The sequence below is a fragment of the Exiguobacterium sp. s95 genome, assembly GCF_018618655.1.
GTDB classification, from domain to species: Bacteria; Bacillota; Bacilli; order Exiguobacteriales; family Exiguobacteriaceae; genus Exiguobacterium_A; species Exiguobacterium_A oxidotolerans.
This window is the reverse complement of the sequence record NZ_JACSMM010000007.1, coordinates 1-57,671: the sequence shown is the minus strand read 5'-3', so window position 1 is coordinate 57,671 and position 57,671 is coordinate 1. Positions and strand designations below refer to the sequence as shown.

Annotated in this window: 57 protein-coding genes; 34 read left to right on the top strand and 23 right to left on the bottom strand. The window is 48.0% G+C overall.

Annotation, left to right across the window (positions count from 1 at the left end):
- Positions 1 to 281 precede the first annotated feature (281 nt).
- From KNP99_RS11565 to KNP99_RS11530, 8 genes are all read left to right on the top strand, one after another.
- Positions 282 to 1,139, top strand: a complete 858-nt coding sequence (locus KNP99_RS11565) for a TerC family protein (RefSeq protein WP_088836085.1) — start codon at positions 282 to 284, stop codon at positions 1,137 to 1,139.
- Between the two features lie 149 nt (positions 1,140 to 1,288).
- On the top strand, positions 1,289 to 2,044 hold the full coding sequence (locus tag KNP99_RS11560; RefSeq protein ID WP_088836086.1) for a TerC family protein: 756 nt from the start codon (positions 1,289 to 1,291) through the stop codon (positions 2,042 to 2,044).
- Positions 2,045 to 2,102: 58 nt separating this feature from the next.
- A complete protein-coding gene (locus KNP99_RS11555) occupies positions 2,103 to 3,236 on the top strand; it encodes a YfbR-like 5'-deoxynucleotidase (RefSeq protein WP_088836087.1) in 1,134 nt (377 codons plus the stop codon).
- Positions 3,237 to 3,248: 12 nt separating this feature from the next.
- Positions 3,249 to 4,448: a multidrug effflux MFS transporter gene (locus KNP99_RS11550; RefSeq protein ID WP_088836088.1), complete on the top strand. Its 1,200-nt coding sequence runs from the start codon at positions 3,249 to 3,251 to the stop codon at positions 4,446 to 4,448.
- Between the two features lie 143 nt (positions 4,449 to 4,591).
- A complete protein-coding gene (locus KNP99_RS11545; protein ID WP_029332376.1) occupies positions 4,592 to 4,831 on the top strand; it encodes a hypothetical protein in 240 nt (79 codons plus the stop codon).
- Positions 4,821 to 5,342 carry an NfeD family membrane protein gene (locus KNP99_RS11540; protein WP_088836089.1) on the top strand — a complete coding sequence of 174 codons (522 nt, stop codon included), beginning with the start codon at positions 4,821 to 4,823 and terminating at the stop codon, positions 5,340 to 5,342. The genes KNP99_RS11545 and KNP99_RS11540 overlap by 11 nt, the downstream gene beginning before the upstream one ends.
- On the top strand, positions 5,339 to 6,862 hold the full coding sequence (locus KNP99_RS11535; protein ID WP_088836090.1) for a flotillin lipid rafts scaffold protein FloT: 1,524 nt from the start codon (positions 5,339 to 5,341) through the stop codon (positions 6,860 to 6,862). Before KNP99_RS11540 ends, KNP99_RS11535 begins: the two co-directional genes overlap by 4 nt.
- The gene (locus KNP99_RS11530; protein WP_088836091.1) at positions 6,859 to 7,269 is read left to right on the top strand and encodes a hypothetical protein; all 411 of its coding nucleotides are present in this window, start codon (positions 6,859 to 6,861) and stop codon (positions 7,267 to 7,269) included. Before KNP99_RS11535 ends, KNP99_RS11530 begins: the two co-directional genes overlap by 4 nt.
- A gap of 112 nt (positions 7,270 to 7,381) precedes the next feature.
- On the opposite strand, the gene KNP99_RS11525 is transcribed toward KNP99_RS11530, so the two are convergent.
- Positions 7,382 to 8,230, bottom strand: coding sequence for a DegV family protein (locus KNP99_RS11525; protein ID WP_088836092.1), 849 nt, complete (start codon positions 8,228 to 8,230; stop codon positions 7,382 to 7,384).
- Between the two features lie 13 nt (positions 8,231 to 8,243).
- Complete coding sequence (gene lipL, locus KNP99_RS11520) at positions 8,244 to 9,068, bottom strand: octanoyl-[GcvH]:protein N-octanoyltransferase (RefSeq protein ID WP_088836093.1); 825 nt, start codon at positions 9,066 to 9,068, stop codon at positions 8,244 to 8,246.
- A 146-nt stretch (positions 9,069 to 9,214) separates the two neighbouring features.
- On the opposite strand from lipL, the gene KNP99_RS11515 reads away from it, so the two are divergent.
- The 4 genes from KNP99_RS11515 (at position 9,215) to KNP99_RS11500 (ending at position 13,522) form a co-directional block, all read left to right on the top strand.
- Positions 9,215 to 10,534: an HD domain-containing protein gene (locus KNP99_RS11515; protein ID WP_088836094.1), complete on the top strand. Its 1,320-nt coding sequence runs from the start codon at positions 9,215 to 9,217 to the stop codon at positions 10,532 to 10,534.
- The gene (locus KNP99_RS11510) at positions 10,518 to 11,369 is read left to right on the top strand and encodes a phosphotransferase family protein (RefSeq protein ID WP_214767694.1); all 852 of its coding nucleotides are present in this window, start codon (positions 10,518 to 10,520) and stop codon (positions 11,367 to 11,369) included. Before KNP99_RS11515 ends, KNP99_RS11510 begins: the two co-directional genes overlap by 17 nt.
- Before the next feature lie 123 nt (positions 11,370 to 11,492).
- On the top strand, positions 11,493 to 12,671 hold the full coding sequence (locus KNP99_RS11505; RefSeq protein ID WP_029332383.1) for a NupC/NupG family nucleoside CNT transporter: 1,179 nt from the start codon (positions 11,493 to 11,495) through the stop codon (positions 12,669 to 12,671).
- 488 nt (positions 12,672 to 13,159) lie between these two features.
- Positions 13,160 to 13,522: a YciI family protein gene (locus tag KNP99_RS11500; RefSeq protein ID WP_251133088.1), complete on the top strand. Its 363-nt coding sequence runs from the start codon at positions 13,160 to 13,162 to the stop codon at positions 13,520 to 13,522.
- An 80-nt stretch (positions 13,523 to 13,602) separates the two neighbouring features.
- On the opposite strand, the gene KNP99_RS11495 is transcribed toward KNP99_RS11500, so the two are convergent.
- Together KNP99_RS11495 and KNP99_RS11490 are read right to left on the bottom strand one after the other, a co-directional pair.
- Complete coding sequence (locus tag KNP99_RS11495; protein ID WP_088836098.1) at positions 13,603 to 14,232, bottom strand: NAD(P)-dependent oxidoreductase; 630 nt, start codon at positions 14,230 to 14,232, stop codon at positions 13,603 to 13,605.
- 88 nt (positions 14,233 to 14,320) lie between these two features.
- The gene (locus KNP99_RS11490; protein ID WP_029332386.1) at positions 14,321 to 14,506 is read right to left on the bottom strand and encodes a 2-hydroxymuconate tautomerase; all 186 of its coding nucleotides are present in this window, start codon (positions 14,504 to 14,506) and stop codon (positions 14,321 to 14,323) included.
- A 171-nt stretch (positions 14,507 to 14,677) separates the two neighbouring features.
- On the opposite strand from KNP99_RS11490, the gene KNP99_RS11485 reads away from it, so the two are divergent.
- Both KNP99_RS11485 and KNP99_RS11480 read left to right on the top strand, forming a co-directional pair.
- Positions 14,678 to 15,205 (top strand): hypothetical protein, encoded by a 528-nt coding sequence (locus KNP99_RS11485; RefSeq protein WP_214767698.1) that lies wholly within the window; start codon positions 14,678 to 14,680, stop codon positions 15,203 to 15,205.
- Between the two features lie 68 nt (positions 15,206 to 15,273).
- Positions 15,274 to 15,768 (top strand): YwhD family protein, encoded by a 495-nt coding sequence (locus KNP99_RS11480; RefSeq protein WP_214767701.1) that lies wholly within the window; start codon positions 15,274 to 15,276, stop codon positions 15,766 to 15,768.
- Positions 15,769 to 15,808: 40 nt separating this feature from the next.
- Here KNP99_RS11480 and KNP99_RS11475 read toward each other — a convergent pair whose 3' ends face one another.
- Positions 15,809 to 16,651, bottom strand: coding sequence for a metallophosphoesterase (locus tag KNP99_RS11475; protein WP_251132087.1), 843 nt, complete (start codon positions 16,649 to 16,651; stop codon positions 15,809 to 15,811).
- Between the two features lie 75 nt (positions 16,652 to 16,726).
- Positions 16,727 to 18,283, bottom strand: coding sequence for a BCCT family transporter (locus tag KNP99_RS11470; RefSeq protein WP_215193243.1), 1,557 nt, complete (start codon positions 18,281 to 18,283; stop codon positions 16,727 to 16,729).
- Between the two features lie 397 nt (positions 18,284 to 18,680).
- Here KNP99_RS11470 and KNP99_RS11465 point away from each other — a divergent pair, with 397 nt between their 5' ends.
- The 5 genes from KNP99_RS11465 (at position 18,681) to KNP99_RS11445 (ending at position 23,385) form a co-directional block, all read left to right on the top strand.
- Complete coding sequence (locus tag KNP99_RS11465; protein WP_088836102.1) at positions 18,681 to 19,355, top strand: NAD(P)H-dependent oxidoreductase; 675 nt, start codon at positions 18,681 to 18,683, stop codon at positions 19,353 to 19,355.
- Between the two features lie 142 nt (positions 19,356 to 19,497).
- Entirely contained in the window at positions 19,498 to 20,337 is an 840-nt protein-coding gene (gene speE, locus KNP99_RS11460) for a polyamine aminopropyltransferase (RefSeq protein WP_014969274.1), read from the top strand.
- A gap of 60 nt (positions 20,338 to 20,397) precedes the next feature.
- Positions 20,398 to 21,270, top strand: coding sequence for an agmatinase (gene speB / locus KNP99_RS11455; protein ID WP_214767707.1), 873 nt, complete (start codon positions 20,398 to 20,400; stop codon positions 21,268 to 21,270).
- 734 nt (positions 21,271 to 22,004) lie between these two features.
- Positions 22,005 to 22,799, top strand: a complete 795-nt coding sequence (locus KNP99_RS11450; protein ID WP_088836104.1) for a DUF4397 domain-containing protein — start codon at positions 22,005 to 22,007, stop codon at positions 22,797 to 22,799.
- Complete coding sequence (locus tag KNP99_RS11445; RefSeq protein ID WP_239456797.1) at positions 22,759 to 23,385, top strand: class F sortase; 627 nt, start codon at positions 22,759 to 22,761, stop codon at positions 23,383 to 23,385. Before KNP99_RS11450 ends, KNP99_RS11445 begins: the two co-directional genes overlap by 41 nt.
- Positions 23,386 to 23,471: 86 nt before the next feature.
- Here the strand turns inward: KNP99_RS11445 and KNP99_RS15525 are convergent, their stop codons facing one another.
- The 9 genes from KNP99_RS15525 to KNP99_RS11400 form a co-directional block, all read right to left on the bottom strand.
- The gene (locus tag KNP99_RS15525; protein ID WP_088836105.1) at positions 23,472 to 24,779 is read right to left on the bottom strand and encodes a globin-coupled sensor protein; all 1,308 of its coding nucleotides are present in this window, start codon (positions 24,777 to 24,779) and stop codon (positions 23,472 to 23,474) included.
- 209 nt (positions 24,780 to 24,988) lie between these two features.
- A complete protein-coding gene (locus KNP99_RS11435; RefSeq protein ID WP_029332396.1) occupies positions 24,989 to 25,213 on the bottom strand; it encodes a hypothetical protein in 225 nt (74 codons plus the stop codon).
- Positions 25,214 to 25,299: 86 nt separating this feature from the next.
- Entirely contained in the window at positions 25,300 to 25,506 is a 207-nt protein-coding gene (locus KNP99_RS11430; RefSeq protein ID WP_088836106.1) for a cation transporter, read from the bottom strand.
- Positions 25,503 to 27,635 carry a heavy metal translocating P-type ATPase gene (locus KNP99_RS11425; protein ID WP_214802819.1) on the bottom strand — a complete coding sequence of 711 codons (2,133 nt, stop codon included), beginning with the start codon at positions 27,633 to 27,635 and terminating at the stop codon, positions 25,503 to 25,505. The genes KNP99_RS11430 and KNP99_RS11425 overlap by 4 nt, the downstream gene beginning before the upstream one ends.
- 12 nt (positions 27,636 to 27,647) lie before the next feature.
- Positions 27,648 to 27,944, bottom strand: a complete 297-nt coding sequence (locus tag KNP99_RS11420; RefSeq protein WP_088836108.1) for a metal-sensitive transcriptional regulator — start codon at positions 27,942 to 27,944, stop codon at positions 27,648 to 27,650.
- Positions 27,945 to 28,072: 128 nt separating this feature from the next.
- The gene (locus KNP99_RS11415; protein ID WP_088836109.1) at positions 28,073 to 29,605 is read right to left on the bottom strand and encodes a DHA2 family efflux MFS transporter permease subunit; all 1,533 of its coding nucleotides are present in this window, start codon (positions 29,603 to 29,605) and stop codon (positions 28,073 to 28,075) included.
- Positions 29,606 to 29,831: 226 nt separating this feature from the next.
- Positions 29,832 to 30,158, bottom strand: coding sequence for a bacillithiol system redox-active protein YtxJ (ytxJ, locus tag KNP99_RS11410; RefSeq protein WP_029332401.1), 327 nt, complete (start codon positions 30,156 to 30,158; stop codon positions 29,832 to 29,834).
- A gap of 4 nt (positions 30,159 to 30,162) precedes the next feature.
- Complete coding sequence (locus tag KNP99_RS11405; protein ID WP_215193242.1) at positions 30,163 to 31,788, bottom strand: acetolactate synthase large subunit; 1,626 nt, start codon at positions 31,786 to 31,788, stop codon at positions 30,163 to 30,165.
- The gene (locus KNP99_RS11400) at positions 31,785 to 33,224 is read right to left on the bottom strand and encodes an NAD-dependent succinate-semialdehyde dehydrogenase (RefSeq protein WP_088836111.1); all 1,440 of its coding nucleotides are present in this window, start codon (positions 33,222 to 33,224) and stop codon (positions 31,785 to 31,787) included. Before KNP99_RS11400 ends, KNP99_RS11405 begins: the two co-directional genes overlap by 4 nt.
- Before the next feature lie 361 nt (positions 33,225 to 33,585).
- Between KNP99_RS11400 and KNP99_RS11395 the strand changes: the two genes are divergently transcribed.
- The 5 genes from KNP99_RS11395 (at position 33,586) to KNP99_RS11375 (ending at position 38,924) form a co-directional block, all read left to right on the top strand.
- Complete coding sequence (locus KNP99_RS11395; protein WP_214767714.1) at positions 33,586 to 35,286, top strand: glycoside hydrolase family 13 protein; 1,701 nt, start codon at positions 33,586 to 33,588, stop codon at positions 35,284 to 35,286.
- A gap of 239 nt (positions 35,287 to 35,525) precedes the next feature.
- On the top strand, positions 35,526 to 35,948 hold the full coding sequence (locus KNP99_RS11390) for a YwiB family protein (RefSeq protein ID WP_239456799.1): 423 nt from the start codon (positions 35,526 to 35,528) through the stop codon (positions 35,946 to 35,948).
- Positions 35,938 to 36,357 carry a hypothetical protein gene (locus tag KNP99_RS11385; RefSeq protein WP_088836113.1) on the top strand — a complete coding sequence of 140 codons (420 nt, stop codon included), beginning with the start codon at positions 35,938 to 35,940 and terminating at the stop codon, positions 36,355 to 36,357. The genes KNP99_RS11390 and KNP99_RS11385 overlap by 11 nt, the downstream gene beginning before the upstream one ends.
- A 182-nt stretch (positions 36,358 to 36,539) precedes the next feature.
- On the top strand, positions 36,540 to 37,859 hold the full coding sequence (locus tag KNP99_RS11380) for an APC family permease (protein WP_214767716.1): 1,320 nt from the start codon (positions 36,540 to 36,542) through the stop codon (positions 37,857 to 37,859).
- Between the two features lie 21 nt (positions 37,860 to 37,880).
- Entirely contained in the window at positions 37,881 to 38,924 is a 1,044-nt protein-coding gene (locus tag KNP99_RS11375; protein WP_214767718.1) for a zinc-binding dehydrogenase, read from the top strand.
- Between the two features lie 87 nt (positions 38,925 to 39,011).
- Here the strand turns inward: KNP99_RS11375 and KNP99_RS11370 are convergent, their stop codons facing one another.
- Entirely contained in the window at positions 39,012 to 39,356 is a 345-nt protein-coding gene (locus KNP99_RS11370; RefSeq protein ID WP_215193241.1) for a DUF2628 domain-containing protein, read from the bottom strand.
- A gap of 202 nt (positions 39,357 to 39,558) precedes the next feature.
- Between KNP99_RS11370 and KNP99_RS11365 the strand changes: the two genes are divergently transcribed.
- The 6 genes from KNP99_RS11365 to KNP99_RS11340 all read left to right on the top strand — a co-directional run bounded on the left by KNP99_RS11365 (position 39,559) and on the right by KNP99_RS11340 (position 48,020).
- Positions 39,559 to 41,694, top strand: coding sequence for a (Fe-S)-binding protein (locus KNP99_RS11365; protein WP_214805718.1), 2,136 nt, complete (start codon positions 39,559 to 39,561; stop codon positions 41,692 to 41,694).
- A 140-nt stretch (positions 41,695 to 41,834) separates the two neighbouring features.
- A complete protein-coding gene (locus tag KNP99_RS11360) occupies positions 41,835 to 42,233 on the top strand; it encodes a MerR family transcriptional regulator (RefSeq protein WP_088836120.1) in 399 nt (132 codons plus the stop codon).
- A 36-nt stretch (positions 42,234 to 42,269) separates the two neighbouring features.
- The gene (locus KNP99_RS11355) at positions 42,270 to 43,583 is read left to right on the top strand and encodes a hemolysin family protein (RefSeq protein ID WP_088836121.1); all 1,314 of its coding nucleotides are present in this window, start codon (positions 42,270 to 42,272) and stop codon (positions 43,581 to 43,583) included.
- A 610-nt stretch (positions 43,584 to 44,193) separates the two neighbouring features.
- Entirely contained in the window at positions 44,194 to 45,888 is a 1,695-nt protein-coding gene (locus KNP99_RS11350; RefSeq protein ID WP_214805721.1) for a LytS/YhcK type 5TM receptor domain-containing protein, read from the top strand.
- A 178-nt stretch (positions 45,889 to 46,066) separates the two neighbouring features.
- Complete coding sequence (locus tag KNP99_RS11345; protein ID WP_088836123.1) at positions 46,067 to 47,095, top strand: aldose epimerase family protein; 1,029 nt, start codon at positions 46,067 to 46,069, stop codon at positions 47,093 to 47,095.
- Between the two features lie 70 nt (positions 47,096 to 47,165).
- On the top strand, positions 47,166 to 48,020 hold the full coding sequence (locus KNP99_RS11340) for a DegV family protein (protein ID WP_214805724.1): 855 nt from the start codon (positions 47,166 to 47,168) through the stop codon (positions 48,018 to 48,020).
- A gap of 59 nt (positions 48,021 to 48,079) precedes the next feature.
- On the opposite strand, the gene crcB (KNP99_RS11335) is transcribed toward KNP99_RS11340, so the two are convergent.
- Together crcB (KNP99_RS11335) and crcB (KNP99_RS11330) are read right to left on the bottom strand one after the other, a co-directional pair.
- Positions 48,080 to 48,439, bottom strand: coding sequence for a fluoride efflux transporter CrcB (gene crcB / locus KNP99_RS11335; protein WP_088836125.1), 360 nt, complete (start codon positions 48,437 to 48,439; stop codon positions 48,080 to 48,082).
- Positions 48,436 to 48,840 carry a fluoride efflux transporter CrcB gene (gene crcB, locus KNP99_RS11330; RefSeq protein WP_088836126.1) on the bottom strand — a complete coding sequence of 135 codons (405 nt, stop codon included), beginning with the start codon at positions 48,838 to 48,840 and terminating at the stop codon, positions 48,436 to 48,438. Before crcB (KNP99_RS11330) ends, crcB (KNP99_RS11335) begins: the two co-directional genes overlap by 4 nt.
- Before the next feature lie 124 nt (positions 48,841 to 48,964).
- On the opposite strand from crcB (KNP99_RS11330), the gene KNP99_RS11325 reads away from it, so the two are divergent.
- Together KNP99_RS11325 and KNP99_RS11320 are read left to right on the top strand one after the other, a co-directional pair.
- Positions 48,965 to 50,461, top strand: a complete 1,497-nt coding sequence (locus KNP99_RS11325; protein WP_251133087.1) for a methyl-accepting chemotaxis protein — start codon at positions 48,965 to 48,967, stop codon at positions 50,459 to 50,461.
- Positions 50,462 to 50,565: 104 nt separating this feature from the next.
- Positions 50,566 to 51,495, top strand: a complete 930-nt coding sequence (locus KNP99_RS11320) for an NADP-dependent oxidoreductase (protein WP_214805727.1) — start codon at positions 50,566 to 50,568, stop codon at positions 51,493 to 51,495.
- A 157-nt stretch (positions 51,496 to 51,652) separates the two neighbouring features.
- Here the strand turns inward: KNP99_RS11320 and KNP99_RS11315 are convergent, their stop codons facing one another.
- Both KNP99_RS11315 and KNP99_RS11310 read right to left on the bottom strand, forming a co-directional pair.
- On the bottom strand, positions 51,653 to 52,426 hold the full coding sequence (locus KNP99_RS11315; protein ID WP_214805730.1) for a nucleotidyltransferase domain-containing protein: 774 nt from the start codon (positions 52,424 to 52,426) through the stop codon (positions 51,653 to 51,655).
- Positions 52,427 to 52,598: 172 nt separating this feature from the next.
- Positions 52,599 to 52,955, bottom strand: coding sequence for a winged helix-turn-helix transcriptional regulator (locus tag KNP99_RS11310; RefSeq protein WP_088836130.1), 357 nt, complete (start codon positions 52,953 to 52,955; stop codon positions 52,599 to 52,601).
- Between the two features lie 121 nt (positions 52,956 to 53,076).
- Here KNP99_RS11310 and KNP99_RS11305 point away from each other — a divergent pair, with 121 nt between their 5' ends.
- Positions 53,077 to 53,928 carry a VOC family protein gene (locus KNP99_RS11305; protein ID WP_088836131.1) on the top strand — a complete coding sequence of 284 codons (852 nt, stop codon included), beginning with the start codon at positions 53,077 to 53,079 and terminating at the stop codon, positions 53,926 to 53,928.
- A 359-nt stretch (positions 53,929 to 54,287) separates the two neighbouring features.
- Here KNP99_RS11305 and KNP99_RS11300 read toward each other — a convergent pair whose 3' ends face one another.
- Positions 54,288 to 55,082 (bottom strand): NUDIX domain-containing protein, encoded by a 795-nt coding sequence (locus KNP99_RS11300; protein WP_088836132.1) that lies wholly within the window; start codon positions 55,080 to 55,082, stop codon positions 54,288 to 54,290.
- 145 nt (positions 55,083 to 55,227) lie between these two features.
- Positions 55,228 to 56,439, bottom strand: coding sequence for a dicarboxylate/amino acid:cation symporter (locus KNP99_RS11295; RefSeq protein WP_214805734.1), 1,212 nt, complete (start codon positions 56,437 to 56,439; stop codon positions 55,228 to 55,230).
- Positions 56,440 to 56,741: 302 nt separating this feature from the next.
- Between KNP99_RS11295 and KNP99_RS11290 the strand changes: the two genes are divergently transcribed.
- Entirely contained in the window at positions 56,742 to 57,326 is a 585-nt protein-coding gene (locus KNP99_RS11290; protein ID WP_088836134.1) for a DedA family protein, read from the top strand.
- Positions 57,327 to 57,557: 231 nt separating this feature from the next.
- Here KNP99_RS11290 and KNP99_RS15520 read toward each other — a convergent pair whose 3' ends face one another.
- On the bottom strand, positions 57,558 to 57,662 hold the full coding sequence (locus KNP99_RS15520) for an LPXTG cell wall anchor domain-containing protein (RefSeq protein WP_251132098.1): 105 nt from the start codon (positions 57,660 to 57,662) through the stop codon (positions 57,558 to 57,560).
- Positions 57,663 to 57,671: the final 9 nt, after the last annotated feature.

Here is a 57,671-nt window from a genome sequence, read left to right as displayed (position 1 = left end):
TATTTTATCAATAGTAATAACATGACAGGAATGCTAGAGACGAGCAACTCTGATGATTCCGCAAATGTGTTTGCACTATGTTGAACTGTTGATATGAATTTTATCATGAACTGCTAGCAAAACGAAACTAGCAAGGCTCAGAATCAACAGTTTGCTAAACTCATCATAAGGGATACTTGCAAGTCTGTACTGAATCGGATAGTATATGTTCATATGAACGCGTAAATCTTTTTTTAGTTAATGCCTTTGTGAAACTTATAAGATAGGAAGGAATGAAGTAGATGGATTGGCAGTTAGTACTACAATATGCCTGGGTAGTCGTCGTTTTAATCGCACTCGAAGGACTACTTTCAGCAGATAATGCACTCGTCCTCGCCGTCATGGTAAAACACTTACCAGGCGAACAACAGAAAAAGGCTTTATTTTATGGTTTGGCAGGAGCGTTCGTCCTCCGCTTCGCGGCATTGTTCGCGATTTCGTTCCTCGTTGATATTTGGCAGATTCAAGCACTTGGTGCAGCATACCTGCTTATCATGGGGTTACGGCATATTTATAAAACGGTCAAGGCACGACGGCTCGGTGAAAACCATGGGGCAGACAGTGAGCTCGATCAAGAACCGAAATCGGATGAGCCCGTCTCAAAAGCGGAGTTTTGGAAAACAGTCGCTAAAATTGAATTCGCCGATCTTGCATTCGCCGTCGATTCGATTCTTGCAGCGGTCGCACTCGCCGTCGCATTACCTGACTGGGGGACAAATGAAATTGGTGGATTGAATGCCGGACATTTCGTCGTCATCCTGACAGGTGGTTTGATGGGTGTCGTCTTGATGCGTTTCGCAGCGCGCGTCTTCGTCAGACTACTCGCAGAACGTCCTGGACTTGAAACAGCGGCATTCGCAATCGTCGCTTGGGTCGGAGTCAAGCTCGCCGTTCTTGCCCTTGAGCATCCGAAATATCACGCATCGATTGAAGGAACAATCTTTGAAGCGATGAAGTTACCGGAAGGCTTTGCTCACAGTACGCCATGGCAAGCGTTCTTCTGGACGGTCATGGTCGGTCTCGCAGTTTGGGGTTGGTTCTCTTCACCGAAAACAAAACCAAATCCAGATGCTGAGAAAAAAGTGGATCAACATCTTTAAGCGAAAGGCTCTCCGACTGGAGGGTCTTTTTTAGTGTGAACTCCGAAAAAAGGGGGAAGATAGAAACACAAGGTTCAAGCTTCCGTCTTTTTCTTTTACAGGTACAAAGATTATAATGAACCTAGTGAACAAAAAGGGGATTCGTTTTTATGGATATTGGATTAATTACGCAGTATGCGACGGTCGGGCTCGTCCTGATCATCTTACAAGGATTGCTGTCGGCTGATAATGCGATGGTCATGGCGGTACTCGTTCGTCCTTTACCGGACGATCAACGAAAAAAAGCGTTGTTTTACGGACTAATCGGGGCACTCGTCCTTCGTTTCATCGCGATTTTCTTTGCGTCGTACTTAGCGACTGTTTGGGAGTTACAGGCACTTGGTGCAGCGTACCTCTTTTATGTCGCCTTTAAAGGAATCGTCGAGGCACGATCAAACAAACATCAAATACCGGATGCGATGGCATCCAAAAAAGAATCGCCGAATTTTTGGTGGACGGTCGTCAAGGTCGAATTATCTGATTTAGCGTTTGCCGTCGATTCGACACTCGCGGCCGTTGCCATGGCGACGACATTACCGATGGTCGGCGGGATGATTGGTGGACTGAACACGGGACAATTTTGGGTCGTCTTCTTCAGTGGGATCATCGGACTTGTCATCATGCGATATTTCGCAAGCTGGTTCGTTGTTTTACTCCAAAAACGACCAGGGATTGAAGAAGCAGCATTTTGGCTCGTCGCTTGGGTCGGGGTTAAGCTCGTCATCATGACGCTTGCACACCCGACCATTCATGTCTTACCGCACGAGTTTCCGGAAAGCACGCTCTGGCAGACGATTTTCTGGGTCGTTCTCGGACTGATTCTTGTCATCGGCTGGTTTAGAAGTGGTGTCAAAGAAGAAAAATAATACAAAAATTGGACAGGGTCACAACTCCTCTGTCCTTTTTGATTTTGGGGGAGATTTCATGCAAAACGGTAACTTTATTCGAATGCTGACACGGATGCAGAACGTACCACGTTGGGATGAGTATGCTCCGCGTTTTCAAGACAACGCCGCAAGTCATAGTTTTCGCGTCGCTCTATTTAGTTTAATGGCGAGCTATATCGAACAAGAGCAGCAACCCGTTGAAATCGATCGCCTCCGCTTATTAGGAAAGGCACTGTTTCACGATATGAACGAAGTGATCACCGGTCCAATCAAACACCGGACGAAAAAAGAGCCGACACTTCATGATCACATTCAGGCGATGGAGCAACAGGCGAGTGAGAAACTCGTCGCCTTATTGTCAAAATCGCTTCAAACAGAATTTACAGACTATCTCGTCCATGCCGAAGATGACACGATTGAAGGGCAAATCGTTAAAGCGATCGATACGTTCGACGCGATGTTGTTCGCAAGACGGGAAGCACGGATGACGGCGTCACCGTTCTTTGAAGCAAAAACGCTTGAACTGAAAAACTATTTACTCGAACACCCGTTATATGCCATCCGTCGCTTGACGACATCCGTCTTTGCCGAAGACGAGATGGCACATTTCATTGACAATGCATTGATGATGGATACGATTCGACGCTGGAAAGGGCGCTTCAATACGATTGATGACAATGACGCGACACATGCGTTTCGGGCGGCTTCCCTCGGCTTGTTCAACGGTCTGATCGAGTCGAAAAAGTACGGGGTTACGATCGATACGGCTGAAGTCGTTTCGCGTTTGCTCTGTCACGATTTAGTCGAAGGGACGACAGGGGACGTCCTCGGACCGGTCAAACATGCGACGCCGGTCACGGCAGCTGCCTTTGAGGCCTATGAACGGGCAGAAGGGGAGGCGTTGATTGGATTATTACCTGACGTGATGCGAACAGAATTTTATCGTTTTCTCGTCGAAGCGAAAGATGATACGTATGAAGGACAGATGGTAGATGTCGTCGATAAGCTCGATGCGTTGATTAAAATGAATATGGAACGCAAGTTGAACGGAGTGGAATATGAGACAGGCTACCGGGCGCAACTGAAGAAAGTCCAGACGGCTTACGAAAATCCATCTGTCGTCTTTTTCCTCGCCTATGTCTTGCACGACTTGGATTACGTAACGACTTAAGGAGGAAATCGGATGGCAGATGTTTCACTCGTGAAAACGAAACGACTTACCTTGATTTTAATTTTAGGCTCATTGGCAGCACTCGGTCCGCTCTCGATCGACATGTATTTACCTGCTTTCCCCGACATGTCCCGTTCATTCGGGGCGAGTGCGTCGATGATTCAATTGAGTTTGACGGCATGTATGCTTGGCATGGCGCTCGGTCAATTGATTGTCGGACCGCTTAGCGATGTCCGCGGACGGAAACGTCCCTTAATGCTCGCACTCGTCGCCTATCTCCTCGCCTCGCTTGCATGTGCGTTTGCTCCGACGATCGAAGTGTTGATTGCACTTCGTTTTGTGCAAGGGGCGGCTGGTGCTTCCGGCATCGTCATTTCGCGCGCGATCGTTCGTGATTTGTTTGAAGGACCGGAATTGACGAAGTTCTTTGCTGCTTTATCTCTTGTTAACGGGACGGCTCCGATTTTAGCACCAGTCATCGGTGGACAAATTTTACGTTTCGGTGATTGGCATGTGGTGTTTTATTTACTGGCCATCTTAAGTACGATGATGCTGCTTGCCGTTGCTTTCCGGTTACCGGAAACACTGCCGGTGCATCACCGGGTCGAAGGGAATCTCGCGACGACGGTTCGGACGTTTGGTCGTTTATTGACGGACCGCGTGTTCATCGGTTACGCCTTTGCACAAGCGTTCGTCATGGGTGCGATGTTCGCCTATATCTCCGGTTCGCCGTTCGTTTTACAAAACATTTACGGTGCGAGTCCGCAACAGTTTAGTTTCCTGTTCGGCTTGAACGGGATTGGAATCATCATCGCGGCTCAAATCGCAGGACGACTCGCCGGTCGCGTCGATAGTGAGAAATTGATGCGGATTGCCTTAATGATTGTTGCGACGGCAAGCATCTTGTTGTTCCTCGGCTTGACCTTATCCGATGCCTTGATTTTTGTCATGATTCCACTTTTCTTCGTTGTGTCGAGCGTCGGTCTGATTTCAACGCTTGGTTTTACACTTGCGATGCAAAACTACGGGAAGACGGCAGGGAGCGCATCTGCTTTGCTCGGTCTCTTGCCGATGCTCGTCGGTTCACTCGTTTCACCACTCGTCGGAATCATGGGCGAGGACTCGGCTTTACCGATGGGGTTGATTATCATGACACTTGATTGTGCAGCACTCGTCATCTACTATGTTTTGATTGTTAAACGGAAAAAGTAAACGGATTAAAACCGAGGAGCATTGCTCTTCGGTTTTTTTGTTTATCCGCATGAAAAATGGAAAAAGGAAATTGGTTTTTGAAACCATTTCCAAAAACTAGCGTACATAAAACTGAACGGATTAAACAGGAAAGGAGCACGAAGATGAGAAAACGACGTCAACCTGTCGCGGCCACGCCAAGTCAAGGAGCACTCGAAAGTTTGCTAGCGCGTCATTACGCGGCACAGAAAAAGTATGCACGGCGTTTGCAAGAAGACACCAGTCCGCGTGAGCGTGAGCTGGCACACCTGCTGTATGAAGAAAACCGGCATGAATACAAACGGATTTATCATCAGCTTTATGGCTCGAGTGCTTTTATCGAGGTGACAGAAGATGGACGTTAGTACGTTGTATCTCTATGCACTGGCAGCAGCAGGATGTGGCGTTTTGTTATCGGTCGTGTTCTCGGACCTGGTTCCGGGCGTCGATCAAATTTTTCATCCGACGTTGATTTTATCATTCGTCATTTTAACGTCGGCTTTCGGATTCGGACTTGAGCATTTAACAGCCATGAGCTCATTGATGATCTTATTGCTCAGTGGATTCATCAGTCTTATTTTGACGACCTTAGTGCACTTGTTCATTTTTGTACCGCTTGCCGAAGCCGAGCAGTCGCTGGGTTTTTCCGAGCAGATGCTAGAAGGAAGAAGTGCAACGGTCATTTTATCGATCCCGAGTGACGGATATGGAGAAATTTTAGTCGATGATGTCTCCGGACGGATTTCAAAATCAGCCGTTTTATTTGAAGGACCGCCACTCGATCAAGGAACGAAAGTCATCATCATTGAAATCAAACAAGGGGTGGCGCACGTCATGACCTACCCGAACCAATGGAAAGAGGAGATGTTTACGTGAATCCAGTTATTATTGTGGCGATTATCGCCGGCGCGCTCATTTTAGCGCTTGTTGCTCTATTTATCACGAAGTATCGGACAGTTGGGCCAGAAGAAGCGTTAATCGTGTCGGGGAGTTATCTCGGAAATAGTCCAAGTGTCAATACGGATGAATCCGGTAACCGCGTTAAAATCATTCGCGGTGGCGGGGCATTCATCTTGCCTGTCTTCCAACAGGCGACACCGCTCAGTTTACTGTCGAGCAAGCTCGAAGTAACAACGCCTGAAGTTTATACGGAACAAGGTGTTCCGGTCATGGCGGATGGAACGGCAATCATTAAAATCGGCAGCTCGATTTCGGAAATCGCGACGGCAGCCGAGCAATTCCTCGGGAAATCAAAGGAAGACCGTGAAAGTGAGGCGCGGGAAGTCCTCGAAGGTCACTTGCGGTCGATTCTTGGATCGATGACGGTCGAAGAAATCTATAAGAACCGCGATAAATTTTCGCAAGAAGTGCAACGTGTCGCGTCACAAGATCTCGCGAAAATGGGACTGATCATCGTCTCGTTCACGATTAAAGATGTCCGCGATAAAAACGGTTATCTCGAATCACTCGGGAAACCACGCATCGCGCAAGTACGCCGTGACGCTGATATCGCGACGGCGGATGCTGAAAAAGAAACGCGGATCAAGCGGGCGGAAGCTTCAAAAGATGCGAAAAAAGCAGAGCTCGAGCGCGCGACTGAAATCGCGGAAGCGGAAAAAGAAAACCAGCTGAAGATGGCAGACTATCGTCGCGAACAAGACATCGCGAAGGCGAAAGCCGACCAAGCCTACGACTTAGAAAATGCACGCGCGCAACAAGAAGTCACAGAGCAACAAATGCAAATCAAAATCATCGAACGGCAAAAACAAATCGAACTCGAAGAACGTGAAATTCTCCGTCGCGAGAAACAGTACGACGCAGAAGTTAAAAAACGTGCCGATGCCGATCGGTACTCGATCGAACAGGCAGCACAAGCGGACCGGGCGAAACAATATGCAGAAGCCGATGCGACGAAATACCGGATTGAAGCGTCAGCGAAGGCCGATGCGGAACGGATTCGCCTTGATGGTCTCGCAAAAGCCGACGCCGAGCGGGCACAAGGGGAAACCGAGGCGGACATCATCCGCCTGAAAGGTCTTGCGGAAGCAGAAGCAAAAGAGAAGATTGCCCAAGCCTTCGAACAATTCGGACAAGCGGCGATTCTCGACATGGTCATTCGCATGATGCCGGAGTATGCGAAAGAAATCGCAGCACCACTCGGTAACATCGACAAGATCACGGTCGTCGATACAGGGAACGGTGAAGGTGGCGGTGCGAACCGTGTGACGGGTTATGCGACGGACTTGATGGCGTCACTCCAAGAGACGTTGAAGGCTTCTTCCGGAATCGATGTCAAAGAATTGATTGAGAACTTTTCTGGAAAAGGGACAGCCAAACCGTTGACGGTCAACTTGAATCAAGGGGAACCGGTCGCGTCGGGAACGAAGTCTGAATGAAACCGAACGTTGTCTTGCCGATGCTGTTTCTGCTGGTTATCGTAAATCTGGTTGCCCCGCTTTCGGCACTTTTCCTCGTAGCAATCGGTTCGGCGTTCGCGCTGTATAAAGGCTATACATCAGAGGACGGAATCCAGAACATCTTCAACGTCAAGCGGGTTTCCTATTCGCTTCACCATCCGCTGACACGGGCGGAAGCGCTCGCTGCCGGTCTAATCGGTCTGTTGACAATAGATCTGGCCTACTTGTGGAACGGAATCCGGACAGGACTGTCCTTGCAAGATGTCGGCTATTTGTTCTTTGAACTGGTGACATTGCTTTTGTTTGTGTATGTATTGTTCCGCTTTTTGTTGCTCGGACTTTTTGAACCGAGAACAGAGCGGACACCGTATGCATCGAGACGATGAAACCGTGAAATGACAGGTTTTAAAAACAAAAAAATCCGGATGATCCAACCTTTTCTGATAAAGAAGAGGGGAATCATTCGGATTTTTTAGTGTGGATAAAATCAAGCGGCTGTCAGGCCGGCAAATCATAGCCGATGACAAGCAGTCCCGGTCCGGTGTGCGAACCGATGGCCGCTCCGGCAATCGTAATCAAGACTTCGCTTGGAGAGAACTGGGCTTCAATCAATTGTTTGAGCATCTCGGCCCGTTCAATCGAGTCACCGTGACCGATGATGATGCGGTGTCCGTCAATCATCGGACGCGCTTCTTCCATCCATTCGACGATCCGGTTCATGACCTTTTTCTGACCACGAATCTTTTCTTTCGGGATCAACTTACCGTCTTCGACCGTCAAGAGCGGCAGAATCGATAATAATCCACCGATGAAGGCACTCGCACGTGACACACGACCACCACGCATCAGGTACTCGAGTGATTCAACCGTGAACAAGTGACGGATCGAATTCACTTTTTGTTCTGCATAGGCTTTTGTTTCGTCAAACGTATGTGTTTTCGCGAAGGTCGCGACATCAAGGACGAAGAGTCCTTGACCGGTCGATGCTGTTTTCGTATCAATGACGGCGTACGGAACATCGGGATATTGTTCGGCGAGTTCTTCTGCGAGCATCGTTGCCGTTTGATAGGTGCCGGATAGATCACTTGAAAAAGCGAGATAGAGGAACGGTTCCCCTTGTTCGAAGTGTGCTTTGAAGACTTCCGCGATCCGCGTGACCTCGACTTGGAAAGTTTTTGGCGCAGCACCGTCACGCATTTTAGCATAGAGCTCCTCCGGCGAAATCGTTTCGCCGTCAAAATACGTGTCGTCTCCAATCAATACACCGAACGGCATGATTGTGATGTCATGGGCATCTAATAATTCTTGCGGTGCATCGGCACCACTATCGGTAATGAATCGTACCATTGCGTTCTCTCCTTTACTTACCTAGGGCTTTTTCGTTTCGTTCGAGCATCCGGCCCAGGTTTACACCGAATCGTTCATTTTCGACTTCATCGAGGACGGACGGGACTAAATTTGTGCCGAGTGCCATCAAGGCACGGTAAGCACGGAGTAAACACTGTTCGACCGTAAGCGGAAGTTGAAGTAACTCCTCAAGAGAGGCCATTGTGTCCGGAATGATGACAGGATACGTGAATTTTGTTTCCTCGCCTTGCAGGGCGGCTTCATAAAAGTCGCGCACGAGTGCTGCGCGCTTACTCCCGCTTCCGTTGACACATAAATAAATCTGAACGGCGACCCCCCCGCGGACACGTCGTTGCGAAATCCCGGCGAACTTTTTACCGAATATCGAAAGGTCGTAAGAGCCGGGGCAATATGAGCCGACGACTTCGCCAGCGACGATCGCATCGGTTTCGTCTCTGAACATGTGCTGCACAAGGGCGAGCATCGCTTCGTAGCCGCTGTCGATATCAATGCCGCCCCGTTCTGGTAGGACAAGCGAAATGTTCAAGACACCTGCATCGAGGACGACCGCGAGTCCGCCCGAATTTCGGACGACGGGGTGAAAGCCGTGTGTATTCAAGACGTCGATTCCTTCTGTTAAGTGAGGCAGACGGGCATCTTGAATCCCGAGGACGACCGTTTCGTGGTGCACCCAAGAACGAAGTGCCGCACCTTCTGTTGCGACGGAGGCACAAAGCGTGTCGTCCATCGCGAACGATTGGGTGGCATGAAATGTCGTTCCGAGTGACGTTTGATCAAAAATACGATATTGTTCTTGTTTTAAGAGTTCGATTCCCATTGGCTCGTTCCTTTTTTTGTAGATTTGCGACATCATTATAGCATAGCCAGTGTAAACTTTATGTAAGAAGCGGATAGTCTGACAGGAACAGACTGCCCCTAAATTGAAAACAACGAAGAGAACGACCAGATGAAGGGGAGAATGACATGTATCAGTCACTAGGTCAATTAAGAGAAACTAAGGTCTTTAAAGATCCGGTTCATCGTTATATTTATGTCAGCGACCAATTGATTTGGCAACTGATTGGAACAAAGGAGTTTCAACGGCTTCGCAGGGTCAAACAACTCGGGACATCCTTTTTGACGTTTCACGGAGCGGAGCATACACGGTTTCATCATTCGCTTGGTGTGTATGAGATTACACGCCAACTGATTGACGTCTTTAACGGTCGTGCTGACTGGGATGACCAATACCGCGAGCTGACGCTCGTCGCAGCCTTGCTTCATGACGTCGGGCACGGACCCTTTTCCCATGCCTTCGAAAATGTCTTTGGTGTCGATCACGAGGAGTGGACGGAACGAATCATTCTCGGGGATACGGAAATCAAACGAGTCCTCGATCAAGTTGGCGAAGGCTTTGCGGAAGAAGTCGCCTCCGTCATCAATAAGACGCATCCGAACCAGTTGCTCGTGACGATGATCAGTTCGCAACTCGACGTCGACCGGATGGATTACTTATTGCGTGACGCCCATTTCGCCGGTGTCAGTTACGGGAAGTTTGATTTAGAACGCATGTTGCGTGTCTTACGTCCCGCACACAATCAGATGGTCGTCAAACAATCAGGCATGCACTCGATTGAAGACTACATCATGCGCCGGTATCAGATGTACTGGCAAGTCTATCTGCACCCGGTCACACGATCGAGCGATTACTTATTAAAAGCGATTCTCGAGCGGGCGAAGGAACTGTATACCTCGGGTTATGTGTTTGACATCCATCCGGTTCATTTGATTCCGTTATTTGACCAAACGATGGCGTTGAAGAATTACCTCGCGCTTGATGAAACGATTGTTTATTTCTATTTCCAACAATGGATGGAAGAACACGATGCGATTCTTAGTGACTTGTCACGTCGGTTCGTCAATCGAAAATTATTTAAGTACGTCGACTACCCACCAGAAAAGCGGGAAGCAATCCATGAAAAACTAGCAGAACTGTTCAATAAAATCGGACTCGATCCGGCATATTACTTGTTAGAAGATAAATTAAGTCGCCTTCCGTATGATTTATATGGAGAGAACGGAGAAATCAGTAAACAGCCGATCATGCTCCAAATGAAAGACGGGCAGAAAAAAGAAATCTCACAAGTCTCCCCACTCGTCGAAGCGATCGCGAATTCAAGACAGACGGATGAAAAGTTGTTTTATCCGCAAGAAATCTTGTATGACTTACGTGAGTTCGCTAATGAAAAGATGCAGATTGATCAACTGTTGCTCGGAGGATACTCAAATGAAACGAGTCATTGAGCAGATTTTAGAACAGGTCGGGTTGTCCGGAATTGAGACGGAAGTTTTACCCGGGGCGACCTCGTCGCTCGTCGTACGGGCGGGCGACAGTGTTATCCGAATCCATACGAATCCAAACTGGTTGCAACAAGAACAGGACCTCGTCGCGCACGAGGTCTTTGCGCTAAAGACGGCGGGGCCGCTTGCACCGCGCGTCCTCAAGTATCAAGAAGCGTGGATCGGCGAGATTCCACCTTGGCTTCAGATGACGTATGTCCAAGGGGTGGTGCAACTTACGCCACTTGACGATCTGTATGTGGAGCGACTGGCACGGACGTTAGTCGCAATTCATCGCTTACCGGTCCCAAAAACTTCGTATGTATATAAACCCTATAGTAAAACCCGTGTCGTTCCGACCTGGGCAACCGAAATCGCCGCCTGGGACTGGGCAAGTGCACCAGCACCAGCGCCTAGTGAACAGATTCGATTCATCCATCGTGATTTCCATCCGGTTAATGTGTTATACGATTTAGGGGAAAAGTATAACGTAGTTGATTGGGTGAGTGCATGTGTTGGACCGATTGAAGCAGACGTGGCGCATTGCCGGCTGAACCTTGCTTTACTCGAGTCCGTCGAAGTTGCGGACCGGTTTTTAAAATTTTATCAGGCGATGAGCGGGCTTACTTACGATCGGAGATGGGACTTAAATGCTGTTTTCGATTTTGGACCCGAAACAATTACTGTATATCCGGGGTGGGAAGCATATGGAAAGCGAAACCTCAGTCAGGACAATGTTCGGAAACGCCTGGAAAACTTTGTCTTGAAAGTTTATGAAAATAACGAAAGCGGTTACTAAATGAACTTTACCTATTGCAGTTCTGACGAATGTTGATTATTCTAGTACTTGGGACAGAGATTAAACGTCAGACATCGTACTTATGTACAACTGATAAACAACTAATAGATTGAGGGGTACTTCATGAAATATTTAATCGCGTTACTCGGACTGGTCGTCGTTTTTGGACTAGCTCTACTCGTCAGCAGCAATCGTAAAAGTATCAAATTGAAACCGCTTGCGGTCATGCTAGTGCTTCAGCTCGTTCTCGGATTCATCTTATTGAACACGTCGTTCGGTTATATTATCATCCGCGGTGTAGCGAGTGTCTTTGAAAAGTTACTTGGTTATGCAGCAATCGGAATTAACTTTGTCTTTGGTGGACTTGCGAATGAAGGGGCACAGCCATTCTTCATCAACGTTCTTCTTCCTATTGTCTTTATCTCAGCATTAATCGGAATTTTACAGTTCACGAAAATCCTCCCGCTCTTAATGCGCGGAATCGGATTTGTCTTGTCGAAGATTAACGGCATGGGACAACTTGAATCATACAACGCCGTCGCCTCGGCAGCGATCGGTCAATCTGAAGTCTTCATCACAGTCAAAAAACAAATCGGTAAATTACCGGCAAACCGTCTCTATACATTGTGTGCTTCGGCGATGTCGACCGTTTCAATGTCAATCGTCGGTGCTTACATGACAATGGTGGAACCGAAATATGTCGTTACGGCCATCGTCTTAAACCTCTTTGGTGGATTTATGATTGTTTCAATCATCAATCCGTATACGGTCGATCCAAACGAAGATATCTTAGAAATCGTCGAAGAGAAACAAACGTTCTTCGAGATGCTCGGCGAATACATCTTAGATGGATTTAAAGTCGCAATCATCGTCGGTGCGATGTTAATCGGATACAACGCATTGATTGGGATGGTCAACGACATCTTCTTGATGGTTCTTGGTATCTCGTTCCAAGAAATTCTCGGGTACATCTTTGCGCCATTCGCTTTTATCATGGGTGTTCCATGGGCAGAAGCAGTCAGTGCTGGTAGCATCATGGCAACGAAATTGATCACGAACGAATTCGTCGCGATGCTCAGTCTTCCTGAGTACACGAAAGAATTCTCAGAGCGTACACTCGGAATCGTATCGGTCTTCTTGATTTCATTCGCGAACTTCTCGTCAATCGGGATCATCGCGGGTGCAGTTAAAGGACTCGACGATCGCCAAGGCAGTGTCGCTGCGAGCTTCGGTCTTAAATTATTGTACGGTGCGACGCTCGTCAGTGTTCTGACAGCAATCGTCGTCAGTGTCATCATCTAATGAGAACTTAACATGCCCGCTGACATCTTTGTCGGCGGGTATTTTAGATTGTGGAAAAAGTCGATATTGGGAACTGCAAGCGTTTTTATTCGTTGCTTTCCTCGGTCTTGCCTGCCTCTGAAAGTGCGTTAAAAACGCACTTTTTCCCGTAGGAGTCAACGAACCGTGACGCTTTTTAGGGAATACCATGTGGGAAATCAGGAAAGACGGTTTAGAGTACAATCTGTCTCGATATCGCATGTTCGCGCTTCATAAGAGTTTTTCTACCCGCTGACATTTTTGTCGGCGGGTATTTTAGATTGTAGAAAAAAATTGTGGACCAGACAAGCGTCATCTATTTTCGTTGCTCTCTCCAGGCTTACCTGGAAAGCGAGGATGTCGGAAACATCCGCCACAAGAATTGATTTGGTTAGACTCATCTTGGTTTGCGGAGAAGGGGATGGTGGAATTGGTTAATACATCATTTTAGCGACTTTCGAGAAAGGGAGATGCTGAACGTGCTATTTATGTTGATCGTTAAAGGATCAAAGCGTGCAGAAGCGGGTGAGCGTCCAAGTCCTGAGCTTATGGAAGCGATGTCCGAGTACAATCAAGCGTTACGCGATGCAGGGGTACATGTGATGGCGAAAGGACTCTATCCGAGCTCGAACGGGATGCGCTTTTCTTATCGTGGACCTGGAGATCGACCGATCGTTACGGAAGGACCATTCATGCAAATAGAGGAATTGATTGCTGGATTTATTTTGATCGATGTCGCGTCACGAAAAGAAGCAATCGACTGGGCACTACGGATGCCGGATCCGCAAGGGCACGGTGAAGGGGAAATTGAACTACGACAAGTGTTTGATTGAAAGTAAGCAAACTAAAACATGACGATGAATCCAGCATGCCTGACGGCGCACGGGATTCATCGTCATGTTGATTTTTGAAATCATTGATGGGAAGCAATCCCCACGCGCTTACGACTGAAGAGATGTTCGTTATAGGCTTCAAAAGCAAAACGGGCGACGTTGCGGCGAGGAATCGGTCCTGTCTCCTGTGTGAAGCGGGGTGCTTCAATTAAGAGATCATTGATTTCATCGTCTTCCGTCAATTGAGTCGGACAGATGACAGTGAAGTCAACGTCAGCATCCTTTAATGTCAAATAAGCTTTCAAATGATCTTCAGCAGCCACTGTCGAACGGCGGCGCGATTCGCTTGACTGGAAGCGGTACTTCCCGGGTTCTTCTGAGGCATCGAGAATGCCAGCCGTCCCGATGAAGATGATCCGTTCGATCTGTTGTTCCTTCATTTTCGTGACGAGATGGGGAATCGCTGTTGAAAGAACATGTTGCTGATCCGTACCAAGACAACTGAAGACGGCAGATGAACCTTGAATGACGTTCTCTAAATCTGTTACTTCCGTTGCATCTCCTTGAATGATCGTCAATTGCGGGTGCTCCGGTAACATGTGATCGGTCGAGCGGACGAGCGCACGGACATTGTGACCGGCTTGTAACAATAAATCGAGCAATGGGCGCCCTGTCCGTCCCGTTGCCCCTAAAAGGCTAAGCGTTGCCATCATAATTCATCCTCTCTCGTTCATGGTGTTATAGGTATAAGAAAGAAGATGGTCGAGCAACACGCATCGTCCATCCTTTTTTAGTTCCTTATTTATCGGCAAACATGACGCCTGCTTGTCCATAGTCCGTCTTTTCCATTTCTTCGATGAAGACGGTAATGTTTTCTTTTGGAGCATTGACTGTTTCTGAAACAGCTTCTGTTACTTTTTCGATCAGTGCACGTTTTTGTTCGACAGTCCGTCCTGAAAGCATTTTAACGGTAACGTAAGGCATAAATCGTTCCTCCTAAAAACATAATGGCAATACGCCCTCAGTATACCGTATGGAGCAGGGGGGCCGTCAAACAGCGACATCGAAACACGAAAAGACGGGTATAAGACAGGAGTGGGGGCATGTAAAAGAGAAGTAGTCGAGAGGAAAACTTAGGATGAAGAGGTGACACCAATGGAAATGGAATCTGTTATACGAAAAAAGATTCATACATTGCTTATTTTCGACCGGGCATTACCAGAGGACACGACGTATCCACTATCGGGGACGAAGGGTTTGGAAGTCGCAGAAGTTATTTTTGATGAAAGCATTCCGTTTGGTCGACTTGTGACGGATAAAGAATTAGCGGCACTCGTCGGTACGCCGGAAGCGAAACGGTATGGAATGGTGACGTTGCTTGAAGAGGATGACCGCTTTAAGCCCTTGTTCCAAAATCGGAAGTTACCGCCTGAGATTGAAACAGAAGTCGAGGAGCGTGTCCGGGAGCTTGCTAAACAACTGCGGGCGATTCGGTCTCGTTGCTCGTCGCTTGAACGCGTGATTTTGTTTGGTCGTGCGGCACAGACACTTTACGACCGGGCATTGACACGCTTGGAAGAATCAAATCCACCTGTGCATGAAGAATTGACCTCACTTGAATGTCTCCGTCTGCCGACGATTCGGCGTGTGACGAAAGAACAGCTGGAACAAGTGAAACGCTAAGCGGGACTTGCGTCAGCAGTTGAATGCGGTATGATAGAGGCAACAGCTGTAAAAGGGGTCGAGTAAAGATGGAAAAGAAGATTAACTTCAATATCATTTCAGATAATTCAACAGACGGACATGGTGGATTTGGCGTCGGGACACTCAGTTTGAACAGTATGTCACCGGTCATCATCTCGCCAGAGGACGGCGAAGCATACATCGATATGGGTGCCATGCATGCGAAAGCAGCAATTGAGAAGCGGATTAAGTTCACGACGGATCGAGCGGACGCACCGAATGGGAAACTGTACTGGATCGTTTGGGTCACGGTAGGACGTAAGTCAGAAGGGTTTTATTATGGAGGCGTCGCAGCATGCGATTTATTAGTCGATGTCGAAACACGGCGCGGGTTTAAAATCTTAGCCGATCACGTCAATAAGATGGACAAGTCACTCAAGGGACGCATCGTCGTCGATCAGATGGACGATACGTCAAAAGGACTGCTTCGTGAATTCCTGATGACACATAAACCGGAAATGTGGGCGAACGCAGAGCCTGAGTTACATGATGCACTCGCATAACTAAAAAAATCGCCGTCTCCTAGGAGGCGGCGATTTTTTATCATGACTTTAAAGTGATGACAACGATTTCGGGACGATTGAACAACCGAAACGGGAAGAGACTGTTGCCAAGACCGCGACTGACGATGAGTTGTGTCGTATCCACTGTATATTGACCGGCCGTCCGTTTCGGGAAAAATCCTTGTCCAGGTGCATACAAGCCATCTGTGAAGGGAAGTCGGATTTGACCGCCGTGAGCATGACCGGACAGAACGAGATCAATTTGCCGCTCCGCATAGAGCGGTACATATTCCGGACGATGGGCGAGTAAGAGTTGAAACGTCGATCGATCGAGAGCTTCTTGTGCGGAGGCGAGGCTTTTCCGAGTTCCGTCAGACTCTTGGAGACCTTCGCTCCAGCGTGTCGTCGTTGGGTCGTCGATGCCGAGTAGAGCAATGTTTGCACCGTTATATTCGAGCGGGACTGCCGTATTCCGTAAAATTTGTACACCAATCGCTTCGAGTTTCGGTAAAAGGGTCAAGTTGCGACGAACTTCATGGTTTCCCGTGACGAAATAGACAGGATAGTCCGCAGTCAATTGTTTCATCAAAGTCAGCGCAGCGGCTTCTCCGTTTCGGCGAGAGTCGATTAAATCCCCGGTCATCACGATGAGGTCAGGCTGTGCTTGAGTAATTTTTTTGAGTAGCTTCGTTTGTTTTGGATCGAAGGATTTCCCATGTAAGTCAGCGATTTGGACGACTGTATAGCCATCGAATGCTTTTGGCAGTCGTTCTGTTTCAATCGTGATTGCGGTCGTTTCAATCACATTATTTTCTTGATATAAAAACCAACCGCCTAAGACAAAAACCCCTAATGAAACGAACCAGCGTTTTCTGACACGCAAGACCTCACTCCTCTCTTCACTAAGCATACCAAAAAGGCACCTCAGTCCGCATTGCGGAAGAGGTGCCTAACATGATTATGCTTCTTTCTTTAAATCATCAGATGCTTTCTTTTCTTCAGGTTCGTTATACAAATCAATGAACAAGGCAATGACCATCATCCCGACAACGAAGATGAACGGGAAGGCGGCTAAAATCGCGGCAGCTTGGAGAGCACTCAGCCCACCGGCATAAAGTAAAACAGCTGCGATTGAAGACTGGATGACACCCCATGTCAATTTGATTCGAAGGCTTGGCATCAAGCTACCGCCTGAAGAGAGCATTCCGAGTACGTACGTTGCTGAGTCAGCTGACGTAATGAAGAATGTCGTAATCAAGAAGACAGCTACGATACTAAGAATCGTACCAAGTGTACCAAATGTCTCGAACAAGGCGAACATACCTGTTTCGACACCTTTATCGTTAACTGTATCAATTAAGTTTACGCTGTTGAAAAGTTCGTTCCAGATTGCCGATCCACCGAAAACAGAGAACCAGAGCAGTCCGAAAATTGTTGGGACGAGCAAGATACCGAGAACGAATTCACGAATCGTCCGTCCTTTTGAAACACGTGCGATGAACGTACCGACGAATGGTGACCAAGAAATCCACCATGCCCAGTAGAAGATCGTCCAGCCGTTAATCCATGAACGTTCGTCCGGATTGAAGGCTGAGGCACGGAAACTCATGATCGGCAGGTTTTGTAAATAGGCACCTGTTGTTTGAACGAATAAATCCATGATGAAACTGAATGGTCCGAGGAACAAGACGCCGACCATCAAGAGCGCCGCGAGAACAAGGTTCGCGTGGCTGAGGCGTACAATACCTTTGTCGAGACCAGAAGCAGCACTAATCATATAAAGGACTGAAACAACAAGGATGATCAGGAGCTGAGTCATGAACGAGTTTGGAATACCTCCGACGAGGAAATGTAAACCGCCCGAGATTTGCTGGGCGCCAAGTCCAAGTGAAGTGGCAACACCGAATGCTGTTGCGACGATCGCGAGAACTTCAACTGTCCCTTTACCTGCAGCTTCATATTTCGGTTTCATAAGCGAAGCGACAGTATCGCCGATTGTCGCAGGACGTCCTTTACGGAATGTCGAATAAGCGATTGCTAAAGCGACGATTGCATAAAGTGCCCATGGGTGAAGTCCCCAGTGGAAGAATGAATAGCGCATCGCAAGACGTGCTGCTTCAGTCGGGTCACTCGTCGCAACCGGTGGTGTATGGAAGTGTGTCAATGGCTCTGAAACACCCCAGAAGACAAGCCCAATCCCCATACCGGCGCTAAAGAGCATCGCGAACCAAGAAATCAGGTTATATTCAGGGCGATCAGAGTCTTTTCCGAGTCGGATAGAACCGAAACGCGAGAAGACGAGGAAGATTGCAACTAATAAAAAGACGCTCATACCGAATAAGTAGAGCCAGCCGAAGCCATTTGTAACAAAGTTTTGTGCGACTGCTGTTACGTTGCCAAGATTTGCGGCACCAATGAGTGATTCAGGTAAGATTCCCCATATGGTAAAGAGCACACAGAAAATGACGGATACAATAAAGACGTTCGGGATCTTGCTTTTTCGATTATTTTCCATCGTGGTCAACACCTTCTTTCGAATTTTACATGTTTGTTTTGTTTCATGTTGTAAATACTGAAAAATTGCTATACAACGATTAGTAATACCCGTAACTTCAAAAACAAAACCTTATCACGCAAGTTACTACCGTAACAAACTTATAGTAAGGATGGCAAATGCTGTGGGTAATGAAAGATGGGGATTTCTAGAAAAAAAGGGTGGTAAAGTCGTTTGAACTGGCTTTGCATAGCGATTTTTGAAAAAAATGAAAAAATCTAATTTTTCTTTTGTTTCTCTAGTATTTCCCGAAAAGATTGATTTGTAACATTTAATATCAAGCAGAATAGCAGACGGGTCATTTCAGATTTGCTATCGTTGTGAAATAATCGATCAAAATCACTGGAGGAATCGAACAATGAGTCACGAACAGAAAAAACAAGCTATTTTAGCAGCCTTTCAATCACGTCATGCGACGAAAGCATTTGATCCTTCGAAAAAGATCACACCAGCAGACTTCGCATTTATTTTAGAAACCGCGCGTCTCTCCCCAAGTTCATTTGGTTATGAGCCTTGGAACATGCTCGTCATCCAAAATGAAGCATTGCGTGAAGAACTTCGTGCCGTCTCGTGGGGTGCCCAAGGACAATTGCCGACAGCGAGCCATTATGTCATTTTCCTTGCACGGACAGGTGCGCAAATGCAACCAGATGGTCCGCATGTCACGCACATGATGGACGCACTCGGTTTGTCAGACGAGGCAAAACAAGGGCGGACGACGCGGTATGGTCTTTTCCTCGAAGAAGACTTTAAAATCGGGAATAATGAAAAAGCGATGGAAGACTGGTCAGCGAAACAGGCCTATATCGCGCTCGGAAACATGATGTCGACGGCAGCACAAATCGGAATCGATTCATGTCCGATTGAAGGATTTGATCAAGAGGCGATTGAAAAAATCTTAGTCGACCATGATTTACTCGACCGGACTGTATTTACGGTTCCTGTCATGGTAGCGTTCGGTTACCGGGCGGATGAACCGAAACGTGCGAAACAACGCCGTGACTTGGATGAAATCGTCACTTTCGTCGAGTAAACACTCAGATAGTTTTTTTCGAATTATATAGAAGTTTCTTTCAAAATTCGGTATACTCGCATTTGTATGATTAAGAAGCGCCGTAAACGCCACTCGCATACGAACAACTTTTGTCTTGAGAAAGAAAGGGGTTCTATCGCAAATGGAACAAAAATTAAAGTTATGGTTCACGGAACACCAAACGGAAGATTACGGTATCACATTCCGTGTCAACCACGTTTATGAGAGCGAACAAACGGAGTTTCAACGCCTGGAGATGGTTGAGACGGACGAGTTCGGTACAATGTTGTTACTTGACGGGATGGTCATGACAACGGACAGAGATGAGTTCGTGTATCACGAAATGGTCGCACACGTCCCATTGTTCACACACCCGAACCCGAAATCGGTTCTCGTCGTAGGTGGGGGAGACGGCGGAGTCATCCGTGAAGTCTTAAAACACCCATCGGTCGAAAAAGCAGTTCTCGTCGAAATTGATGGCAAGGTCATCGAGTACTCGAAGAAATACCTTCCGAACATCGCAGGTGGTTTAGACGACGCACGCGTCGAAGTCATTGTGGGTGACGGATTCATGCACATCGCGGAAGCGGTCAACGAATACGATGTCATCATGGTCGATTCGACAGAGCCGGTCGGTCCTGCCGTCAACCTGTTCACAAAAGGATTCTACTCTGGAATCTCGAAAGCATTAAAAGAAGACGGTATTTTCGTCGCACAATCGGACAACCCATGGTTTACACCAGATTTGATCCGTGATGTACAACGTGACGTCAAAGAAATCTTCCCAATCACAAAACTATACATCGCGAACGTTCCGACGTACCCGAGCGGTCTGTGGACATTTACGATTGGATCGAAAAAACATGATCCACTCGCTGTCGCACCAGAGCGTTTCCATGAAATCGAAACGAAGTACTATACACCGGAACTTCATACAGCAGCGTTCGCGTTGCCAAAGTTCGTCAAAGATTTAACGATTTAATTTCAAAGTAGGAGTGTTCCGTTTTCAGGGACACTCCTTTCTATGACTGGAGGAATAGAAATGCGTTTTGATGAAGCATATTCAGGTAAAGTCTTTATCGCGAGTCAACCGACTCACGAAGATGCAAAAGGTGTGTTATACGGCATGCCGATGGACTGGACGGTCAGTTTCCGCCCGGGATCACGTTTTGGCCCGGCGCGGATTCGTGAAGTATCACTTGGTCTCGAAGAATATAGTCCGTATTTAGACGGCGATATCGCCGATGCGAAATTGTTTGACGCGGGTGACATTCCGTTGCCGTTCGGCAATGCCCAAAAGTCACTCGACATGATTGAAGAGTATGTCGATTCGTTACTGACGGCAGGTAAGTTCCCGCTCGGTATGGGGGGCGAACACCTCGTGACGTGGCCGGTCGTTAAAGCCTTTGATAAACACTACGATGATTTCGTCGTCTTACATTTTGACGCACATACGGATTTACGTGACGAGTATGAAGGTGAACCGCTCTCGCATTCGACACCACTCAAAAAAATCGCCAACTTGATTGGACCGGAAAACTGCTATTCATTCGGCATCCGTTCAGGGATGAAAGAAGAATTCGAGTGGGCGAAGACGTCCGGTTACAATTTGTTCAAGTATGAAATCGTTGAACCGTTAAAGACTGTTTTGCCGAAGCTTGCCGGTAAAAAAGTTTATGTGACGATTGATATCGACGTCCTCGATCCGTCTGCTGCACCAGGAACAGGTACACAGGAAATCGGCGGCGTGACAACAAAAGAGTTACTTGAAGTCGTCCACATGATTTCACGTGCTGACGTCGACGTCATCGGAGCCGATCTCGTTGAAGTCTGCCCGGCATATGATCAGTCTGACATGACAGCGATTGCCGCTGCGAAAGTCTTACGTGAAATGATGATTGGTTTCATTAAGTAAATTTGTCTGAAATGATTGCGGGATATGTAAAAAAGTAGCGTACAAGGGGTTGTCCTTGTACGCTACTTTTTTCAGACTGTAGACAACGTGCTATTGGGAGATAAAGCGTCTTTTTTCGTTGCTTTCCTCGGGCGAGGCGCAAGCCGCTGCTCCTTGGATCCTAGCGGACAATGAGCAGGGTCTTGCCTGCCTCTGCAAGTGCGTTAAAAACGCACTTTTTCCCGTAGGAGTCAACGAAACGTGACGCTTTTTAGGTAACATCGTGACGGAAAGCCGGGCATGTAGATGGTTTAGAGCGCAATCCGTCTCGAATCTACATTCGGACGTTACAAATGCTTAGCAAAGGGTAGTGTAATCATATAGACGCCTGCCTGTTTTTTTTTACAACATCCCGAAAGATTGCCGCTTGAATCATATGATCGATAAACCGATCCATGTGGTGCTGAAAAACATGATGCGTCTAAAAAGACATAGGATGGGCAGTACATTTCTTCATTTGTACAGTTTATCAGTTTCAGTTAAAGAAGGTGGGGTGAATGGAATACGGTAGTGAGATGCTGGAGACTCCGAAAGGGGATAGCGTACAACTGTTACTCTCAGCACATCGGAATATTTACAAAGTACTGCAAATTAGTTTAAATTCAAGATGTCACCGCGAATGAAATATTTTATTCTAGAATGAAAGGTTGGCTTGAGAAGCGAAATACATTATGACACGAGAGGTGGAAAAAATGATGAAGAAATTCATATCGTTCGTTACCGCTGCGTTTTTGTTTGCACTATTCGTGCTACCGGTAGGTGCAGCAGATGACGCAATGGTGCGTGTAATTCACGCTTCACCAGATGCTCCGGCAGTTGATATTGCCGTCGATGGCGAAACAGCTGTCTCAGGAGCGGAATTCAAAGCTGTCACAGACTATCTCACTCTTCCGGCAGGAGAACATAAAGTTGAAGTCTTCGCTGCAGGAACAACAGAAGATCCTGTACTTTCTCAAACACTCAACATTGAAGCCGGAAAATTTTACTCAGTCGCGGCAATCGGTAAATTAGCAGATATTAAACTCGCTGTCATGGAAGACAATGGTCAAGGTGAAGATGGAAAATCAATGGTTCGTGTCGCGCACTTTGCACCGGACGCACCAGCTGTTGATGTCGCCCCTAAAGGTGGAGACGCACTCTTCAGTGACCTTGAATTCTCGAAAGTCTCAGACTATGGAACACTCGATGCCGGCACGTATGATCTTGAAGTACGACCAGCGGGCGCGATGGATGTTGTCAAAGCACTCGACGGTGTTAAATTAGATAGCGGTAAAAACTATACAGCGCTTGCAATCGGTCTTCTTGAAGGAGAACCCGCGTTTGATGTGCTCTTGATTCCAGATGGCGGTGAAATGGCTGCGATGCCAGACACAGGACTTGGTGGATCAGCAGACACATCTTCAATGGCAACGACTTGGGCACTTGTAGCACTTGCTGGAGCGGCCCTAGTTGGAACAAGTTATGTCATTCGCCGTAAACAAAACGCGTAACAGTTTCTTTCTGATCTTTCTCATTCTCGCTGGATGTGGAGGAACAGAAGAATCTGTTCCTCCTTCGAAGCCAGTCGAGCAAGCGACACCTGCAATCGAGCAAGCAATACCTGAATCCGTACAAGAAAGTCGTGAAACGGCTAGTTTTATCCCGGCGACACTATCGATTGATGCGATTGACGTGCAAGCAAAGGTTGAAATCGTGGGGAAAGACAAGCAAGGGCGGATGGATGTTCCGAAAAAAACCGATCAAGTGGGTTGGTACCGATACGGCGCGGAGGCGAACCAAACCGGAAATGTCATCCTCGCAGGTCATTTAGATGACACGGAAGGTCCCGCTGTATTTTACGATTTAGCAAAGATGAAACAAGGACAACGAATCGAGTTACGATCAAAAGCAGGGCAGACGATATCTTACGTGGTGACAAACGTAACCTCCTATCCTGTAGATGAAGCACCCGTTGGTTCGATTTTTGGGGCAACGGTCGCTAAACGCCTGACGTTGATTTCGTGTATCGGAACGTTTACGAAATCAAAAGGGTATGATGAACGGTTAGTCGTAACCGCCGATCAAGTGGAAGAGTAACAAGCAATACGGAATCAAAAAAAGACCAATCCGTCATGGGTTGGTCTTTTTTTAGATGAAGCTCAACCTGAACAAATCAAAAAAACTTACGCGTTCGATTCCGATGCTGCGACGAGGTTCGTTGTCAAAGCCGAGAGACCTTGTGTCGTTTGACTGATTCCTTGAATCGTCTGAACGATTTGGCCTAAGTCGTTCTTATTGCGCCCGAACATCTCCAAGTAATTCTCCATCTCTTTTTTCACTGTGTGAATCCCACTCTTCACTTGTTGCAGTTCTGTCCGAGAGGCGGAGTTCGAACGTGTGATGTCTTCCATCTGTGAGACGAGTTGAGTAATGTTGACATTATTTTTTTGGATGAGCGTATTAATGCTGCTGCTTAACAATTTCGCATTTTCAGCGAGGTTACGGACTTCGATTGCGACGACAGAGAATCCTTTCCCATGCTCACCGGCACGTGCTGCTTCGATTGAGGCGTTTAAAGCTAAGAGATTCGTTTGGTTCGCGATGTCTTCGATACCTTGTGTCATCTTGACGATTTCGTCAGATGTCGTTTTTAACTGTTGGATGCTTGTTAATGATGTATTGACTTGACCCGTCGATTGGACGAATTGTTGTTCCATTTTGTCCATCTGTGCTTCATTTTCTGATGTTAAGCCAACGAGATTGCGACTTGTTTTCTCGGTCTGATCCGTCTCGGATAAGATTTGTGTCGCCCGTTGACTCGTTTCGAGAATGGCCCCTTCTGTTTGTTCGACCGTACTCGCGACCTCCTGGCTGACACGGACGACGTCTTGCAGAAGTCGTGTGCGTGCTTCATTGGCTGCACCTACTTCTTCTAATCGTGCGTCGACATACTGACTTGTAACGATTTGCGCATCCAAGTTCATCGCATGAGTCAACGCGAGGATTGCTGTTGCAAGTTGCTCCGGATCTTCCTGGAAATGCTCGACGACTTTAGGAATCAGTAAGGTGTTGAATGCTGCGTAAGAAGCGATGAACCACGTAACAGGGACGAAATTCCGGTTATGCGTTTTACCCATGCGTTTTCGCATCGCAAGAAACTTCTCGTCCATATTTCCGGTCAAGAGGCTACCGAAATAGTCGGCAAATACTTTTTTCAGGCGTTGACGTGTCGAAGCATTTTCAGCAATCTGCACCATTTCCGGGTGGAGAAGGAGTTGGTCAAGTACTTGTTCGAGGACTTCGTCTAATACAGAATTGACGACAGGAGCCATCGCTTTTAACGTTTGCAATTGTTCTTCAGTGTAGCCCATATATTCAAGGCGTCCTGCTAAAGTGGGATCACTTGTTTTTGTAATGAATTTTTTATCGGGAAATCCGATTTTTGCCTGATAGGTTGAGCTTGATGATTTAGTTTTAAATGGGTTGCGCACAGTAAGCCTCCGATTTTCTTCAAATTAAGAATGTAATAGTCTTATTCTTTATCGGTTGCTAAAGGAAAAAACAGTATCTTTTTTAGAAGGAAACTCTCTAGAAGTTAAAAAATATTGACCTTAAACGAAAAAAGCTCATGATCCTGGATCATGAGCGGAAGCGTGTTCGATCGTACATCATGTATTTTTAAAGAGAAAGTGAAAGAAAGTTAGACCGGTTGATCTTCTTGGAAGGCTTGTTTTGCATCGTTAAGTGCCCGCATCCGGCTAACGCACGATTGAATGAACTGGATATCAATCGAACTAAACCGCGTGACGGGGCCTTTGGCTGATTCGGCACTAAATGTGAAGGTTCCGAGATTCCAAAGTTCGATTTTAAATCGTTTTCCTTTGTTGTCGTCGAAGTGTTGTACGAATTCGATTTTCGGTACCATACGAACCCCTCCTTGTTAGTCCATTCCCCTTTTTCCGCAATTAAAAAAGCCAAACTGTGCGGTAGCAACAGTTTGACTTGAGAAAATTAAGCGGGCGCGACGTCATAGCCGATTTCTTCGATGGTTTCGACGAGACGTTCTTGTGTGACATCCTCATGGACGACAGTGACTGAATTGTCAGAGAGCGAAACAGTCGCCGTTGTGACGCCGTCCAGTTCGTTCAGTGCTGATTCGACACTTGCTTTACAGTGGTTACATGTCATACCGATGACGTTTAAAGTCGTTTCTTTCATGAGTGAGTTCCTCCTTTAGTGAGTGGGGTACGTTTTAAGCGTAACGCATTCGTGACGACGGAAACAGAGCTAAATGCCATCGCTGCTCCGGCGAGCCACGGAGCGAGCAGTCCGAGAAAAGCAACGGGGATTCCGATCGTATTATAGGCGAGTGCGAAAAAGAGATTTTGGCGAATGTTCTTCATCGTCTGTTCACTCAACCGAATCGCCGTCGCGACTTGTTGTAAATCGTGTCCAAGCAGTGTGACGTCAGCTGCTTCTAAGGCGACATCCGTCCCGCTACCAAGAGCGATTCCGACGTCAGCCGTCGCAAGCGCTGGCGCATCGTTAATTCCGTCACCAACCATGGCGACGCGGTGTCCCGCATCTTGAAGGGCTTTGATGTGATCGGCTTTTTCGATGGGTAAGACATCTGCAAACACATGGTCTGTTGGAATACCGAGTTCCGTCGCTAGATTGAGGGCAACGTCTTTTCGGTCACCCGTCAAGAGATAGACTGCTTTTGTCTGTTGAATTTGAGTGATGACGTGTTTCGTCGTCGGCTTCAGTTCATCGCGAATCGCATAACCGGCTTCAACGTGCCCGTCGACGGCGACATAGACGAATGTCGCGCCGGCAGAAGACCAGTCCGGGACATCGAACTGTTGATCCCGCATCATTCGTTCAGAACCAACCAGGATGTTGCGACCGAGAATCATCCCGCTGACACCACGACCGGCATCGACTTGAAACTGTTCGATATCGAACACGACATCACGTTCTTCCGTGATGGCATGAGCGAGCGGATGCTCTGATTTTTTTTCGATGGCTGCTGCGAAGTCGAGTGCTTGTTCGTTCCCGAACGTCTCGACGACGACAGGGCGTCCGACGGTTAGTGTACCTGTTTTATCGAAAACGACGGCATCGACATGTTGTAACGATTCAAGCTGGGCACCGCCTTTAAAAAGCACACCATGCTCAGCACCTTTACCCGTTCCGACCATGATCGATGTCGGGGTCGCGAGTCCTAATGCACAGGGACAAGCGATGACGAGAACAGCGATTGCAGGACGAATTGCTTCAGCGAATGATCCAGTCGTCAACCACCAGGCACCAAGTGTGATGAGGGCGATGGCGACGACGATTGGCACGAAGATGCCTGAAATCCGGTCGGCTTGTCGTTGGATTGGCGCTTTTTCTGTCTGCGCTTGTTCAACGACGCGGATGATGTTCGCAAGCATCGTCTCCTGACCGACTTTCGTTGCTTCAATCAACAAATTCCCATTCGTATTCAAGGTTCCACCAATGACGGTATCATCGGCACCTTTATGCGCAGGAAGCGGTTCACCGGTCAGCATCGATTCATCGAGATAGGCATCACCGGATAAAATCATCCCGTCCATCGGAATTTTCTGTCCCGGTTTGACGACGATCTGCATGCCTGGTTGAATCTGATCAATCGCGACAGTTCGTTCCGTGCCATTGTCGAGGACGACGGCATCCGTTGCCTGCAGGGACAAGAGACTTTTGATTGCACCGGTTGTTTGTTGTTTTGCCCGATCTTCGAGTACTTTACCGAGAAGGACGAGCGTGATTAAGATGGCACTTGTTTCAAAATAAAGGTTCGGCATTGCCGGATGGATGAGCATTTCTGCGACCGAATAAAAGTAAGCGGCAGACGTCCCAAGTGCGACGAGGACATCCATGTTGGCACTACCGCTCCGGAGACTCTTATAGGCACCGACATAGAATGGCGCCCCGATAATGAATTGAACGGGTGTAGCCAGTGCGAACTGGAGCCACGGATTCATCAGGAACGTCAGATGGACCGGACTATTTGGAATGTGCGACACCATACTGAGTAAGAGCGGTAACGACAACAAGGCGGCGATGAAAAAACGATAGAGCATCCGCCGATCTTGCACTGTTTCATGAGGGGCCGACTTAATGGTCGCGCCGTAACCGACCTTCTTGATTTTATCAATGATTGCTTGTTCATCGAGTTCGTCGGGGACTGCAATCCGCGCCGTCTCGAGTGGTAAGTTGACCGTCGCATCGACACCGTCCATCCGGTTCAGGACTTTTTCGATTCGGGCTGAACAGGCGGCGCATGTCATGCCTTCGATGTTCAATTCGATTGTTTTTGACATACGTATACCTCCTTACTTTTTGAGTCGGGCGATGACGGACATCAGTTCGTCGACATAAAGATCTGTGTCTTTCTGTCCGGTAGCTGCATCATGCATACACATCTTCACATGACGTTCGATGACTTGCAGTTCGACTTGACGAAGAGCGGCTTGAATCGATGCCGTCTGTGTCAAAATATCGATACAATACCGATCTTCAGCGACCATGTTGGCGATACCACGGACTTGCCCTTCGATACGCTTCAAACGTTTAGTCAATGCGTCCTGCTCTTCAGAAGAGCGGGGGACGAGTGGATGATCGTGTTGCATAGGAACACCTCTTTCTGTTGGTGGTTGATGTCTACACTGTATCATATAGGGGTAGGGGGTACAAGTATATTGATTTGCAGGATTAAAAAAATACGCCACCCGAATGGGATGGCGTATTCAGTCGGACCTTATTGATTAGACACTTGAGGTTTGATGATTTGTTCGTTGCGCGAACGACCACTGATGATATCTTCCGCTTGCGTCGCTCGTTTTATGAAGAACGAAAGGATGAACGCAACACCCGCAATGAACGTCGAAATGAGGAAGGCGTAATTGATGCCGTCCAGTGTCGCTTGCATCATGATTTGTTGTTTCAACGCAGCAGCAGCCTCTGCTGTCGGTTGACTTGTCATGTTTTTAGCGGCCTCTTCGGCAAGTTCCGTCCCACGTGTCTTCGCATGCGTCGACATGATCGTAACGAGTAATGCCGTTCCGATGGCGCCGGATACTTGCTGCAACGTATTGTTCATTGCCGTTCCGTGCGGATAGTAGCGCGTCGGTAACTGGTTTAAGCCGTTTGTCGAGACGGGCATCATGACCATCGACATCCCGAACATCCGGAGTGAATACAAGATGATTAAGTGTGTATACGTCGTGTCCATCTTCAGTTGACTGAAGAAATAACTCGTGACGACAGTGATGAAGAGACCGGTGATTGCGAGTGGGCGTCCGCCAATCTTATCGAACAACTTCCCGTTGATCGGTGACATGACTGCCATGAGGATGGCTCCCGGTAGTAACATCAACCCTGCATCGAGTGGAGAAATGCCACGGATATTTTGGACGTAGATCGGTAAGAGCAGCATCCCGGAGAACATCGCCACCGTGACGACGATTGAAATGGCAGATGAGAGAGCGAACATCGGATACTGATAAATTTTGAAGTTCAACATCGGACGCTCCATCCGTAACTGACGCAGGATGAAAGAAACGAGCGCAATCACACCGATTGTCAGCGCGATTGTGACGTGTGGGCTGTCCCACCCTTTAGAACCGGCAGAACTAAACCCGTATAGGAGTCCACCGAAACCGAATGAGGATAAAACAACTGACATGAAGTCGAGTTTAGCATCCGACCGTTCTTTGACGTCACGGAGTAAGACGATTCCGGCAACGAGAACGACTAAAGCGATTGGTGTGATGAAGTGGAATAACATCCGCCAATCATAGTGTTCGATGATCCAGCCTGACAAAGTCGGTCCGATTGCGGGTGCACCCATCATAATGAGCCCGAAGAAGCCCATCGCCGTCCCGCGTTTTTCAATCGGGAAACTGACGAGCATGACGTTCATCAAGAGCGGCATCATGATTGCTGAACCAGAAGCCTGAATCATTCGTCCTGCCAACAGGACGGGGAATTCACTTGCGAACCCAGCAAGGATTGTACCGAGTGAGAATAATGTCATCGCGAGGATGAATAGACGACGAACAGAAAATTTTTGAATCAGAAAAGCAGATGTCGGAATTAAAATCCCGTTGACGAGCATGAAACCAGTCGACAGCCACTGGACGGTCGATGTTTCGATGTTGAGATCCTTCATGATCGAAGGAAGGGCGATGTTAAGTAACGTGTTATTTAAAAAAGCGATGAAGGCTCCAATCATCAATACGGAAAGGATACCGTAGGGGGGACGATTAGAAGCAGTTTTTTTGTGTTGCATGATTTTCCTCCTTAATGAACTGACGGTACACATTTCTATACGGTCGTTATATCTGTTGTATATCTTAATCTGATTTCAAGATAAATACAAACATTAATAACTAAGAAAGGTAATTTTATTTTTAATGAAGAACGAATGGCTCTGAAGCTTGTTGAAAGTAAAAAAACACCCGACTCTAAAAAAGAGTAAGATGTTTTTTGTAAACCGTCAGTAGTGATGAAAGGTCTCAGCCGACATGCGTGTTTAGGGCATCATTTGTAATGTCATAATGAGCTGCGGACCAAGTCGCACGTCCTTTTTCGATGAAGATGACTTGTGGTGATTCATGACGAACATTGTAATGTTCGGCGATGTGATTCGACAGCGTCCGTGCTTCTTGGACGAGCAAGTAGGCAGTCGGTACTGACGTCGCGTCAGCAAATTTCGTGTATTCAGAAAAACCGGCGGCACTGATTGGACAGGTCGTACTGTGTTTACAAATCACGAACGAGTCGTGTTCGGAAACGAATTGATCAAAGTCAGAAATCGATTGAAGTTTTCTAAGTTGTGGCATAGTATCATCCTCCATACGTCCGTAGACGTTCGCTTAACTTTAGATTTTCCCTGTAATCGACCGGACAGTCAATCAAAACAGGTCCGTCACTGTTCTGAGCCTGTTCGAGACAGTTTGAGAGACTGCCGTGTTCTCCGACACGAAGTCCGAGTGCACCGAAAGCCGTCGCGAGTTCGACGAGATCAGGGTTATCGAATTCTGTAAACGGTGCCCGGCCATAAGCCTGCTGTTGTTTCCATTCAATCAAGCCGTACGTGCCATCACGCCAAATGACGACAGTGATGGGGAGTTTCAAACGAACTGCTGTCTCGAGGTCTTGACCATTCATTAAGAATGCACCATCACCAGAAGCACAGAGCACCCGACGCTCCGGGTGCAGCAGTTTTGCAGCAATCGCGCTCGACAGACCATAGCCCATCGAAGAAAAGCCGTTGGAGATGAATAATTGATTAGGACGCGTCGTTTGGAAATGACGACCGAGCCAAACTTTATGGGCCCCGACGTCTGAGAACAACATGCCGTCTTCACCCGTCGCCTTCTCGAGGGCACGAACGATACTTTGAGGGTGGAGGGGCAATGCCATCGAATACGTTGCTTGAATTTCTTGCCGCAACGTATCACGGTCCGCCTGCCAACCTTCCCAGGCCCGCGTCGGAATCGCTTTTGCTAACAGACGTAACGAATCAGACAGCGGACCAACCAAGTTCGCAACGACAGGATAATACTGGTCAATCTCATGCCGGTTCGTGTCGATGTGGATGACAGGTGTCCGGTCCGGATTCCACTTCGAAGGCGGCAACTCGGTAATATCGTAACCGATGGCGATGATGAGATCGCTTTGGTCAAGAATCCGTTGATTGTAGTCGGTATTCGGTAAACCGATTGTATGGGCGGCGAGCGCATGTTGCGAGGAGATGACCCCTTTACCCATCATCGTCTCGACAACAGGTGCTCCAAGCTTTTCAACGAACGTTCGGAACACAGCGGTCGCTTCGCTCCGGTTGATTCCAAATCCGGCAATCACGACGGGCCGTTCCGCTTGTTCGATTTGTTTTAAGACCGCGCTGTCTTTGACGGATGTCGGGTGTAACGTATCCGGTTCACTGTCGCGTAAAAGTGGTGTCTTGGCATCGACATCTGCCTTTGCAATATCTTCCGGAAAAGAAATATGTGTCGCACCCGGCTTATCACAACAAGACTGGGCGAACGCTTGACGCACGATTTCCGGGATGACTTCTCCTGAGACGACCGATGTACTCGACTTCGTGATCGGTCGGTACATCTCGACTAAATCGAACATTTGATGGGATGCCTTGTGCTGGCGCCATGTCGCTCCTTGTCCCGTAATCGCGACAACAGGCGAGTGGTCCATCGTTGCACTTGCGATGCCCGTCATCATGTTCGTCGCACCTGGTCCGAGCGTCGATAAGCAAACACCGGCACGACCGCTTAAGCGACCGAACATCGCTGCCATAAACGCAGCATTTGTTTCATGGCGTGTCGTGATGAACGTAATATCCGATTCACTGATGGCGTCGAGTAACGTAATGTTTTCTTCTCCCGGGACGCCAAAGATGTGCGTGACCCCTTCTGCTTCGAGGCAGGCGACGAACCGTTCTGCCGCATTCATGCGTCCATTCCTCCAATCGAAACATATTTGGTTTCAAGGTACGCTTCGAGACCTTCCGATCCACCTTCGCGTCCGATTCCTGACTGCTTCATACCGCCGAATGGTGCTTGTGCGGCAGAGGGAACACCATCATTCCAACCGACGATGCCGTAGTTCAATTGTTCAATCGTCCGCATCGCGCGGGCATAGTTATTCGTAAAGACGTAAGATGCAAGACCGAACGGCGTTTGGTTTGCATAACGAATGGCCTCTTCGTCAGAGCTGACACGTTGAACGGGAGCAACGGGACCGAATGTTTCTTCATTCATGATTAACATTTGCGGTGTGACATCGGCGAGGACCGTCGCTTCATAATAGTAGACATCTTTTTCTTCATCTGTCGTTCCAGTCCCACCTGTGACGATACGGGCACCGGCTGACGTCGCATTGTCGACGTGTTTTTTGACTTTGTCATAACCGGCTTGATTGATCATCGGACCGATGTTCGTTGTTTCGTCGAGTCCGTTCCCGGTTTTGAGCTTCGCTGTCGCTTCGCCCAGTTTTTCGACGAACGTATCATAGATTGAATCGGAGACGTAGATCCGGTTCCCGCAGACGCACGTTTGTCCACCATTACGGAATTTCGACTTGATCGTTTCCGCGACGGCGAGATCAAGGTCACAGTCATCAAAAACAAGAATCGGAGCGTGTCCGCCGAGTTCGAGTGACATCGCTTTGATCGTCTCAGCACCTTGGGCCATCAATGTCCGACCCACTTCTGTTGAGCCTGTAAATGTGATTTTGTCGATATGCGGATGCGTTGCGAGCGATTCCCCAAGCTCTTTTCCGCTTCCTGTGACGGCATTGACGACGCCATCCGGTATCCCGACTTCCTGACAAAGTTCAAGCAGGCGCAGGGCAGTCAGTGGTGTCGCAGTAGGTGGCTTCAGGATAAACGTACAGCCTGCAACGAGTGCCGGTGCCATTTTCCGTGTAATCATCGCAGCAGGGAAATTCCAGGGTGTGATGGCAGCGACGACACCGACCGGTTGTGTGATGACATGAAGCCGTTTGTTCGTATCGTGCGAGGGAATGATGCGTCCATAAGCACGTTTTCCTTCTTCAGCGAACCACTTGACGAAGTTTGCCGCATACTGGACCTCACCTTCAGATTCTGCGAGCGGTTTCCCCATTTCAAGTGTCATCAAGCGGGCGAGTTCATCTTTTTTCTCAATCATCTTCTCGTAAAGCTTCTCAAGCAGTTCAGCCCGTTCATAGACACTTCGTTTCGACCAAGCCGGAAACGCCTCGCGTGCCGCTTCGACGGCGTCATTGACATCCGATTTCGTTCCGTTCGGGACACTCCCGACGACTTCCCCGGTTGCGGGATTTTTGACGTCCGTCCGTTCACGATTATGATCAAGCCACTTTCCATCAATTAAAAATTGTCCGTCCATCTTACAAAATCCCCCTTTTTTATTTGCATTGTTAAGAATATACCCGAACGAGGAAAAAAAGATTCATCTTTCGACAGAACTTCATGCAAAAGGCTAGAAATCGACCGATAAAGAGTGTAGGATAATTCAGTAACTGTAATGTACGCATGACTGAAATATTGTTAACAAACGTCATCACTTTGAAGTGCCGGAAACAGACCGGGAACGTTGACATTGCATGTGTATTTGATAAGATGAAGGTAGAGTATTTGCGCAATCGATTGCGCTAAAAGAAATGAATCGATCACCCTTATAACAAATGAGCAATTATGATGAAAAAAATCAATGGACTAAGACAGACCGATGAGAGGATTTATATACGATGACACAAATGATACCGCGCCCAGAAACGGCCCAAAAAACCTTAACACGAGCTTGGTGGAAAGAAGCTGTCGCTTACCAAATCTACCCACGAAGCTTTTATGACGCAAACAACGATGGAATCGGCGATATTCCGGGTATCATCGCAAAACTTGATTATTTGAAAGATTTAGGTGTCGACGTTCTTTGGATTTGTCCGATGTTTAAATCGCCAAATGACGACAATGGTTATGACATTAGTGATTACGAAGATATCATGGATGAGTTCGGGACGATGGCAGACTTCAACCTCTTAATGGAAGAAGCGCACAAACGTGATATTAAAGTCTTACTCGATCTTGTCGTCAACCACACATCAGATGAGCATCCTTGGTTCCTAGAATCCCGTTCTTCAAAAGAGAATGAGAAACGCGACTGGTACATCTGGAAAGATGCCGTCAATGGTGGGGAGCCGAACAACTGGGAAAGCATTTTCGGCGGATCCGCGTGGGAATATGATGAAAAGACAGAACAATATTTCTTACACGTCTTTTCGCGTCGCCAACCGGATTTGAATTGGCAAAACAAAGACATGCGTCAAGCGATCTATACGATGATTAACTGGTGGCTCGATAAAGGAATTGATGGTTTCCGAATCGATGCCATCAGCCACATCAATAAAGACCAATCATTTGCCGATTTACCGAATCCACTCGGGATGCCACACGTGCCATCGTTTGAGATGCACATGAACGTTGAGGGCATCCACGAGTACTTGGAAGAACTCAAAGACGAAACGTTTTCGAAGTACGACATCATGACAGTCGGTGAAGCGAATGGTGTTACACCGGAAGAAGCAGATCTTTGGGTCGGCGAAGAGAACGGAAAAATGAACATGGTCTTTCAGTTCGAGCATATGGACTTATGGCGGTCAGATGCAGAAAAAGGTGTCGACGTCGTCAAACTGAAACAAGTTTTGACGAAGTGGCAAAAAGGTCTTGAAGAAACGGGCTGGAATGCACTCTATCTTGAAAATCACGATAAGGTCCGTTCCGTTTCACTTTGGGGAGATGAAGAGCAGTACTGGAAGGAAAGTGCGAAGTCGCTTGCGATGATGTACTTCTTCATGCAAGGCACACCATTCATCTACCAAGGGCAGGAAATCGGGATGACGAACGTTCAATTCCCGGACATTACGGATTATGATGACGTCGCGACGAAAAACATGTACGACATGCAACTGGGCTCCGGGAAGACACATGAAGAAATCATGGAAGTCATCTGGAACTCATCGCGTGACAACTCACGGACACCGATGCAGTGGACGAATGAGCAAAACGGTGGTTTCTCTACGCAGTCACCATGGTTCGGTGTCAATCCAAACTACGCTGACATCAATGTCGCGTCGCAACAAGCAGATGAAGATTCGATTCTTAACTTCTACAAACGGATGATTCAAATTCGTAAAGCAGAAGAAACATTGATTTATGGAGAATATGATTTGATTTTACCGGACGACGAAAAAGTCTACGCCTACACCCGGACACTCGGTGACGAACAATTCTTAATCGTCACGAACTTAAAAGGTGAAGCAGCGGACATCGACACGGACATCATCCTCCATTCGGATAATCTCGTTCTCGGTAACTACGTGACGGCTTATCACGAAGGAACAGAACTGGCGCTTCGTCCATTCGAAGCACGTCTGTACCGGGTACGTTAAGGAACGGGGATGAACGTTCCGACCTGTACGCAGCGAATGCCAATGATCCCGTTTATGATACGGGTTCATTGGCATTTTCTATGTCTCCTCATCTCGATCCTGACGCTCTGAGACATATCTAAGATACATTTGGAAAAGAGTGAATCCTTTTTGAGTCAGGCTATTTTGTGTAGATTGTCAGTTTGCGACCGTGCGCATGAGGAAAAAATCGTGTACGCTAGACAATGAGGTGATAAAAAGTGAAACCAAAACGTTATCCCGTCCTGCTGCGGCAAGTGACGACGATTCAAGATGACGCGATGCGTGAATCCGTCGATCTCGAAGCAGAAGGTATGCTATTCGAGACGAAGGACGGTTTTGCGGTAAAATTCGTACAAGAAGACGAGCAACCGATTGATACGACGATCAAATGGTCGCATGACCAAGTTGCATTGAACCGTAAAGGTCCTGTCTCGATGCACCACGTGTTCATTTTAGGACAACAAACAAAGAGTGGATATGAAAGTCAGTTTGGTCAGATGTTGATGCAGACGGAGACCCACACGATTGAAATGCGCGACCAACAGATGCGCTTCACCTACGACTTGATGATGAATCATCAGGCGGTCGGAACGTATACGATTGAACTAACATGGAAACGGAGTGAGACAGATGGCGTTTGAACAAACGGTAAAAGAGATGGAACAGATGCTCGACGAGGAATGGTTCGAGTGGTTGGAAAATGATGAGGATAAATACAATGCGTGGCGCGATCAGCTCGAGACACTCGCAGAACAAGTCATGACGGAATACAATCCGAAAGTCGAGACGGACGCAATCGATTCATTGTTGTTAATCAATGAAGAATTGCCGGTTCTGTACGGAGAAGATACAGTCATGTTGTATACGGCGTTACTTCACGCCCGAAAAGAGGACGAAACGGTCTACGAGCGCTACCTCGCAATTCTCGGTGCGTTCGCAGAAGAAAACCACCCGGCGCTCCGTCAAGTCGAACAAGCTGTCGCGAAAAAAGATTACCAGACGGCGTATACAAAAGCAGTCAAGTTGCCGCAAGCGTTAGGTCTCGAATGACGGCGGGTTAGACAGAATTGCTTTTTACCACGTTAAAGGTGATGACGAAATAGAGAGGTGGGTTTTGATGCCCCCCTCTCTATTTGTGTTCAAAAAATTGTTTGCAGACACGCTATTTCTCGATCGCTGTTTAAACCTAAGAATTTTCAGGGTAATGATTGCAATAGAGAGGAGTGGGGAAAATGGCAGAATACAAGAAAGACAGCATCAAGTTAACAGGAGCCATCGGACTCGGAACAGGCGTCATGATTAGTGCCGGAATCTTTGCCTTGCTTGGGCAAGTCGCAGAACTGTCCGGGACATGGTTTCCGTTCATCTTCATCATCGGTGGAATCGTGACGGCATTCAGTGCCTATTCCTACATCAAACTGAGCAATGCCTTTCCGTCTGCCGGCGGAATCGGAATGTTCCTCGTCAAAGCGTACGGGAAAGGAACGATTACAGCAGGTGCCGCCTTACTGATGGCCTTGTCGATGGTCATCAATCAAAGCTTGGTCGCCCGGACGTTCGGGACATACTTACTGCAATTATTCCCGGGGGATCAAGCCGACTATCTCGTTCCCTTACTTGGTGTCGGTTTGTTGGTCTTCGCCTTTTTAGTCAATATCGCAGGGAATGCCTTCATTCAATCCTTTTCACTTGTCGCCTCGGTCTTGAAGGTCGCGGCACTCGTCGTCTTTGCGATTATTGCGTTATCCATCGGTGGCTTTTCATTCGTCCCGGAGACGACGGGGAGTGCACCCGATGTCACAATCACCGGCTATATTGCGGCAGTCGCCTTAACGATTTTATCGTTTAAAGGGTTTACGACGATTACGAACAGCGGGTCTGAAATCGTCAATCCGAAACGCAACGTCGGCATCGCAATCATCGTGTCGATTTTAATCAGTCTGGTCGTTTACCTCTTGCTCGCCTTCTCGGTGTCAAGCAGTCTATCGCTCCAAGAAATTATCGATGCGAAGGATTATGTTCTGGCGGAAGCGGCACGTCCGGCACTTGGTGACGCCGGTGTCTGGTTCACGGTGTCAATCGCGCTCCTCGCGACGATTTCCGGAATCATTGCCAGTGTCTTTGCTGTCTCACGGATGCTCGCGATGTTGACGGACATGACGTTGATTCCGCACCGACACTTCGGGATGCCGGGGTCGGTGCAAAAGCATACGTTAGTTTATACGATCGTCATTGCGATGGTCTTAACGGTGCTGTTCGACTTGACACGCATCGCCTCGATGGGCGCGATTTTATATCTCGTCATGGATATCATCATTCATGTCGGTGTGCTGAAACATCTTCGGAAAGAGTTGAGCGTTAATCCATTCATCGTCATCAGTGCAATCATCCTTGACGCGATTGTCCTTGGTGCCTTCGTCTACGTCAAAGCCTCAAGTGATTGGCTCGTCGTCGTCGTGTCACTGATCGTCATCGCCGTCGTCTTCTTTGGTGAACGGCTGTTCTTGAAGCATGTCGATGAAGAGGATGCGTCAAACGATAAATCAGAGTGAGTTTGAAAGGGAGAGATGATCATGAAAGCAGTCGAAGTCAGAGGATACGGGGACGTGGACCAGCTCGCCGTCGTCGAGCGTCCGATTCCTGAGCCCGGTCCAGGAGAAGTACTCGTACAAGTCAAAGCGTGCGCGATCAACAATACAGAAATTTGGATGCGTGAAGGGGCCTACGGGACGGACGCAAAATCGGGTTGGAAACCGGAAGGCGTTCAGTTTCCACGCGTCCCGGGTTCTGATATTAGCGGACGGATCGTGAAAGTCGGGACGGGAGTAGAAGAAACACAAATCGGGCGGGACGTCGTCCTGTTTCCCTTTACCTCAAGCGGACCGGACGGAACGGAGCATATCGCGCAGGATATGTCGTTTATCGGCTCGGAATACGACGGGGGTTACGCGGATTACGTCGTCTGGCCGGCTGAACTCTGTTACGATATGCCGCTTGACGACTACACGAAAAGTGCCGTCTTCTCCGTCAGTGGTTTGACGGCGTGGCACATGGTCGAGCAGCTCCAACTGGAACCGGGACAAACGGTACTCGTGACCGGGGCGAATGGTGGTGTCGGTTCACTGAACGTTCAAATTGCCGCACGTGTCTTTCAGGCAAACGTCATCGCCCTTGTCGGAGATCTTGCACTAAGCGACCAGTTAAAACAGTTTGGGGCGACACATGTCCTCTCGTATAAATCAGAGCAGCTGGCAGATGATATTGTAGCGGCGAACGGTGGACCCATTGATGCCGTCCTCGATGTCGTCGGAGACGCGTTATTCGCGACCTCACTCGCCGTCTTAAAAAATGGCGGGAAGTTCTGTATCTCCGGTTCAGCCGGGGGTCAGCAGACACAGCTCGACTTCCGGACGGTTTACTTGAAGCACTTGACGCTGTATGGTTCTGTTCTCGGAACGCGCGCAGAATACGGACGGATGCTTGAAGCGATTGCCGCCGGGAAACTCGAACCGGTCATCGACCGGACGTTCCCGCTCGAGGAAGCGGGGGCAGCGCAGACGTATTTCAAGGAAGCGGGGAAGCTTGGGAAAATCGTTTTGTTGCCAACGGGCGAATAATTAACTTTATACAAAAAAACCGACGGATTCTGACCTTCCTTGGAAAGTGAGAAGCTGTCGGTTTTTTGTATGTGTTAAAAAGAAAGATCAAAATACAGCTTCTGTCCGTTCTGTTTCGGATAAGAGTTTAGCGTGGATGCCGCGTTGGCATAACGATTGTTGGAACGACTGATCAATCGGGCGATAGCCTTTTTCGATTAAATCGTTGATGTAAAGCTTGTTGTATAGGAAAGCAAACGCGATATTGATTACGATACTCAGGATGCCGGCTGTCGCAAATGCTGCGATGAAACCGAGAACAAGTTGAATCAAACCCCATTTAAAATCACCGCGGAAAAACGCCGGGAAAAACCCAAAAAAGAACGTCGTCCATGAGAAACCGGCTTTTACTTCTTTTACTAAACCACTCGGATGTTGCAAAATCCCTTTCATAACCAAAAACCTCCTATTAAATATGTAAATAAATCAGCTTTTTTAGTTTACCTGACTTATATTTCAAAATGAACTAAGATTTTAATAGGAAAAGTCAATGTTTAACCGTAACCAAAAATATCAAAATAATGAATGAATAGTCATTCATTATATGCTATACTCATCTCAATACAACTGCTTTAGGGGGAAAGGGGCTTGTTTCATGGGGACATTTTTACTGATTAACTGGATTGCCTTCCTGCTCATCGTCGGGTATGCAGGTTATCTATTCGTGACGCTCGTCAAGAGCCGTTACGAAGCGATTCGTCGGGGGAAAAAGGCGGAATGGGATATAACGAATAAAGAACGGTTCAATTCGGTACTCGTGAACGTCTTTGGACAAAAGAAATTACTTAAGGATAAAAAGAGTGGGACGATTCACGTCATGATGTTCTACGGCTTCTTACTTGTCCAGTTCGGAGCGATTGATTTCATCTGGAAGGGACTCGCAATCGGACAACGTTTTCCACACATTCCACTCGGTCCACTTTATCCAATCTTTACGTTCTTCCAGGAAATCGTCATGCTCGTCATCTTGGTTGCGGTCGTTTGGGGATTCTACCGTCGCTATGTCGAGAAACTGGTGCGCTTAAAACGAAACTTCATGGCAGGACTCGCCTTAATCTTTATCGGTGGATTGATGGTCGCAGTTTTATTCGGCAACGGATTTTTCCTCGTCTATGAAAATCATTCGACACTCGGTGAACCCGTTGCGTCTGCTATCGCCTTCTTGTTCAGCTGGGTACCGGAACAAGTCGCATTCGGACTGTTCGTCTTCTTCTGGTGGGCCCATTTACTGTTCTTACTCAGCTTCATGGTCTACATCCCGCAAGGCAAACATGCCCACTTAATCGCCGGTACGGCCAATGTCTGGCTCGGTCGGACGTCAAAAGTCGGCCGCCTTGCACCGATCGACTTGTCTGTCATGGAAGAAGCGGAAGATGACGATGCCGAATTTAGTTTCGGGGTCAATAAAATTGAAGACTTCAACCAAAAACAATTGGTCGATCTGTATGCCTGCGTCGAATGCGGACGCTGTACGAATATGTGCCCGGCGAGCGGAACAGGGAAGATGCTGTCGCCGATGGACTTAATCGTCAAGCTGCGGGATCACCTCAACATGAAGACGGCAGCGATCACACAAAAATCACCGTGGGCACCTGCCTTTGCCTTTGACGGATCACAAGGGAATCAGATTGCGTCCCTTGCTGCAACCGGTCAAATGGACATCGTACCCGATTCGTTGATTGGCAATGTCATCACGGAAGAAGAAATCTGGGCATGTACGACATGCCGTAACTGTGAAGATCAATGCCCGGTCATGAATGAACATGTCGACAAGATCATCGACTTACGTCGCCATCTCGTCATGATGGAAGGAAAAATGGATCCGGAGATACAACGGACGATGGCAAACATCGAACGTCAAGGAAATCCATGGGGGATGAACCGGAAAGAACGTGAAAACTGGCGCAAAACGCGCAAAGAACTCGTTGTTCCAACGGCGAAAGAAAAGAAAAAAGCTGGTGAAGAATTCGAGTACCTCTTCTGGGTCGGTGCGATGGGCTCGTATGACAGCCGCAGTCAAAAAATCGCGATGGCATTCGCCCGCATTCTGAACGAAGCAAACATCTCGTTCGCGATTCTCGGAAATGATGAAAAGAACTCGGGTGACACGCCACGCCGGATCGGGAACGAAGTTTTGTTCCAAGAACTTGCGGAAGCGAACATCAAGTCGTTTGAAAAATATGGTGTCAAAAAAATCGTCACAATTGATCCGCACGCCTACAACACGTTCAAAAACGAATATCCGGACTTCGGACTCAGTCCGGACGTCGAAGTCTATCACCATACGGAGTTACTGGCGCGCTTGATTGACGACAAACGGATCACGCCGATGCATGAAGTCAAAGAACGTGTCGTCTATCATGACTCGTGTTACCTCGGACGGTACAACGACATCTACGACGCTCCCCGTTACATTCTTGAAAAAATTCCAGGAATCACGCTCGTCGAGACGGAGCGGAACCGGGAAAAAGGGATGTGCTGTGGTGCAGGCGGCGGGATGATGTGGCAAGAAGAAAAAGTCGGAGCCCGTGTCAACGTCGCTCGGACGGAACAGCTGTTGACGGTGCAACCATCTGTCATCGGTTCTGCTTGTCCATACTGTCTGACGATGCTCAGCGATGGAACGAAAGCAAAAGAAGTCGATGAATCCGTCGCAACATACGACGTCGTCGAATTGCTCGAACGTTCAATCGTCGGGACACCGATGAAAGAATCAATCGCTACGGTATGAGTAATGACCACTTGCGCGTCTTCGTCACGGAAGACCGGCGAGTGGTCTTTTTTTGTGAATACATGTTTCAAAGCAAGCACAACGTTGTACTGTACGGTTTTGACATGCTATGATAAAAATACAAATTGCTGTGAAAGGGGGTGAGAATCTTTGGGAAGGCGCTACTTAAAATCGGTCAGGTCGCGGAGACCACCGGCTTATCAAAACGGACGATTGACTATTACACGTCGCTCGGTCTCTTAACGTCAGAACGAACGGCGGCAGGTTACCGGTTGTATCCGGAAGATGTCGTCCATCAAGTCCAAAAGATTGAATATTTAAAGACACAGCGGCTTTCTTTACAAGAGATTCTTGCTTCATTTACGGAACGGGAAGAAAAAACGGGAGATGTCATTTATCAAGAAGTACAGCAGCTTCAAGATACGGTCAAAGGGTTAGAGCGACGTCTGCTCGAATCGACAGAGTTCGAAAAACAAGAGATTCGTCTTGAGTTATCGCGTCGCCTCACTTTGATTGCATCGTTGATCGCCCAGCTGTAAAACTAATAACTGGAGGTGACCCCTTTTTAGGGGATTTTGGATACTATACTTTTCATCAATTTATTTTTAGTGGTGTTGTTGATTGTGTTAACAGCGTTTTTCGTCGGGTCAGAGTTTGCGGTCGTTAAGGTTCGGATGTCGCGTCTCGACCAAATGATTCAAGAAGGCAATAAGAGTGCGATTCTTGCTAAAAAAATCGCCGGTGATCTCGATTATTACTTGTCTGCCTGTCAGCTTGGGATCACGGTGACAGCACTTGGACTCGGGGCGCTCGGAGAGCCGACCGTCGAAAAGATTCTCCATCCTGTCTTTGACGAATTCGGCGTCTCGGCTGCCGTCTCGACACTCTTATCGTTCGGAATCGCCTTCATTTCCGTGACATTTTTACACGTCGTCATCGGGGAGCTTGCGCCAAAAACGCTTGCCATCCAGTATGCGGAAAAAATGACTTTGATTTTCGCACGTCCCTTGTTCATTTTCGGAAAAATCATGTACCCGTTCATTTGGTTACTCAATGGATCGGCACGTCTGTTCCTTGGACTTTTCGGTGTGAAACCTGCTGGACACGAACAAGCCCACTCAGAAGATGAGTTGAAAATCATCATGGCACAGAGCTTCCAAAGTGGTGAAATCAACCAAACGGAACTTGCCTTGATGCAAAATGTTTTTGCTTTTGACGAGCACGTCGTCAAAGATTTGATGGTCCCGCGGATGCGGATGGCGACGATCTCAGAGCGTCTCTCAAAAGCGGAGCTGATGGAAATTTTCATGGACAATCCGTTTACCCGTTACCCGGTAACGGAAGAAAATGATAAAGACCGTATTCTTGGCTATATCAACGTCAAAGAAGTCTTGACAGATTTCGCGAACGGACATGAATATCCGGTCACACATTACTTGAAGGATTTACCGGTCGTCTCAGAATCGACGTCGCTTCAGGATACGTTACGAAAAATGAAAGAAACCCGTTCACATATCGTCCTCGTCGTAGACGAATATGGCGGTACGGCGGGAATCGTCTCGATGGAAGATTTACTTGAGGAAATCGTCGGTGAAATCCGTGACGAATTTGATACGGATGAAGTCGAAGAAATTCAAGAGTTGCCGAACAACGAATATCTCGTCGCAGGAACGGTCTTACTAGAAGATTTGGAAGAACGTTTCGGTCTGCGGTTTACGAACGATGAAGATGTCGATACGATCGGTGGCTGGATTCAGATGCACAACATCGATCTGCAGCCAGGCGAACATATCGATACAGAGACGTTCTCTGTCGAAGTGATGGAAATGGAGAACTATCAAATCAATCAAATCAAACTGTGGTTGCACCCGCTCGAAAAAGCAGAATAAGAACAACATGCAAAATCCTCTTGAGCCAATCAAGGGGATTTTAGCGTGTAGACAACGTGATATCGGAAGATAAAAGTGTCTTTTTTCGTTGCTTTCCTCGGGCGAGGCGCAAGCCGTTGCTCCTTGGTCCTCACGGCCGACGAGCAGGGTCTTGCCTGCCTCTGAAAGTGCGTTAAAAACGCACTTTTTCCCGTAGGAGTCAACGAAACGTGACGCTTTTTAGGTAACATCGTGACGGAAAGCCGGGCATGCAGATGGTTTATAGCGCAATCCGTCTCGAATCGCTTTAGAACCGCGAAAAGCAATCGGTCGCGACCCTGCAGCTTTGCTGTAGCGGCGCGGAAGATTGCCGCTTTGAAGACGAGGCGAGACAGGGAAGCGCGAACTGATTACTTCTCGATATCACATTTTTGCGTTTCATAAGAGTTTGTCTACAGTCTAAAATCCTCTTGAAATCACCAAGGGGATTTTTTTGTTGCTGCGGGAATCAATTTTTCAGAAATCATATCAGTGTGTGAATAACGGATCGGGAAGTAGGGAAATCGTCGTGTCGGCTTGAATACTACTAAAAAGAGAATTCATCGTGTCGTTCACTAGAGGGAGGAACCTTGTGTTAGACTTAATCCCGTTTTTACTCAGCCGGCTTGGTATGCTGGCGTTGCTAGCATTTTTATTGTCGCAGTGGCGAACGTCACGGCACGTCTTTAAAACATCGACGAGTCGCTCGCGTCGACTCGCCTTGCTCAGCATATTCGTCGTCTCGGGTATTTTGATGAACTATGCCGGAGTTGCCGTCTCCTCGAATCAAACGATTGATCCGTTGCTTGGACTTGCAGTGACCGATGATCAATTATTGATTGATACGCGTCTAACGATTATCGTCACGAGTGGACTGCTCGGTGGTCCCTTCGTCGGTGGACTGACGGGTCTCCTTGTTGGGTTTCATCGTTTTTTGCTCGGTTCGATGGGAGCAGAGACAGGATGGTTCATCGCCGTCGTTGCCGGTACTCTCAGTGGTCTCTACAGTCGTCGCTGGCGCTTGAAAGATAAATATACATTATTACAACCGATCGCTCTCGTCATGAGTATGGTTATCCTTGATTTAGGATTGGCCATCTTGCTCGCGGATGATCCGTCGGAACTCATCGTGATTGCGAGTCAGGCGGTCTTCCCGATGCTGTTTGCAAACACGATCGGGATTATCGTCTTCATCGTCATCTTACGGACGCAACTCCGATTCGAAAAGGAATTGTTTGTTCGCGAAAGTGCCCGTTCCTCTCGATTGTTGGCTGTCATCCGTCCACTTCGAAAAGAAGGCATGACAGCAGACGTCGCCTGTCAGATTGGCACGACCATTTTGGAAGAAACTAAAATTGACCGTGTCGTCTTACTTGGACCTGCAAAAGTGCTCGTCGATATTGAAGCGGGGGAAACACCTGTGTACGGCGGCAGATTTCAACCGAATGTACAACGTTGGATTGAAGAAGCGGTTCCGTTACAAGTCGAAGACCGGACGACAAACCAAATTCTATCGTTTCATCCCTTACAGATGGATGGAGACAAGGCCGGTATCGTATGTTATTTTCCGAGTCATTTGTTTGATGACACGATTGAACAGACGACGGAACAACTCGTTCAGCTGTTTGCGCGTGAGCTCGTGACGTATCGAGAAGAGCAACTCGAAAAACGCTCGCTCCCTAAAATGAAACCGTTCCTCCATCCGAATTATTTACGGGGAATCGTGGACGAAATCCATCAGACGGCTGATCCGGGGACGCCGGTCAAACAACAGCTAGGCTCTTTGCTCCAACTATTGACGGCAGCACGCTGGGTCGAAGATCATCCACTTCGTGACGAAATCACAACCTTAAAAGCCTATCTCGCTCTCGAAGGGACAAGGCGACGTCAAAATCAGTTGACCCATGCGGATATCACGATTGATTTAGATGTCGAGACGGCGATTGAGGAGACGCTCATCATGCCATTCCTGTTAACGAAGTTAGTCGACAATGCGTTACGGCATGCGTTTTCGAAAGTCGGTCGTCGTTCACAAATTAACGTGCGTGCTTTTCGTCAGGAGAACGATCTTGTCTTAGAAGTCAGCGATAACGGCGTCGGAATCGGACCAGATGTGAAACGACGGCTCGAAGAAGATGCTTTGACGGAGACGAGCACGTTGTTTTTACTACGACGGACGCTCGATATCAAGTATGGAAAAGCCGCGACGTGTACGATTCACTCTCGTCTCAACCAAGGAACGCGTGTCGTGCTAACCTTGCCGCTACCAGTAGTTGAGGAAGGTTGACTCAGAACTCAATATGACTGCATCAGCAGGAATCGTCTTGAAGTGAAAATCGGATTCGACAGGTGTCGAGTCCGGTTTTTTAGAAAGGGGACGTTTTTGCGGGTACTGTTGTTTTTTTTTAGGAGAAGGTGGGTAAAAATGAAAGCAGGCAACGATAAGATATAGGAGGAAGAAGCGGATGATTACAAAAAAAGAAGTCGGACGATCCGGCGAACGACCGATCATCGCTTTTACATTGATGAATCGATTGGGACACAGTGTCGACCTGTTGAACCTCGGCGGTAAAATCACGGCGATTCGTGTACCTGATAAGCAGGGGAAGATTGAGAATGTCGTTCTCGCATTTGACGAGCTCGACCAATATTTAGATGATCCCCATCATTTAGGTGCGACGATTGGTCGTGTCGGGGGACGAATCGCCAATGGGGCTTTCGCGCTCGAAGGGATGAACTACCTACTCGAACAAAACGAAGGAGATCATCATTTACATGGAGGGAGTGTCAACTGGTCGAATCGCTTTTTTGATCATGAGATTGAAGGCGATTTGCTTCACTTGTCACTTGTCAGTCCGGATGGAGAGAATGGATATCCGGGACAGCTCGATGTGCGATTGACGGTCGAGTGGACGGATGAGGATGCATTGACGTTGACGTATGATGCGACGACGACGGCTTCAACACCGTTTAGTCCGACGAACCATACGTATTTCAATTTAACAGGAGACGCGAAGACGACAGTGGAGCAACACCGATTGCGGATGGATGCGCCATTCTATGTCCCGCTCGATCAAGACGCGTTACCGACGGGTGAAATTTTATCCGTTCATGAAACCGTTTTTGATTTTCGGACAGCGCGGCCGTTATACGAAGTGACGCATGCTCCTGACGAAGCGCTCCGTCAGGTCGGAAGCGGAGTCGATCATCCCTTCCTTCTGAAAGAGGGGGGCGAAATCGTCCTCGAAGAACCGGTCAGTGGTCGGACGTTACGTGTCGTGACAGAACAACCGGGTGTCGTTGTCTATACGGGCAACCATTTAGGGGGAGACTTTACGATTGCCGGTCGTCGCGCGACGCCTTACCTTGGCATCTGTTTTGAGACACAAGGACTGCCGGACGCCATCAATCAACCTGATTTCCCATCCGTCGTCTTACGCGCGGGCGATCGGTATCAAAAGCGGACGACCTTCCAATTTAGCCGAATACAGTGATGTTTCTCGCGAATATTAAGTTCGTATGTGGTAGGATAAAGCGAGAAGAATCTAACGGAGGCATAAGAAAATGACTAAAATAGCATGGGTGACCGATAGTATGGCCTATTTCAAAAAGGAAGAGGCAGACGCAATCGGCGTCAATGTCGTACCGATTCAAATCTTGCTCGGGGATACTGCCTACAACGAAGACATGATCACTGTCGAGCGTTTGTTCCGCGCACTTGATGCGGACAAGAAGTTGGTCGCAAAGACATCACAACCAATCTTCGGCGAGTTCGTCGGTACGTATGAACGCCTAAAAGAAGAAGGATATGATTGTGCGATTGCTGTGCACTGTACGAATGGATTATCAAGTACGGTCCAAAGTTCTGCATCAGCTGCAGAAGCGGCAAGTTTCCCAGTCCATATCATCGATTCGCATACTGCGTTTGAAAACCAACAAGAGTTCATTCGTTACGGGATGGATCTTGAAGCACAAGGAAAGACTGTCGAAGAGATTACAGCAGCTTTGACGAACTTATCGAAACGGACGCATTTTTATATGATCGTCGGGAACATGGAGACGATGCGCCGCGGTGGGCGGGTTTCGTCAGGAGATTTATTCCTCGCGAACTTACTCAACATCAAGCCAATCATCACGACGGACGAAGCGGGGAAAATCGTTCCGTTCAAAAAGGCACGTTCACTTAAAAAAGCATATATCGAAATGATTAAACAAATCGAAAATGCGATGCGTCAGAAGACATTCTATAAGAACCGAATTTATGTTGCGACGACGCTTGCGCCAGACATGGCAGCCGATCTGCGGAGCAGTGTCGCAGCGAAGTTTCCGGAATTGACGATTCTTGAAGGGACGTTCGGTCCAGCGATTGGAACACATGCCGGAGCAGAAACAGTCGGCCTTTTCTGGTTGAATGATTAAATGAAAAAAATAAAGCAGGTCTGTCCTTCTCCGCTCAGCGGACGAGGCAGACCTGCTTTTTAGTTTGTTGCGAGTGCACAGACGATACCAAGAAAAGCTGCACTGATGCCAAGGACATAACTTGTCCCGAGGTAAAGAGCGAGTGTCCGTCTATTTTCATGTTGGAGCAGTTGGAGCGTCTCGAGCTTAAAGGTCGAAAAGGTCGTAAACGAACCGAGAAATCCCGTCCCGAGAAACAACGTCCACGTCGAATCGAGATGAAGACCGATGACGAGACCGAGTAAAAAAGAACCGCTGACATTACCGATGAATGTCGCGAGCGGGAAGTCGCGTGTCCAAAACGTCTTCGCCCATTGGCTGAGTGCAAAACGACTGATGGCACCGAAAAAAGCACCGATTCCGAGTGCGAGCAGTGTCATGTGTTGTCCCTCCTTGCCGCGAATTGCCGGAGACGGCGCGTCCCGAGCGCGTAACCGAGGTACGAACAAAATAATCCGCCGAATAGACTAAGGAGAACATAAAGTGCGGCGAAGCCATATAGACCGGTCCGCAGTAACGTGACCGCTTCGACGCTAAACGTCGAGAATGTCGTGAACGAGCCGATGAAGCCTGTTCCGAGCGCCGTCATCGCATATTGATGAAGTAAATTTGTACGGAATAAAAAATGTGTGGCATACCCTAAAACGAAACAGCCGAGAAGATTAATACAGACCGTTGCGACGGGAAACGTCCCTGTCGCCAGTTGACCGATTGTTAGACTAAGACCGTACCGTGCCGAGGCACCGAGTACACCGGCGAAGCCGACTAAAACATACAGCATTGTCACCCATCCTCTACCTATAGCATATTTTCAACATACGCTGTTCAGAATCAAGGCGTCAAGTGGGTAAAATAGGCAAATCACTAAAACTCTCACGCATTGAAACCGATAGATGAGTATACGAATGAGAGAAGGAGTTTTGCAGATGGTGTCACCGCTCGAACAGCTCAGTACTAAAATATTGTCCCGCCTCATCCCAACGTTAATTACAGTCGCCCATCCGTTGATTTTCATTTTTGCCCAGATGGATTATGTCTCGATGCGAGCTTTTTATCAATTTTTGGTCGGTGGCATCATCTTGACGATAGCATTACTGGCCGGGAATCAGTTTTTCGGGCAGCACCCGAGTGGGAAGTACATTCAAATCACATTGACCTATTTGGTCCTGGCGCTCGTCCTCGTCACTTTGCCGACGCAGAGCATTTGGACGATTGCCTATCTGTATCTCGTCATGTCGATTGTCTACTTGATTCCTCGGATTGTCGTGATGGCGGGAGTACTCGGTCTGCTCGAACTTATCATGTTTACAAGCATCGGAACGGTTGAATTTACGAATCTGTTCGATTTGATCGTTGCGCTTGTCATTTACTTGATGATTTTTGCAGCAGCCGTCTTTGTTGCCGTATTCGGTCGCAATGTCATGACGGAAGTTCAGCGTCAACAGGAAAAAGCGGAAACGTATGCAGAAGTTTCGCGGACGACGCTTGCCCAATCCGCAGCAACAGCGACAGACGTGACGACGTTCACGGAAGAGATGAGTGAAACAGTCGATACGGCAAAATCCTCATTCGAAAAAATCGATGACGCGATGAAGATGCTTGCCGCGAACTCAGCGAAAAATGCGACATCCGTCCGTCAAATTCGGCAAATGAATGAGAGTAACGTCCAATCGATTGCTGACGTCACATTAGCCGTCGATCGTGCTCTCGAGCGGAGTTCTTCTTCAAAACTCACGGCAGAGAACAGTCAAGAGACAATCAGTGAAGCGGGCGAGTCACTCCAACAATTGACGGTCAGCATGGGTGAGTCCGTCACATCATTCGGTCAGCTCGCAGGACGATTCCAAGAAATCGTGACGATCACGTCGAGCATCAACGCAATCGCGACGCAGACGAATTTGCTGAGCTTAAATGCTTCAATCGAAGCTGCACGGGCAGGGGAATTCGGAAAAGGGTTCACCGTCGTCGCACAAGAAATTCGCAACCTGTCGTCACAAACGGCAGAGGCATCAAAAGAAATCAATCAAATCATCGAACGGGTTGAACGTGACGTGACGAATACGGGAAGTGCGATCAATGCGAGCACGACGTTACTCCGTGAGCAAGAGGAACGGATGCAGCGGAGTCAGCAAGCCTTGCAGACGATTGCGGCAGACTCGTCCGATTCGGTCCAAGCGATTAGTGGCGCCCGTCAGCAATTCGCAACGATTACGAGTAGTTTGACGGATATCACGCAGGCGACAGAACAGCTGGATGCCTTCATGGATTTGTTATTGACGAGCAGTGATCAATTATCAGGTCTGACCCGGTCGCAAGTCGAACAGATTCGTGACTTACAGCACGCGATTCATGCGTTGAACGCGACGGCATCGACGCTCCGCGAAACGACAAAAGAAGGTTAACGAGTAAGCACACCGCCCTACACGCGGTGTGCTTTTTCGTTTGTGGAACAAGCAGAATGGGAAGATAGTAAAGGTGAATGAACAAATTAAAGGAGGACGATGAGATGAAAGCAGCGTATATCGAACAATATGGTGGATCGGATGAGTTCAAAGTAGGAGAGATTGAGCAACCGACGATTGGTGCAGATGACGTATTGATTGAAGTTCATGCAGCGAGTGTCAATCCGGTTGACTGGAAACTGCGTGAAGGGTACTTAAAAGAGATGCTCAGTTACGACATGCCGCTCGTCATCGGCTGGGATGTATCGGGTGTCATCAAAGAAGTCGGAGCAAACGTGACCGATTTGAAGGTCGGAGATGAAGTCTTCAGCCGCCCGGATATTGCCCGTCAAGGCACATATGCCGAGTATGTCGCGGTCGATGCCCATCTCGTCGTCAAAAAGCCAGCCTCGCTGAGCTTCGAGGAGGCCGCATCATTGCCACTCGTTGCGCATACGGCATGGCAAGTCATGTTCGAAGTGATGGATGCGAAACCAGGTGACCGGATTTTCATCGGTGCCGGTTCAGGTGGGGTCGGAACGGTCGCAATCCAGCTCGCGAAAGCACACGGCTTGTATGTCATCACATCAACGAGCACCCCGAACGTCGATTGGGTCAGTGAACTCGGAGCCGACGAAGTCATCGATTATAAACAACAAGATCCGGCAGAAACCGTGCGTGACCTTGATTTCGTTTTCGATACGATGGGGGGAGACGGACAGGGCAAACTGTACAACATGCTTAAAGAAAATGGAATGCTCGTCTCGATTTCAACGCCTCCGAACGAAGAGGAAGCAAAACAGGCGAAGGCACGCGTCGAATATGTCTTCATGCAGCCGACAGGCGAACGGATGAAAAAAATTGCGGAAGCCGTCGAAAAAGGTGAACTGAAACCCGTCGTCGACCGGATCTTTGATCTTGAGGATACGAAACAAGCCCATGATTACGGAGAAGAAGGGCATGCGAAAGGTAAAATCGTCATTAAAGTGAAATGACGTGGGAACGTCTTGACTCGAACTTTGAGTCAGGGCATTTTCTAAACGTCATCTTACGTTAGGATAACCGGAACAGCAAACAAAACTCCCTTCAATATCCGAAGGGAGTTTTTAGTGTGCAGGCAGTGTAATATTCGGCAACAAAGCTGGTTCCTTTTTAACGGGAAACAGACGTTGAGCGGAGGAGACGGTCGAGTAACACGAGTGTCTCCGGTTGATTCTGTAATGTCGTCTGCAAAAAAGAGCGTTCCTGCTCGAGTAACGCAACATAGCGACGTCCTGCTTCTTGATGCGTCGCCGGGACGAGGACGTCATAAACGGCCTCGAACGGGACACGCTGGTCGTCCGGTAAGTAATCTGGAATCGTCTTTAGTCCGAGTTGCGCCCGCTCCGGCAGATGGTGGTGCAACAGGACTTTTGCGAACTTCGTCAACGCACTGCGTAACATTTCGACCGCCCATAAGCCGTTGCCGCGAGCGGCGGCTTTTTGATACTGGAAGTAAAACCAGACGGCATCGATTGCCTCGTCTTCGAATTCCTGCTGCGACAGGGTCAGAGACGTTTCTTCGATAAACGGTGCTAACTGATTTTTTGGATCATACAGGACGCGGATGGCATCTTTTTGATTTAACGAAGTGGTCGTGACGGTAAATAGGTCGACATGTAACAAGTCATCATAGACCGCAATCATTTGTGGGGCGACGATGAAAATGTCATCGTGCCAAATGACGGGCCGGTACGCTTCAAGGTGCGCCAGACGACGAGGCAGGAACTCCGAAACAGTCCCTTCTGCGACGAGGCAGTAGAGGTCGAGGTCGGAATGAAAATCTTCCTCGCCGCGACCGAATGAGCCTTTCAAAAAAATCGCTTCAACGGTCGGATCCTGTTTGAGCCGATCTGTAAGTTGTTCGATGGCATATAGCTGGTGCATAAGTAAGTCACTCCTTCAAGCAGTCTATTTCTTCAGTATACGTGAAATAAGGGAGATTATTCCATTATCATTTTTACTGATTTCCTAAAGCGAGTGAGCAGAGAAAAATCAACAACACAAAAAGGGCCTGACTCAAAAGCCATCCCTTTAAATCATCAGCTGTTTCAAACCCTTAGCGTAAAGAAGCTGTATGTTGTTCTTGTTCTTTTTGTTCCATATGCACGGCATGCTGTTCGCCCCAATGGTTCATCACATTGAGGATTGGCATGAGTGTCCGCCCGTAATCCGTCAAGGAGTACTCGACGCGGGGTGGAACGACTTGGTAGATTTCACGGTGTACGATATCATTTAGCTCAAGTTCACGTAGTTGAGCCGTCAACATCTTTTGGGTGATGTTCGGTAGATGTCGTTTTAATTCACTGAAGCGGAGTGTCCCGTGAGTAATGAGCTCGAGCAAAATCGACGGTTTCCATTTTCCCGTCAAAATCTCGAGTGCAGTCTCGACGCGACAGATGGGTGTCTCTTGCATCATCGTTCCTCCTTCGTAGTATCTTTTTAGAAACTATACCACTTTTTTGTGCCTACTTCCGTTCACGTTGCTTCCGGGGGATAATGAACCTATGAAGTGAACGTACAGGAGGAATAACAATATGACAATCCATTCAGAGATTACGCTCGGACCGGTCAGCTTACGGATTACGGATTTAGACCAATCGATTTCATTTTACCGTGACCTGCTCGGACTAACGGTACTCGAACAGACAGGGAACACGGCGACGCTTGGTGCGAAAATGACACCACTCGTCGTGCTGGAGGAGCAGAAAGATGCACGACGTCTCGCACCCAATTCAGTCGCGGGACTGTATCATTTCGCGATTTTATTGCCAAGTCGAAAAGAACTTGGTTTCGTCATCCGCAACTTGATTTCAAATGACGTTGATCTTGGTCAAGGCGACCATCTCGTCAGTGAAGCGTTTTATCTATCCGATCCGGACGGGAACGGGATTGAGATTTATGCCGATCGTCCACGGGAGACATGGTCTTATGAGGCGAACGGGGACGTCAAGATGACGACAGACCCCGTCGATTGGCAAAGCATGCTCGTTGAGGCAGGCGAAGAAGACTGGTACGGAATGCCGGCAGATACGGTCATGGGTCATGTCCATTTCCATGTCAAATCACTCGAAGCCGGACGCGCCTTTTATGTCGACACGCTTGGTTTTGAAGTGGCGACCGATGCGTCACGGATGAAAGCCTTATTTGTTGCAGCGGGTGGTTATCATCACCACATCGGGATGAACCTGTGGGCAGGAGCGGACGCGCCAAAGGCACCGGGCGACGCCGTCGGACTGGATTATTGGACGCTCGTTTATCCAAGTGCATCCGTGTTAGAAAAAGCGGTTGCTGCGATCGATGCTTCGCTCTACCGAGTAGAGCGGACGGAAGACGCGGTGTACGTCACGGATGATGCCGGCATTACGGCACGACTGGTTACGAAATAATGAAAAATGAACCTTCTCATCACAGAGAGGGTCCATTTCAGGCTATAGACAAAGTGCCATCGGGAGATAAGCGTCTGTTTTCGTTGCTTTCCTCGGGCGAGGCGCAAGCCGTTGCTCCTTGATCCTCACGGACAACGAGCAGGGTCTTGCCTGCCTCTGAAAGTGCGTTAAGAACGCACTTTTTCCCGCAGGAGTCAACGAAACGTGACGCTTTTCAAGTAATATCGTGACAGAAATCTAGTCATGCAGACAGGGTAGCGCGAACGGATTGCTCCTCGATATCGCATGTACACGCTTCATAAGAATTTGTCTACACGCTTAAATGGACCTTCTCATTGGAGAGGGTCCATTTTTGTCAGTTAATTTTGTCCGGATAAAGCAGACGGGGCATTGCCATCGTAACGACTGACGAGTTCATACGGTCGGACGGTATAGAGGGCATGCGGCAGGTAAACGGGATTCATCGCATCGAGTGCACGGATTTGGAAATGCTCACGTTTGATATAGGTGTCGACGTTCTCACGCGTGACAGGGAAGAAGCCGACGTCCGTCGTCTCGCCTTCTTGTGCTTGCAATTCACCACTGACGTACGTCCCGCGGAAGGCGACGCAGATGATGTGACTTGATATATTTTGATAGATGCCGGTAATGCCGTCGATCGTGACGTCAACACCGGCTTCTTCTTTGACTTCACGTTTGACGGCATCGAGAATCGATTCATTGTTTTCGACTTGTCCGCCCGGTAGCTCATACGTGTCGCCACGATGGAGGTTGCGGACAAGCAAGACTTCACCAGCATCGTTCGTGATGTAGGCAGTGACGCTGACGATTGCACGGGGTGGTGTGTAGACACCTGTCGCCGTCATGAAATCTTCCGTCGATTTGATGTAGAGGTTTTTCCCGAGGCGGGCGCGTTTCTTCATCGCTTCCCTGCGTAAGGCGCTGTTGCGGACATCACGGTCGACTTGCTCATAGTGCTCGCGATCGCGATATTCCCAAATGGCGATGACTTCATCTTCCGATTCCGTCACCCAGCGACCGACGAGACGGGCACCGTGACTGATTTGTAGGGGAAAGAGATAGGTGTGAAAGAACTCGGTAAATTCCTGTAGTCGTTCCGGGCGAATCGTATAGGTCTTCCGGCGATGTAACATGAAAATTCCTCCTCTATCATACAAGCAGATATACGTTCAGGTTCTTTATTACACTTCTCTTATCGTAAGCGGATTCCCTTCTTTTTCAAACGAATCGAGAACAACAAAAAAAACGACTTCGCGGAGAGCGAAGCCGTTTTTGGGATTAAGCGATATCTCGTTCTTTTTTGTCATCAAGGATTGATGTATGGCGTTTGATGGCGTGGACCATTTTCGCGATCGCACCGTCCCCTGTGACGTTTGCTGCTGTACCGAAGCTGTCTTGTGCGATATAGAGTGCAATCGCGAGGCTGACCATGGTCTGGTCAAAGCCGAGCATGGAGACGAACAAGCCGGTTGCGGCCATGACGGCACCACCGGGAACGCCTGGTGCTGCAATCATCGTCACACCGAGGGCGAGAATGAATGGGAAGATCGCACCGAACGTGACCGGCATGTTGTTCAAGTAAAGAATCGCGATGACGATTGACGTCAACGTGATCGTCGAACCCGCAAGGTGGATGGTCGCACAAAGCGGAACAACGAAGTTTGCGACTTCTTCATCGGTGTCATTTGCTTTTGTCTGCCGTAGCGTGACAGGAATTGTCGCTGCGGAAGATTGTGTTCCGATGGCTGTGAAGTAGGCAGGCATCATTGTTTTCAAAAGACGGAACGGATTCTGTTTATTGGCGATACCGGCAATCGTATATTGTAATGTGATCATCACGAAGTGAAGAACGAGGATGACGACGAAAACGAGTGCGAACACAGAAAGAATTTCTGCGACTTGACCGGCATATGTCATGTTCATGAAAATTCCTGCGATGTGGAACGGGAGTAATGGAATGATGACTTTGCCGATAATCAGTTCGATGATACTACGGAAATCAATCGAGAGTTCAAGCAGACGTTTGCTTCTAGTTGCTGCGATTCCGATTCCGAAGACGAAGGCCATGACAAGAGCTGTCATGACGCCGAAGACAGGCGGAATTTCAACTTCCATGAAGCCTTTTAAAAGTGCTTCTTCCGGATTCTCCATGTTTGCGAATGAACCACTGAGCATGCGCGGGAACAAGTTGACTGCTGTACCATATGCGAGTAAACCGGCGATGACTGTCGAGAGATAAGCGATGAGAGCTGTGATTCCGACAAGCTTTCCAGCGCCTTTTCCAAGTTCACCGATACCCGGAATGATGAAACCAAGGATGATTAAGGGTATAGCGAATGATAAGAACTGACCAAAAATCCCATTGAATGTGACGAAAGAACGGACGATCCAATCGAAGCGTTCGGTGACGAGGCTACCCACTATAATTCCAAATGCGATGGCGATGACAATACGACCGAGCAGACCAATTTTAAACTTCAAACCAATCATCCTTTCTTAATAATGAAATTGTCTAACTGAATTGAAGCTATTTTCGCACATCTAAAATGGCATTACTACAGCGTTTTAATCATTCTGATTATTCGAAATATAGAAATCGGTTGCATGATTTTATGCAATAAACGCTTCAACGCTTTAGTACAGCCACTTTACAGTGCGTGTCTGCATCAACTTACGAAAAAATTAAAAGGTAAAATAGTTTTCCGTTCAAAATACTTTGTGAACAAAGATTACTCAAAAACGTCAAAATCAGGCATACTCTCTGTATAGAGAAAAAAGGAAGTGATGAACTAATGGATATCATGGCACTCGTCCGCCTGGCCGGAGGAATCATGTTTACTCCGCTATCGGATGATGTTTTGATGATGGGATATACAGCGTTACGAATCAAAGAAGGGGTACATCCGGTCCTCATATGGCTCGCTGCGTGGCCAATTTTTTTCATTTCCTTCGCGTGGTTTTATTTACTCGCCCGTTTCTTCCGTGAAATTCCACTCATCAAGAAATTCATGAAAGTAAAGTTTTTGACACGGGCAGAAGAGATTTTAGATCGTCGTGGTTTGTGGGCGATCGGGCTCTCGTTCTTTTTACCAGGGGTACGTCATCCCATCCATTATGTTGCAGGATTGCTTGCATACCCACTTCCACGATACCTCGGGATGACGTTTTTAGCCGCCGGTTTATATACGGGTCTTTGGACATTTGTCATCGTTCGGATTGGTCAAGCCGTGACATGGTCGGAGCTTTGGGAATGGATTATGACGAATCCGAGTATGATTTTTATTATCCTTGCCGTCATATTAATCATTGCGGGTGCCTCCATCGTACATGCGAGACGGCGACACCGCCTCGAGAAAGAAGAAGCAATCGCTGAGTGAACAAGAACATGGGGGAGCACTCTCCTAATAACTTAAAACACGATAGACAAAGTGCTATCGGGAGATCAAGCGTCTTTTTTCGTTGCTTTCCTCGAGCGAGACAGGGCAGCGCGAACGAATTGCATCTCGATATCGCATGTTCACTCTTCATAAGCGTTTGTCTAAACGCTGAAAGACACGTTCGCCGATGCGGAACGTGTCTTTCGTTTGAATAAAGTTGATTAAGTGAACTTACGCGTTTTGACGTTTGCGTGCCACGACGATTCCAGCTGCACCGAGTGCAAGACCGAAGAGTGCGAGTGCACCTGTTGTTGCGTTGTTGCTTGTGTCGCTCATGCCGCCGTT

Coding starts and splice junctions, on each gene's coding strand:
- KNP99_RS11290 (WP_088836134.1), top strand. CDS start 56,742: ATGGATATCATGGCACTCGTCCGCCTGGCCGGAGGAATCATGTTTACT.
- KNP99_RS11565 (WP_088836085.1), top strand. CDS start 282: ATGGATTGGCAGTTAGTACTACAATATGCCTGGGTAGTCGTCGTTTTA.
- speB (WP_214767707.1), top strand. CDS start 20,398: ATGCGTTTTGATGAAGCATATTCAGGTAAAGTCTTTATCGCGAGTCAA.
- KNP99_RS11415 (WP_088836109.1), bottom strand. CDS start 29,605: ATGCAACACAAAAAAACTGCTTCTAATCGTCCCCCCTACGGTATCCTT.
- KNP99_RS11525 (WP_088836092.1), bottom strand. CDS start 8,230: ATGGTACGATTCATTACCGATAGTGGTGCCGATGCACCGCAAGAATTA.
- KNP99_RS11515 (WP_088836094.1), top strand. CDS start 9,215: ATGTATCAGTCACTAGGTCAATTAAGAGAAACTAAGGTCTTTAAAGAT.
- KNP99_RS11555 (WP_088836087.1), top strand. CDS start 2,103: ATGCAAAACGGTAACTTTATTCGAATGCTGACACGGATGCAGAACGTA.
- KNP99_RS11540 (WP_088836089.1), top strand. CDS start 4,821: ATGGACGTTAGTACGTTGTATCTCTATGCACTGGCAGCAGCAGGATGT.
- KNP99_RS11370 (WP_215193241.1), bottom strand. CDS start 39,356: ATGAAAGGGATTTTGCAACATCCGAGTGGTTTAGTAAAAGAAGTAAAA.
- crcB (WP_088836126.1), bottom strand. CDS start 48,840: ATGCTGTATGTTTTAGTCGGCTTCGCCGGTGTACTCGGTGCCTCGGCA.
- KNP99_RS15520 (WP_251132098.1), bottom strand. CDS start 57,662: ATGAGCGACACAAGCAACAACGCAACAACAGGTGCACTCGCACTCTTC.
- KNP99_RS11305 (WP_088836131.1), top strand. CDS start 53,077: ATGACAATCCATTCAGAGATTACGCTCGGACCGGTCAGCTTACGGATT.
- speE (WP_014969274.1), top strand. CDS start 19,498: ATGGAACAAAAATTAAAGTTATGGTTCACGGAACACCAAACGGAAGAT.
- KNP99_RS11425 (WP_214802819.1), bottom strand. CDS start 27,635: ATGTCAAAAACAATCGAATTGAACATCGAAGGCATGACATGCGCCGCC.
- KNP99_RS11480 (WP_214767701.1), top strand. CDS start 15,274: ATGGAAAAGAAGATTAACTTCAATATCATTTCAGATAATTCAACAGAC.
- KNP99_RS11485 (WP_214767698.1), top strand. CDS start 14,678: ATGGAAATGGAATCTGTTATACGAAAAAAGATTCATACATTGCTTATT.
- KNP99_RS11450 (WP_088836104.1), top strand. CDS start 22,005: ATGAAGAAATTCATATCGTTCGTTACCGCTGCGTTTTTGTTTGCACTA.
- KNP99_RS11560 (WP_088836086.1), top strand. CDS start 1,289: ATGGATATTGGATTAATTACGCAGTATGCGACGGTCGGGCTCGTCCTG.
- crcB (WP_088836125.1), bottom strand. CDS start 48,439: ATGACACTGCTCGCACTCGGAATCGGTGCTTTTTTCGGTGCCATCAGT.
- KNP99_RS11470 (WP_215193243.1), bottom strand. CDS start 18,283: ATGGAAAATAATCGAAAAAGCAAGATCCCGAACGTCTTTATTGTATCC.
- KNP99_RS11320 (WP_214805727.1), top strand. CDS start 50,566: ATGAAAGCAGCGTATATCGAACAATATGGTGGATCGGATGAGTTCAAA.
- KNP99_RS11380 (WP_214767716.1), top strand. CDS start 36,540: ATGGCAGAATACAAGAAAGACAGCATCAAGTTAACAGGAGCCATCGGA.
- KNP99_RS11500 (WP_251133088.1), top strand. CDS start 13,160: ATGCTGAACGTGCTATTTATGTTGATCGTTAAAGGATCAAAGCGTGCA.
- KNP99_RS11550 (WP_088836088.1), top strand. CDS start 3,249: ATGGCAGATGTTTCACTCGTGAAAACGAAACGACTTACCTTGATTTTA.
- KNP99_RS11465 (WP_088836102.1), top strand. CDS start 18,681: ATGAGTCACGAACAGAAAAAACAAGCTATTTTAGCAGCCTTTCAATCA.
- KNP99_RS11405 (WP_215193242.1), bottom strand. CDS start 31,788: ATGAATGCGGCAGAACGGTTCGTCGCCTGCCTCGAAGCAGAAGGGGTC.
- KNP99_RS11310 (WP_088836130.1), bottom strand. CDS start 52,955: ATGCAAGAGACACCCATCTGTCGCGTCGAGACTGCACTCGAGATTTTG.
- KNP99_RS11345 (WP_088836123.1), top strand. CDS start 46,067: ATGATTACAAAAAAAGAAGTCGGACGATCCGGCGAACGACCGATCATC.
- KNP99_RS11530 (WP_088836091.1), top strand. CDS start 6,859: ATGAAACCGAACGTTGTCTTGCCGATGCTGTTTCTGCTGGTTATCGTA.
- KNP99_RS11505 (WP_029332383.1), top strand. CDS start 11,493: ATGAAATATTTAATCGCGTTACTCGGACTGGTCGTCGTTTTTGGACTA.
- KNP99_RS11325 (WP_251133087.1), top strand. CDS start 48,965: ATGAGAGAAGGAGTTTTGCAGATGGTGTCACCGCTCGAACAGCTCAGT.
- KNP99_RS11495 (WP_088836098.1), bottom strand. CDS start 14,232: ATGGCAACGCTTAGCCTTTTAGGGGCAACGGGACGGACAGGGCGCCCA.
- lipL (WP_088836093.1), bottom strand. CDS start 9,068: ATGGGAATCGAACTCTTAAAACAAGAACAATATCGTATTTTTGATCAA.
- KNP99_RS11295 (WP_214805734.1), bottom strand. CDS start 56,439: ATGATTGGTTTGAAGTTTAAAATTGGTCTGCTCGGTCGTATTGTCATC.
- KNP99_RS11385 (WP_088836113.1), top strand. CDS start 35,938: ATGGCGTTTGAACAAACGGTAAAAGAGATGGAACAGATGCTCGACGAG.
- KNP99_RS11315 (WP_214805730.1), bottom strand. CDS start 52,426: ATGCACCAGCTATATGCCATCGAACAACTTACAGATCGGCTCAAACAG.
- KNP99_RS11420 (WP_088836108.1), bottom strand. CDS start 27,944: ATGCAACACGATCATCCACTCGTCCCCCGCTCTTCTGAAGAGCAGGAC.
- ytxJ (WP_029332401.1), bottom strand. CDS start 30,158: ATGCCACAACTTAGAAAACTTCAATCGATTTCTGACTTTGATCAATTC.
- KNP99_RS11435 (WP_029332396.1), bottom strand. CDS start 25,213: ATGGTACCGAAAATCGAATTCGTACAACACTTCGACGACAACAAAGGA.
- KNP99_RS11365 (WP_214805718.1), top strand. CDS start 39,559: ATGGGGACATTTTTACTGATTAACTGGATTGCCTTCCTGCTCATCGTC.
- KNP99_RS11430 (WP_088836106.1), bottom strand. CDS start 25,506: ATGAAAGAAACGACTTTAAACGTCATCGGTATGACATGTAACCACTGT.
- KNP99_RS11490 (WP_029332386.1), bottom strand. CDS start 14,506: ATGCCTTACGTTACCGTTAAAATGCTTTCAGGACGGACTGTCGAACAA.
- KNP99_RS11340 (WP_214805724.1), top strand. CDS start 47,166: ATGACTAAAATAGCATGGGTGACCGATAGTATGGCCTATTTCAAAAAG.
- KNP99_RS11510 (WP_214767694.1), top strand. CDS start 10,518: ATGAAACGAGTCATTGAGCAGATTTTAGAACAGGTCGGGTTGTCCGGA.
- KNP99_RS11545 (WP_029332376.1), top strand. CDS start 4,592: ATGAGAAAACGACGTCAACCTGTCGCGGCCACGCCAAGTCAAGGAGCA.
- KNP99_RS11395 (WP_214767714.1), top strand. CDS start 33,586: ATGACACAAATGATACCGCGCCCAGAAACGGCCCAAAAAACCTTAACA.
- KNP99_RS11300 (WP_088836132.1), bottom strand. CDS start 55,082: ATGTTACATCGCCGGAAGACCTATACGATTCGCCCGGAACGACTACAG.
- KNP99_RS11375 (WP_214767718.1), top strand. CDS start 37,881: ATGAAAGCAGTCGAAGTCAGAGGATACGGGGACGTGGACCAGCTCGCC.
- KNP99_RS11400 (WP_088836111.1), bottom strand. CDS start 33,224: ATGGACGGACAATTTTTAATTGATGGAAAGTGGCTTGATCATAATCGT.